Below are 57,478 nucleotides of genomic sequence, written 5' to 3' on the forward strand. Positions count from 1 at the left end.
AAGTAACTGCGTGAACTAAGGAACCGCCGTATACCGAACGGTACGTACGGTGGTGTGGGAGGTCGGCTACTCAACTAATGGGTAGCCTCCTACCCGATTAGTACGCCATTAACGGAAAATTTGGTTTAAACCATCTATGCGCAAGGATGAAACTAGAAAATATTGTATAATTTACTCTTAACAAAACAATGGAGGTAGATCTGCATGCGGCAAACCAACAGATCGAATGAGACAATCGATATGAGAAAAGAAACGGGGATAACGATCCATGAAAACAATAAATATGGGGATTCTGGCGCATGTCGATGCCGGAAAAACAACCCTTACGGAGCATATTTTACATGAGGCCAAAGTGATTGACAAACCCGGAAGCGTGGACAAAGGGAACACGTTGACGGATTCCATGGAGCTGGAACGAAGAAGAGGGATTACCATTAAAGCGTCGGCGGTATCCTTTATGCTCAAGGAACTGAAAGTCAATTTGCTGGATACGCCCGGACATGCGGATTTCATCTCCGAAGTCGAGCGGTCGCTCAGCGTGCTGGACGGCGCGGTCCTCGTCATTTCGGCGGTCGAAGGGATTCAGGCGCAGACTAAGGTGCTGATGAACACCCTCATGCAGCTCCGTATTCCGACGATCCTTTTCATCAATAAAATCGACCGAAGCGGAGCCGACTCCGCCAAAGTGATCCAAAGCATAAAAGAGAAGCTTACCGATTGCGCGATTCCGCTGTACAGAGGAACAAACGAAGGTACGGCCGACGCGGCGATTGCGAAAAATGAATGGCACGGCGACTCGGTTTTGCTCGAGGCGTGCATCGAGACGCTTCTCCTGAACGATGAATACATGCTTGAATCCTATACGAACGGTAAGACGTTTACGGAGAAAGAACTGGATGACGCGGTTGGCAACCAAGCCAAGCTCGCGAAAATATACCCGCTTTTCGTCGGCGCAGCGGCAAAAGGGATCGGTGTCAAAGAGCTGATTCACGGCATCGAAACGCTCCTCCCAGCCAACGAAGGGAACGGAGGGCCGGCCGGCGATTGCCCGGCACTTTCGGCGGTCGTTTTCAAAATCGAACGGGAAGCGGCCGGAGAGAAGAGGGCTTATATCCGGCTGTTCTCCGGCGCAATTCGGGCGCGTGAAGAAGTTCGAATCAGCAGACGGAACCGTGCGGGTGAGCTGGAATCAACTGCAGATAAAATCAAAAATCTCAGCATGCTCATGAATGGAACGATCGCCCCGGCTGAACGGATCGAAGCGGGAGACATCGGCGTCGTTCACGGTCTGAAAACGATCAAAATCGGGGATATGATCGGTGAATGGAACGATCGGATGCGGGACGTTCGCCTGAACGAGCCGAATCTGGAGTCCGTGATCAAACCGGATCGAAGCGAAGATGCCCACAAATTGTTTGAGGCGCTAGCCTATATGGCGGAGGAAGATCCGTTCATCCAAGTTTCCAGAGGCGGCCAGAACTTCGGTCAAGAGATCTATATTCGGCTTTACGGCGAAGTTCAGAAGGAAGTGATCCGAACTATTCTTCTAGAGAACTACGGGATCGGAGCCCATTTCTCGGAAACGGAAATCCGCTGTATCGAGAAGCCGGCGGGCAAAGGTGGCGCGCTGTCCGTGATGGGGGAGGCGGGAAATCCGTTTTGTGCAACTATCGGGTTTAGCGTGGAGCCGGCCGGGGAAAACTGCGGCATCGTCTATGAACTGGCCGTCGAGCTCGGCTCACTGCCGCTGCCTTTTCACAAAGCGATCGAGGATACCGTGCATCAAACGTTGAAGCAAGGGCTGTACGGCTGGGAGGTTGCGGATATCAAGGTTACGCTGACCGCCACCGGATATGCCAGCCCTGTCACCGTTGCGGGAGACTTTCGCAAGCTTGTTCCGCTTGTTTTGATGGAGGCCCTGCGCAAGGCCGGTACGGAAGTATACGAACCGATGAACAGCTTCGAGTTCAACGTACCAGTCAGGGCGTTAAGTGCGGCTTTATTTCAACTAGCGAAGAAAAAAGCGGTATTTCGCGAGCCTGTGCTCAAAAAAGAGGAGTACCTTGTCACGGGAACGATCCCTGCCGCCGCAACGGAAGCTTTCAAGTCGGAAGTTCAGTCCTATACAGAAGGCGAGGGGCTTTTTATTGCCAAGCCTTGCGGATATCGAAAAATGGCGGAACCGTTTCCGGTGAGGAAGCGCAGCGATTACAATCCGTTAAACAAGAGCGAATATTTGATGCACGTGATGCAAGCGATTAGAAAGCGCACTTAGAGGGACCGTTCGAACGCAAAAAGATCCTTGCCGCCGGCATCGTGCCGGAGCAAGGATCTTTCTTGAATCTAAAGCCTATTCGGACGTACGTTCGCGTTCATGGGCATAACGGTCGACGGCCAGCCGCATAAGCGCCACTACGGTTTGGCGGTAACGGACGGCGAGCAGCAGCACTTTCCATTGCTGCAAACGCGGCAGCTGCCGGAAACGGGGTTCCGCTTTCAGAAACGCGCGAATGATCGCCCAGCTTGCCGGCGCCGGCCCGGGCACGGAACTCCCGCGCGCAAAAAGGGCAAGCAGCTTAGCCGCCGCCGAAGCGAGCGGATGCCGCCGCTGCGCGAAGCGCCTCTTGACAACGATGCAAGGGGCGTATTTTTTCTTGGTGTGGTTCGTGAGGTAATCGTAACGGTCGCGCCCGGCCAGCAACGAATATGTGCCGTCGCCTCGGTTCGGAAGGACGGCGATGACGTGCATGCAGTCTCCCATCAGCCGGCGCACCTGCTTCATGCGCTCGGTCACGGCGGCGGGGGAACCCGGCTTGATTTGGCTAAGAGGAATGTACTGTACGGTAAACCTCATAAGCATCCTCTCCTTTAGGAGAGTATATGAGCCGTGCCCGTTGTCCGATTCAGGCGCCGGTCATTCATCCACAGTGAGGCTGTCCAGCATGACGCCAAAATCTTCCTCCTGCGCCGGCTTGGAATTTTCGAAAATGGCCCCGCGGCTCACTACGCAATAAGCATTTTTCGTCTCGAACACAAGGGCGGTGTAGGCGTAATCGTCAAGATCGCCCTGCTGCAAATACCGCAGCTCACGGGCGGAGCGGCCTTTGTAGTCCGCCGTGCTCTCGCCGTACACCTTGACGTCGGTTCGTGCCGACAGCTCTTTTTTGACGCTGGCGTAATATTGATCGAGCGTTTCGCCCGCGCCTTTCGGATGGATGCGGACTGTGAAGTACCGGTAATTGAACGACCGGATGGCCAGCTTGGTGCCCGCTTCGGTAAATTCGTCGCTGACGTCTTTCCACAGACCGTAGGCGGTGACCTGCGCCTCGCGGTCGGAGGAAGCGAACGTATGCTTCGCCCGGATGATGACGATTCGGGACGACTGGTCCCACTTTACTTCGCTGCCCGTCGCTTCGGCAATGAACCGGACCGGAACGAGAGTGGAGCCGTTCACGATCGCAGGCGCGACAGGCAGCTCCACTTGTTTGCCGTTCACCTCGGCCATCGGGTTGCCGATTTGCAGACGGATCGTAAGTCCCGGCTTCTCGCCCGCGACCGTTCCCGTCTCGCCGTTCCAGGTCACGGCTAGTCCAAGCCGCTCGAATATGGGGCGGAACTGCACGAGCGTCGTGCCGGAAACGAGCTGCGGCGGCACATCGAAGCCGACATCATTGGCATCGAGAATGACGCGAACCGGCTTTGCTGCCGTTTCGCTATTCGAGTTGAAGCTTTTCACCGTCACGCCGCGCTCCTGCAATCGGCGCAGCACCTGTTCGGCACCGCCATTCAGCGGATTGCCGTCTACGGCCACGTCGATCAGCTTCGGCAGCTTCTCCAATACGGATATGTCGCGAATCTGATTGCCGCTCAAGTATACGTGCTGCAGCGTTGGAATGTCCTGCAAAGCGTCGATGCTCTCGATTCGGTTATTGTCGGCAATGAGCCACTCCAGCGGCATGTGGCGAATAGAATCAAGGCTGGAAATGAGGTTATCGGATGCGAGCAGGCTGGTCACATTGGCTAGCTGAGATAACGGGGACAGATCCTGGATCCGGTTATGGTCGATAACGAGCGTGTGCAAGTTCGTCAAACCGCTGACAGGCTCGAGATCGGAAATCCCGTTGCCGCTGAGCGCGAGCATTGTAAGCTTGTTCAGCTTCGCAATCGGGCGGAGATCGCTAATGCCGAAGCCCGGCAAATAAAGCGCGTTCAGGTTGGCGGCGCATTCCAGCCCGTCCAGGCTGGCGATGTGCTTGGACGCGTCTTTCGGGTATAGCGAGTGAAGCGCCAGCATATCTTCTTCGGTCAATTCGCCGGACATTTTTTTGAGCTCCAGCCGAATAGCGAGCTCCAAATTGGCGTCGGCAATCATTTTGCCGTCCGCTAACGCCGCAGGTGCATTTGGCATAGAAAGTGCGATGATAGAGCCAAGTACGAGAACGGCAAGGAGGCAAGCACGAATCAGGCGCATAAGTCGGTCATCTCCAGTCTAAGGGGTTGGAAATTAGTGGCTGAATTACGTCACTCCTATCTTAGCATAATTTGTCGAAAATGGGCGTGGAATGGAGTGAAATAATGGTTGTAGACATTGGGCCGCAGATGGTATGATGTTTATGTACAAAAACCCAGTTTTTTATACAAAACCAACGTGCGAAGCTGGCAACATTGCGAAAGGAGAAGCGAATGGACAACAAGTATCGGGTGCCTGCCGTCGAGAAGGCGGACGCCGTGCTGCAGGCGATTGCGGATCGGCCGCATCGGCTGCGGCTCATCGACTTGTCCGCCGAGCTGGGCATTCATAAGAGCTCTCTTTTTTCGCTGCTCGCGACGATGGAAGCGCTCCGCTGGGTCATCAAGGACGACGCCGATACGTATGCGCTCGGCTCGGCGATGGCGCGCTTCGGCGGCGCGTACGCGCGCCACAACGACTTGGTCCGCGCCTTTCACCGCGAGGCGCCGGCTGCGGCCGCGGCGATCGGCGAGACGGTGCAGCTGGCGCGGCTGGAAGGCACCGAGGTGCTGTACCTCGCCAAAGAAGAAGTGCCATCGCCGATTCGCCTTGCGTCCGACCCGGGAATGAAGTTTCCGGCGCACGCGACGGCGCTCGGCAAAGCGCTGCTGTCCGGCCGCTCGGAGCGGGAGCTCCATGCTTTATATCCGGAGCCGCAGCTGCAGCCGCTCACGCCGTACGGCATCACAGCCGTCGAAGCGCTGCTGCAGGAGGTGGAACAGGCGCGCCGCGGCGGCTGCGCCTTCGACCTGCAGGAAGCGGTCATCGGCTTTTGCTGCGTGGCGGCTCCGATTCGCGATGCGCGCGGCGACATTGCGGCAGCGGTCAGCGCCTCGATGCCGGTGCACATGTGGGAGTCCAAGCGGGACGCGGCCCGGGAACACATCGTCAGGCTGGCTGCAAGACTGTCCAATTTGTAACGAATAGGAGGAGTATCGATGAGACTGAAAGACAAAATCACGCTGATCACCGGCTCCGGCTCGGGGATCGGCCAAAGCTCGGCGCTGCGTTTCGCCGGGGAGGGCGCGACCGTCATCGTGAACGATCTCGACGCGGCGAAAGGCGCCGAGACGGTAGAAGCGATCCGCGCTGCCGGCGGCAAAGCCGTATTCCTGCAAGCCGACGTCACGAATCCGGACTCGGTGCAGGCGATGGTGCGCGAAGCTTTGGCGCAGTTCGGCCGCATCGACGTGCTGTTCAACAACGCCGGCATCAGCGGCGTCGGCGCGATCCACGAAGTCGAGCCGGACGCGTGGGACAAAGTGATGAGCGTCAACATCCGCGGCGTTTACTTGCCGTGCAAGTACGTGCTGCCGTCGATGATGGAGCGCCGCTCCGGCAGCATCATCAACATGTCGTCGTGCATCGCGGAAATCGGCCTCGCCCGCCGCGCGTCGTATTCCGCGACGAAGGGCGCAGTGCTTGCGTTGACGAAATCGATGCAGGTCGACTACGCCCCGTACAATATTCGCGTGAACGCGCTGCTGCCGGGGACGATTTTGACTCCGTTCGTGGAGCAGTATTTGCGCCAGTCGTACGACAATCCGGAGGAGGCGTACGAGGGGCTCAAGAAGCGGCAGCTGAGCGGCGACCTCGGCCGGCCGGAAGACGTAGCGCAGGCAGCGCTGTTTCTCGCTTCCGACGAATCGAAGTTTATGATGGGCTCGCCGCTGTACATCGACGGCGGCGTCGTTTTCGGCAAAAATGCGTAAGGAGTTAAGGCGGTCGACATACGTCGAGCGCTCAGCACTGCTTAACTCCGCCAGCTGAATTCCAAGGAGGGCAACCGACCGTGAAATTATTGACTTATATCGAGAACGATACATACCGCCTCGGCGTCAAAACCGAACAGGGGGTAGTGGACGCGGAGTCGGCGCTGAACGGCGAAGCGGGACCGCGCACGGTGCACGATGTAATCGAGGGCGGTGCGGCCGTGGTGCGGACGCTGCAGCAGGCTGTAGACCGCGCGCTGGCGTCCGGTGGCGCCGCGCTGAAGGACGACGCGCAGCTGCGGCTCGGCCCTTGCGTTACGCACCCGAACAAAATCATTTGCGTCGGCCTGAACTATCGCAAGCACGCCGAAGAGACGAATGCGCCAATTCCGCAATATCCGATTTTGTTCAACAAGTTCAACAACACGCTGGCCGGGAACGGCGAAGACGTGCCGCTGCCGCGGACGTCGCAGAAGGTCGACTATGAAGCCGAGCTCGTCATCGTCATCGGCAAGACGGCCAAATACGTAGCCAAGGAGCAGGCGTTGGACCACGTGTTCGGCTATTGCTGCGTCAACGATTTGTCCGCCCGGGACTTGCAGCTGCGCACGCAGCAATGGCTGCTCGGCAAGTCGTGCGACAAGTTTTCGCCGCTGGGGCCGTATTTGGTTACCGCCGACGAGGTGGGCGATCCGAACGCGCTGGACATTAAGTGCATCGTGAACGGCGAGGTGCGCCAGCAGTCCAACACGTCGGACATGATTTTCCGCTGCGACGAAATCGTCAGCTACATTTCGCAGCACATGACGCTCGTGCCCGGCGACATTATTTTGACCGGGACGCCGGAAGGCGTCGTGCTCGGCTATCCGCCTGAGAAGCAAGTCTACCTGAAGGACGGCGACGTCGTCACGATCGAGATCGAGAAGCTCGGCAGCCTCACGAACCGGATGGTAAAGGAATAAGCGAAAAGGGACTCGCGCAGAAACTGCGGCGGGTCCCTTTTCGTTTGGCGATACGCTGAACAGGCAAAGCGCGATCATATAGGCGGGGATGGCGAATAAGGCGCGAGCCCGACGCGCCTGAACGTCCCTGGCGTTATGCCGGAAAGCGCCTTAAACACCCGGTGAAAATAGGGCAGGCTTTCAAAGCCGCAGCGGCCTGCAATGGTATCGATGCTCTCGCTTGTGCCGAGCAGAAGCTCTTTGGCGAGCACAATTCGTTTGGCGTTGACGTAGTCGGTTACGTTCATGCCGGTCAACTGCTTGAATACCCGGGAAAAATGCGCCGGCGTGACCGACACTTTTTGCGCGAGAGCGGACAAGCTGACGCCTGGCTCGGCGTGATGGCTATCGATATAATGCAAAATTTCCTTCATCCACTGCGGCCCGATCTGAACATCTGCGGCAGCCGCCGGTTCGGCCGAAAGCACCAGACGATTGAGGCTGAGCATAAGACTTTGCAGCTGCAGCCGAATCGCGTGCCGGTATCCTGCCGCTTTGGATTCAAGCTCCGCGTTTATTTCAGACAGCATGTTTTCGATTTTGCCGCGAAGCGGTTCCGTTAAGTCGACTTTGTAATGCTTCCGCTTGCGCGCCAAATCGAATATGTGCAGGCCCGAATACGAATCTCCGAGCGAGCTCGTCTGCGCGAAGCCGGAGGCGAAAAAAACGGCAGTGGACGTGACCGGATGGTCCGCGTCGGGAGTGGCTCTGTGAATCGTGTTGCCCGGAATCACGAACAAATCGCCGGCTCCCATGTCATAGAACGTGCGATTAATAAAGAACGTCCCTTTGCCGCTGTAAACATACACAAGCTCGCACCGGTCATGAAGATGATCGGGCAATTCCGCTTGCGGGCTTTTCGTATCCCGGTAAACGAAATGAAAAGGAAACACGGTGTCTTCGCTGAAAGATTTGCGAATATGCGTCATTCCGGACGCCTCCAGGGTGAAAGTATCTCCATACAAAAATATCAAAATAGGATATGTTTCCGCAACAATTAGCTATTTTATGTATTAATTGATGCTGATACAATGGCGATAACAGATAACGTTAGGAGGAGAAACGCCATGAAAGGCATCGTTTGCGAACAAGTAGACAAGCTGAAGCTCATCGAACTGCCCGAGCCGCCATACGCCGCGGGAGAAGCGATCGTGCGGATTCGCAGAATCGGCATTTGCGGCACGGATCTGCATGCTTACAAAGGGAATCAGCCCTTCTTCACGTACCCGCGCGTGCTGGGCCACGAGCTGGCGGGAACCGTCGAGCGAATCGGCCCAAATGACGCCGGACTGCGCGAGGGCGACCAGGTCAGCATCATCCCTTACATGCATTGCGGCAGCTGCATCGCCTGCCGTAACGGCAAAACGAACTGCTGCACAGGCATGAAAGTGCTTGGCGTACATATCGACGGCGGCATGCGCGAACGAATATCCGTGCCGGTAACGCATTTGATCAAGACAGACGGACTCACATTGGATCAGACAGCGGTGCTCGAGCCGCTGGCGATCGGTGCTCATGCCGTACGCCGCTCCGGCGTCCAAATCGGCGAGACGGCGCTTGTTATCGGAGGCGGGCCGATCGGCCTCGGCGTCATGGCTTTCGCCAAATATGCTTGCGCGCGCGTGATCGCCATGGATATTAACGACGAACGGCTGGCGTTCAGCAAGTCGTGGGCAAACGCAGACTATACGGTAAACGCGCTTCAAAACGCCAAGGAGCAGCTCGCAGCAATTACCGGCGGCGATTTTCCGACGGTTGTATTTGACGCCACGGGAAACGCGAAGTCGATGGAAAATTCGTTCGAACTGACGGCTCACGGCGGCAAATTGGTATATGTCGGTCTGGTGAAAGGGGACATTACGTTCCACGATCCGGAGTTTCACAAGCGTGAGCTTACGCTGATGAGCAGCCGAAACGCCACGAGGGAAGATTTCGATCATGTGATGGAAGCGGTCGGCAACGGCGACATCGATGTGCAGCGGTACATTACGCACCGCTCCTCGTTCGAGGACATGATCGGCAAGTTCGACAGCTGGATGAGGCCGGAATCGAAAGTGATCAAGGCTATCGTCGAGCTGTAAGGTAGAGTGCGAGTCCAATCGTTAAAACAGGCTGCCCGAGAAAGTAGGGCTGCGCTGCGGACCTAAGAATGTGGGTCTCCGGCTTCGCCCACACTCGTGTTCCTAAGAAGAAGGAAATAAAGGTTGGAACACGAGTTCAAAGGCGCACGCTCCGCTCCAAGGCCTACAACATTCCCATCCTCCGCTCCGCCTTTCTCGGGCAGCCTGAAAAAAACCGTCCAGATCCGAAGCGTACCGGATTTGGACGGTTTTTGCGTTTGCAAGAGGGTGCCGCCTACAGCAAGCCGATTAACGATGCGGGTGCAGCTTTTACTCGGCTCCGTGCAAAATATTGTTGTAAAATTGTTTGGCTCTCGTGAAGAAAAGATCGAGGGCGTCTTTCACTTTATTCTCGTCGCCTTCTTGAAGAGCTTGCAACATAATCGAGCGGGTCTCCACGCTATTTTGCACCGCGCCGGGTACCTGCAGCAGCTTGATATTCGATTCGCGCCGCAAATAGACGATCGTTTGCATCAGCTTCGCATAAATCCCGTTTCCGCAATTATCGCCGGCGTACAGATCGAATTGATCCAGCAGCTGCATAAACGTCTCCGGGGTGAAATCCGGGTCGCTCGCAGATACGGTTAACGAGTCCAGCATTTGCTTTAAATGTTCGATTTGCTCCGCATTGATATGCTTCGCAGCGGATAAATAGATGGCCGACTCGATAAGCCGCCGGGCTTCGTAAATCTCGTCGAGATTGTGAAGCTCGTTGTGAAACAAATAGGTGATCGTTTCCGCTGGCAGCGGCTGTTCTCTCTTGGTTACATACGTGCCGTCGCCGGCTTTTATCGTCACTAGTCCGACGAGCGCAAGCGCTCTTAACGCTTCGCGGATGCGGCCCCGGGTCACTCCGAACTGCTCGGCGAGCGACCGCTCGTTCGGCAGCTTTTGCCCGGATGGCAGTTCGCCGGACATGATCAGCTCGGCAATTCGCTCCATGATTTGTTCGGTGACGGTAACTTTTTTGATCGTTTCGAATTTCATCCGGTACAACCCCCTAATAAAACCAATATACCTATTGTCACATGCGAAATGCAATGATATGATGAAACAAAATTGGTACTACCACAGTACCAATTTAATGACAACAATACAAGCATGCCGATTGAGGAAGGGGAATCGTATGGGTATCACTTTGAAAGGGGTTACATGGAATCATAGCCGTGGCTACGTTTCGGTCGTCGCCACAGCTCAGCGTTTCGGCGAAACGCATCCGGGCGTTGAAATCATATGGGAAAAGCGTTCGCTGCAGCAATTTGCGGACGCCCATATCGAGCAGTTGGCCGACAAGTACGATCTGCTCGTCATCGATCATCCTTGGGCCGGATTCGCCGCCGATAAAAACGTTCTGGTCCCTTTGGAACGGCACCTGTCCGCCGAATACTTGCAGGATCAGGCCGACAATTCCGTAGGATTGTCGCACCCCAGCTATAGGTTTGGCGGCTTCCAAAGCGCTCTGGCGATCGATGCGGCGACTCCGGTCGCGTCTTACAGGGAAGATTTGCTTGAGCGGCATGGCCATCGGCTGCCGGATACGTGGGAGGATCTCATCAGCTTGGCCGATGCCGGCAAAGTGATCTTTCCTGGCATTCCGATCGATTCCTTGATGAATTTCTATATGCTGTGCAGCACGCAGGGGGAAGATCCGTTTCTGAATGAGGACACCGTAATCAGCCGGGAGATGGGCCTGAAAGCGCTGGAACAGCTGCGGGAGCTGGCTTCCAAGTGCACGCGGGAAATATTCGATTGGAATCCGATTCAAGTTTACGAAGCGATGAGTTCCCGCGACGACTTTGCGTATTGCCCTTTTGCTTACGGTTACTCGAATTATTCCCGCAGCGGATACGCGCGCAAGCTGATTCGTTTTACAGACATGGTATCGCTGGGGACGCACGGCCGGCTGAAGTCGACGCTTGGCGGAACGGGGCTTGCCATTTCGGCCAAATGCCATCATCTGGACATCGCTCTCGAGTACGCCGCATTTACGGCGAGTCCGGGATGCCAGCGTTCGATCTATGTGGAGAACGGCGGACAACCCGGACATCGCGCCGCCTGGCTGGACGAGGAAGTGAATCGCCGCACGAACGGTTATTTCCGCGCTACGCTGCCGGCTTTGGACCGCGCGTATTTGCGTCCGCGCTACAGCGGGTACCTTCATTTTCAGGACAATGCCGGCGATTACGTGCGAGACTACATGATGAATGGCGGAGACGGAACGGCAGTGCTTGAACGGATGGACCGGCTGTACCGCGAATCGAGATCGGGTGATCGCCGATGAAGCCGCTTGAAGGGCTATTGGTGCTCGACATCAGCCAATTTTTATCAGGACCTTCCGCAGCGCTTAGACTGGCCGATCTCGGAGCGCGCGTCATCAAAATTGAGCGGCCGAACGGCGGCGACCTTTGCCGGCAGCTCATCCTGAACCATCAAGTCGTTGATGGCGACAGCCTGCTGTTTCATACGATCAACCGCAACAAAGAGAGCTACGGCGCCGATCTGAAGCAAACCGCCGATCTGCAAAAAGTGAAGAAGTTGATGGCAAAAGCGACGTGCTGATCGAAAACTTCAGGCCGGGCACCATGAACAAGCTCGGTCTCGGCTATGAAGAAGCGCGAAAAATAAACCCGAAGCTCGTGTACGGCAGCATTACAGGCTACGGCACCAGCGGACCGTGGAAAGATAAGCCCGGCCAAGATTTGCTCGTACAGTCGCTTTCGGGTCTTCCCTGGCTGAACGGGAATGCGGATCAGCCCCCGGTGCCTTTTGCGCTCGCTGTGGCCGATATGCTGACGGGCGCCCATTTGACGCAAGGGATACTCGCCTGCCTCATCCGGAGAGGCCGAACCGGGGAAGGCGGCCTTGTGGAAGTCAGCTTGTTGGAATCGGTTCTGGACTTCCAGTTCGAGGTGCTGACGACTTATCTCAATGACGGGGGGCAAGCGCCGAGCCGCAGCGCATTCAACAATGCGCACGCTTACTTGGGGGCTCCTTACGGCATATATGAAACGGCAGACGGATACCTGGCCCTCGCCATGGGTTCGGTTGTGCGCCTCGGCGAGCTGCTGGAATGTGCGGAGCTCGCCGCTTATGCCGACCCGAAAACATGGTTTGAAAAACGGGATGAAATCAAACAAATACTGATCCGGCATTTGAAGCGGCAACCTACCGAGCATTGGCTCGCTCGTTTGGAGCCGGCGGATTATTGGTGCGCGAGCGTCCTCGATTGGCCGTCTCTGCTGAAGCATGAAGGGTTTCAAGCGCTCGAAATGCTCCAAGATGTTACCCGGCCCGAAGCTCCTGCGGTACGGACAACGCGCTGCCCGATTCGGGTAGACGGAGAGCGGCTCACTTCCCTGACGGGGGCTCCCAGAGTAGGCGAGCATAATGCGGCCATTGAAAGGGAGTTCGGGCTATGACCGCGCTGAACAAACCGCTGGAAGGATTGACGGTGCTCGATTTCAGCCAATTTTTATCGGGGCCTTCGGCTGCGCTCAGGCTCGCCGATTTGGGCGCGCGCGTGATCAAAATCGAGCGGCCCGGCAGCGGCGACATATGCCGCACGCTGTACATTTCGAATCTGGAGCTTGACGGAGACAGTACGCTGTTTCACTCCATCAACCGCAACAAACAAAGCTATGCGGCGGATCTGAAAAATACGGATGATATGCGCAAGGTGACCGAATTGATCCGCAAAGCCGACGTCCTGATTCAAAACTTCAGACCCGGCGTGGCGAAACGGATCGGCATCGATTATGAAGCCGTGCGCGGCATGAATCCGTCCATTGTGTACGGGGAGATTACCGGCTACGGGAGCGAGGGGCCGTGGCGGGATAAGCCCGGGCAAGACTTGTTGGTCCAAGCGAGGTCCGGACTTGCTTGGCTAAACGGAGACGACGGTCAGCCGCCGCTGCCTTTCGGGCTATCGATCTCGGATATGCTCGCGGGTGCCCATTTGGTGCAAGGTATACTGGCGGCCTTGGTGCGAAGGGGCGTTACCGGTCGCGGAGCTTTGGTAGAAGTAAGCTTGCTGGAAGCGATTATGGATTTGCAATTCGAAGTGCTGACCACCTACTTGAACGACGGCGGAATGCCGCCGAAAAGGTCAGCCTATAACAATGCCAACGCCTATTTGGGTGCTCCGTACGGAATTTATGAAACGCGCGACGGCTACCTCGCCCTCGCTATGGGCTCCATAACGAAATTGAGCGGGCTGTTAGGCTGCGAAGCGCTGGCGGTTTACCAAGACCCGGCGGAATGGTTTGACAAAAGGGATGAGATCAAGCGGGTGCTGGCGGATCATTTGCGAACGGGAACGACCGCAGAGTGGCTTTCCAAGCTGGAGCCGGCCGATTATTGGTGCGCGGAAGTGCTTACTTGGGACCGCCTGATGAAGCATGACGGCTTTACCGTGTTGAATATGGTGCAGGAAGTCGTTCGGGGGAGCGGATCGGCGATGAAGACGACCCGGTGCCCGATTCGGATCGACGGCCGGTTGTTCACGTCTCCCGTCGGCTCTCCAGCTGTCGGGGAACATACGGATGTCATAAACGAGGTGATGTTGGGTGAGTGAAATCGTCAATTTGCGTGCCGAGCACGGCAAGCTGCCGCAGTTCAATACGGAAACGTGGATGTACGAGGAATTCGAAGTCGGGCAAAAAATGCGGTCCATCCGCAGAACGATTTCCGAAGGCGAATCGATGCAGTTCAATGCGCTGGTCATGGATTTGCATCCTTATGTGGCGGATGACATGTTTGCCCGCGAGGAAGGGTTGTTCGGACGCCGTTTGGTAGCCGGAGCGATGGTGTTCAGCCTCGGTCTCGGACTCATGGCCCACAACAATATCAACACGTTCAGCTACGGCTACGACAAGCTGCGCTTTATCAAGCCTGTCTTTATCGGCGATACGATCTATACGGTGCGCACGCATCTCGAAAAAAGGCCGAAGTATAAAGACATGGGCCTTGTCAGGGTCAGCTATGAAGTGTTCAAAAACGAAGGCGAGCTTGTGCTGTATTGCGAGCATTTGCAAACCGTAAAGTACAGGCATCCGGAGCAGTGGCAGGACCAGGTCGAAAAAAAGTGAGAGGAGAGAACTCATCATTGTTCAAGTCGGTTTACTATGAGGAGTACGAGGTGGGGGCAACCCGCGAGACGCTTGGCAGAACGATCACCGAAACCGATATTATGCTGCATGCCGGGCAGACGGGCGATTTTTATCCGCACCACGTCGATGCGGAATGGTGCAAGACGCAGCCTTTCCGGCAGCGGATCGCGCACGGGACGTTGATTTTCAGCATCGGCGTGGGGATGACCGCAGGCGAAATTAACCCGGAAGCGATGTCTTACGGTTACGACCGGCTTCGCTTCATCAGACCTGTCTTTATCGGCGATACGATCAAAGCGAAAGTGACGATAACGGACAAGAAGCCGCATCCGAAAAAGCCCACCCACGGCATCGTCACTGAGCTTGTCGAAATCACGAATCAGCGCTGTGAAACCGTGCTCGCTTGCGAGCACCTGCTGCTGGTCGCAAAATCCAATACGGAGGATCGATAACCATGAAAATTACGAATGTTGAAAGCTTTGTCTTGCATGTACCCATTAACCCGCCGATTACGGATGCCATTAACGTCGCTTCCCATTGGGGGCTGGCCGGGGTGCGCATTTTTACGGATGAAGGTTTCGTCGGATACGGCTATACCGGCACTACAGCGAATGGCGACGAGATGATTACGGACACGATCGACCGCTATTACGCGCCTGAACTGATCGGCAAGGACCCGTTCATGGTAAAGGAAATATGGGACCAACTGCGATTCGGCAAAATGCACTGGATCGGGCGCGCCGGAGTGACCCACATGGCCCTTGCCGCTGTCGACATTGCGTTGTGGGACATTATGGCCAAAGCGTCGCAAAAGCCGCTGTGGCAATATTTGGGCGGCCATAAATCGAAGCGGATCAAGGCGTACAACACGAACGGCGGCTGGCTCAACTGGACCAAGGAGCGGCTGCTCAAGGACGTTACCGACATTGTGCAGCAAGGGTTCACGGGGGTCAAAATCAAGGTCGGAAAGCCCGACCCGCGCGAAGATTACGACCGGGTCAAGGCCGTAAGAAAAGCGATTGGCGACGAAGTCATCTTCATGATCGACGTCAATCAGCAGTGGAACATCAATACGGCAATGACCTGGGGCAAAAAGCTGGAGGAGTTCGACTTGTACTGGCTGGAAGAGCCTCTGAACCCCGACGACATTATGGGGCATAAAAAGCTGGCCGACGAGCTTAATGTTCCGATTGCGCTTGGCGAGCACGTCTATTCGAAATATGCGTTCCGCGATTATATTCATCAGGGGGCGGTCGAATATTGCCAGGTAGACGTCACAAGGGTCGCCGGCGTAACCGAATGGCTCCAGGTGGCGGGCCTGGCCGCAGCCTATGACGTTCCGATCTGTCCGCACGTCGGCGACATGGGCCAAATTCATCAGCATTTGGTCGCCACTACGTCAAACGCGATCATGCTCGAATATATTCCGTGGATACGCGACATTTTTATCGAGCCTGCTACCGTTATAGACGGTTTCTACATCCTGCCGCAAATGCCGGGAGCTTCGACCGAAATTATACCGTCCTGTTTCGACAAGTATCGCGTCCGCTAAAACTTAAATTGTATACATAACTCTTAAATAATTGCTATAGGAACGAGCCGCCGAGCCATATACAATGAAAACGTGCACAATCTCACATTGAAAGGGGTACTGAGGTTGAAACATATGAAAAAATGGGCCTTTGCCGGATTGTCGCTAACTATCCTCGCCACCGCAGCAGCTTGCGGCAAGACCGAGGACAAGCCAGCCCCGGCAGCGGCGGCAGCAAAGCCTTTTGAAGGAAAGAAAATTACCGTATTTGCCCTCAACCATCAATGGGCGGAATCGATTAAAGCGGCGCTGCCCGAATTCGAGAAGTCTACAGGCATGAAAGTGGATCTGCAGACGTTCGCCGAGGATCAGCTCGGAGGCAAGCTGGCCGTGCAGCTCACATCCAAATCGAACTCGCCCGACTTGTTCATGTATCGCCCTTATATGGACAAAATTTTGTACGACAAGAACGGTTGGACGCAGCCTCTCGACGAGTATGTCAAGAAAAACCCGAACTATGCGTTCGACGATTTTTCCAAGGCGACGATCGAGGCGAGCACGAACAACGGAAAGCTGCTGTCGATTCCGCTGTTCACCGACCAGTTTGTTCTCTACTACCGCAAAGACATCCTGCAAAAAAATAACGTACCCGTACCGAAAACGCTCGCCGAATTGGATGCGGCGGCGAAGAAGCTTCACGATCCCGGCAAGGACTTGTACGGCTTCGTCGGTCGCGGACAGCGGAACGCGCTTGTAACAGCTGTAGCCTCGTTCGTATTCTCGGAGGGCGGGGACTTTAACAACGGCGACAAGGCAACGGTCAACACGCCGGAAGCGATCCGGGGCTTCCAAATCTACGCCAATCTGCTGAAAAATTACGGCCCGCAAGGGACGCTCAACATGAGCTGGCCGCAAGCAGCCGGGTTGTTTGCACAAGGCAAAGCCGTGTTCTATGCCGAAACGGCGTCGGTTTACAAAAATACGACCGATCCGGAGAAGTCGCTTGTGAAAGACAACGTAGGCTTTGCCACGTTCCCGGCCGGATCTGCCGGCGCCAAGCCATACAGCATCGCGTCGTGGTCGATGGCGATGAATCCGAATTCGGCCAACAAGGATGCCGCCTGGGCGTTCACGGAATGGGCAACGAGCAAAGAAAACGTGCTGAAAATTCAAAGAAGCGGCGTTCCCGGCGCGAGAAACTCGGTGTGGGCTTCCAAAGAGGGCGTGGAAACGTTCCCGCCGGATTTGGCCGCAGCGATTCAGGAAACGATGAAGATCGGCGTCGGCCACAACGTTCCGCAGCTCATCAGCGTGGGCGAGGCGCGCGACGCCGTCGGCAGCATTGCAGTGAAGGCCATGCTGGGCGAAGATATTAAGGCGGCCGCCGAGCAGGCCAACAAGGAGCTTCAGGCGATCATTGATAAAGACAAATCGAAATAAAGCCATTCAGAAGGAAACGGCCTGCTCCGTCTGCAGGACGGGCACGTTTCCCGACGAGATATAAAAAAAGTACGGGGCAGGTCGAAGTATCGTCTTCGCACTGCCCTTTTTTTCGCACAACATACGCACATCCAGAGACAGAAGTTCCGCATGAAGGAGTCGATTTTGTGATAATGAACTGGTTGGATCGCCGCCTCAAATGGGTGTTCACGTTGCCGGCCGTGCTTTTCATCGCGCTCATGATCGCCTTTCCGATCGTCTACACGGGGCGCATCAGCTTGTACGAATGGAGCATGTCCGCCATTTCCCCGCCCAAATGGGTCGGGCTTGACAATTATGTATCTCTGCTGAAGGATCGTGCCTTCTGGACGTCGCTTAAAATCACGATTTATCATTCCTTTTTCAGCATCGTGCTCGAGACGGTGCTCGGCGTGGCGATTGCGCTTCTGTTTTCGCGGAATTTTGCCGGAAAAAAGCTCGCCAAAGCGGTCATGATGATTCCTATGGTGGCTACCCCCGTGGCGATCGGACTGGTGTGGCTGCTTATCTACGAGCCATCCATCGGATTAGCCAACAAGGTGATGAAGAGTTTTGGGCTTCCTACCCAAGAGTGGCTCGGCTCCGTAACGCAAGTCATCCCTTCGCTCATCGTAGTGGACGTATGGCAGTGGACGCCCATGATCGCGCTTATCGTCATTGCCGGCCTAGCTACGCTTCCGGCAGATCCTTACGAGTCCGCCGCAGTCGACGGCGCAACCGGGCTGCAAAAGCTGGTGCATATTACGCTGCCGCTCCTGATGCCTACGATTATTACGGCGGTCACGCTGCGCATCATCGACTTGATGAAAACGTTCGATACGATTTACGCCACTACGCAAGGCGGCCCGAACTTCGCTTCGCAAACGCTGAATGTCAAAATATACGATACGGCATTCGTGAATTTTAAATTAGGTTCCGCATCCGCGCTTCTTATCATCTTCTTTGCGATTATTATGGCGTGCATTGTGCTGCTGACAGCTATTCGAAGAAGGTTAGGTGGACACCTGTGAGAACATCCGTCATGTCAAGAAGCGTTTACACCGTAATCAACATCGCGATCCTGCTGTTTATTTTGATTCCGTTCCTCTGGATGCTGTCCGCTTCGTTCAAAACGCAAATTCAAATTCTTTCGCCCGACCACATGTTTTCGTTTACGCCGACCTTTAAAAACTATTTGAGCGTGTTCAAAGAATACGACTACATGCAATATATTTCAAACAGCTTCATCATTGCTGCGGTATCCACGATCGGGGCGCTTGCATTAGGCTTGCCGGCGGCTTATGCCATTGCCAGGCACCGGATGCCGTACTTCTCCCTGGCCATCTTGACGGCAAAAATCATTCCGGGCATAACGTATTTGGTACCCTGGTATATTTTGTACAATAAAGTGGGTCTGATCGATACGTTCGCCGGCTTGATTTTGAGCCATATGGTGATCGGCCTGCCGCTCGTCATGTGGGTGATGATCCCGTTTTTCGAAGCTTTCCCGGCGGAAGTGGAAGAATCGTCCTGGATTGACGGCTGCTCGAAGGTACGGACGTTTTTTCAGATGGTGCTGCCGGTTTCCGTCCCCGGAATCGTGACCGCTGCTTTGCTGTCTTTCATTTTTTCCTGGAACAACTTTATGTTTTCTTTGATATTGTCGGGCGAAAATACGAAGCCGCTGCCGATAGCCGTATTCAACTTCATGTCCAATACGTCCATCAACTGGGGAGCGTTAATGGCAGCTGCGTGCATCATTACACTTCCCGTCATTGTGATCGCGCTGTTTGCGCAAAAATATGTCGTCAGCGGACTATCGGCAGGCGCAGTCAAAGGATAAGCGGCGTTTATGCGGAAAGAGCCGTGAAAACATCCCGTCGCCTGAATATTTCAAGTATAATGTGAAATACGACAGCTTGAGAAGGAGCGATGGGATGCTTCGCCGGGGGACCACATTCAGAAAAATCGTTCTACTGATCTTGTTTTTGCTCTTGCCGCTTGTCGTGATCTACAGCTATACGAACCAGGTGTCCGTCAATGTCGTCGAGCAGGAGCTGCAGGAGAAAAATTTGAAACGGCTGCTTTTTTTGACGTCTCAAATCGATAACATTGTGGATCAGCTGTCGACCATGTCCATTATCGTAAGCAAGGACCCCAGCATCAACGAGCTTGGAGATCCTCATAGCGCAGCCGATCCGTTCAATCAGCTCAAAGTGCAGGAGGCAGTCGTTCAAAAGCTGGTGCTGTTAAGCGCCTCGAGCAGCTGGAACAACCGTCTGACCATTTTCATGCCGAAAATCAAGCAGGCGATCTCGAGCGATTATTACGGCATCTACGACGACAATTACTTGCTCAGGCACAATACGTCGCAATGGGAATATATTCCTCAGAAGAAGGGGGACTCTTATTTTGCCAAAAAGGTATGGAAGCCGCTGCTGGTGAACGCCAACCTTCTGGAGGCCGAAGCCGTTGTCGAGGTCCGGTTCTCGGACAGCAACCTGATTCGGATGCTAAACGATTACAAGCACGGCGGCAACGCTTCCCCGTTTTTGTATAAACGCGGTCTCGAGCCGATTCAGGACAACGCGGAAAGCTCCGGCGTTACCGGTGAAATCGTGGCGCTGCTGGACCGGGAAACGCTGGACGATACGGGGCATCGCATCGTTCAGATCGGGCATGAAACGTATATGGTGAACTACGCGCTGTCCAAAAGCCTGGACTGGTACGTCATCGACTATTTGCCTCTGAAGCAGGTCATGGCTCCGATCAACCAAAGCCGGAATTTGTTTTATGTGTCGATCGTTCTCATGCTGTCCATCAGTCTTGCGGCGGCGGTCGCCTTATACAGGCAAGTGCAAATTCCGATTCAGCAGCTGCTGCGGGGCGTGCAAAAAATTCAAACCGGGAAGTATTCGCATCGGCTCGATTATAAGCCGAACAACGAATTCGAGTTTCTGTTTACGAAGTTTAACGAGATGGCGGAGGAAATTCAGCATTTGCTGGAGCGGGTTTATATGGAAAACGACAGGTTTCGCGAAGCCAAATTAAAGCATCTCCAATCGCAAATCAATCCGCATTTTTTGTCCAATTGCTTGTTTTTCATAAAAAATATGATCGCCATCGACGACAAACAGGCCGCCACCAAAATGATCTTAAGCTTGGCGGAGTATTTCCGCTACATTACTAAGCTGGAGCATACGTTAACGAGCTTGCAAGAGGAAATCCATCTTGTCGAAAACTACTTGCTGATCCAAAATTTGCGCATCGAGCGGTTTGAATACGGAATCGACATTCCGGAGCAAATGATGAAGCTGGAAGTCCCAAGATTGATGATACAGCCGATAGTGGAGAATACGATCGTTCACGGCATCGAAAAAAGCGAACGATATGGAATTATACAGATCAAAGGGGAGCAGCTGGCCCAAGGTTACCAAATCGTAATCGACGACAACGGCGTGGGCCTGTCCGACGCACAGATCACGGCGCTGCAGCATAAGGTGTCGAGGCCTCTCGACCAGGAAGAAGGCTGCGGCCTGTGGAACGTGCATCAGCGGCTGTCGTACCAATTCGCTCAAAATTCCGGCTTGAGTTTGCCCATTCGCCTCTCGGCGGACTCCGAGTGAAAATTTATTGGGAAACGCAAACGCCGGACAAACGACGGGATAAAGGAGATTGAAACGATGCTGCAGCTGCTGCTTGTCGATGATGAAATGAGCGTAGTCGATACGCTTGCCGCCACCATACCGTGGAACGAAATGGGCATCGATACGATACACCGGGCTTATTCCGCTACGGAAGCGATGAATATTTTGAACATGTGGTCGATCGATATCGTCATTACCGATGTTCGGATGCCGGGAATGGACGGACTGGAACTGTCGCGCAGCATTTATTTGCACTGGAAGCATACGAAGTGCTTGCTGCTGACGGCTCACGCCGATTTTGAATATGCGCAGACGGCGATCAAACATAATATTTGCGATTATTTGCTGAAGCCGATTAGCGACGAGGAGCTCATCCAAAGGGTTTCCGCCGTAGCGGACACGATTCGCGCGGAGAGGGAAAACCATCATACATACCAGCGCGCGCTGAGCGCAATGCGGGATCATATGCCGAGACTGCGGAGCGAGCTGCTGCACGATTTGCTGCAAGGCAAACGGCTGTCGGAGGAAAAGCTGGCCGAGAAGCTGAGGCTGCTCGAAGTGCCGGTCGCACCCGGCAGTACTGTGGTCATGATGCTGATCCGGTATATCGATCAAGTTTCGGATTACGACCCGTTCGACATGTCTTTGATGGAATTCGCAATCGGCAATTTGGCGGTCGAGACGTTCGAGGAATATTTTCATGTGTGGACTTGCAAAGACGTGCATGAATACTTGGTTGCCGTCTTGATCCCGAAGCAAGCGGAGCCGGGGGACGAGCCGTCTACGGCAAGCATTCAATTTCACCTGAACCGGCTTTCCAATCAGCTCCAATTGAACATACCGGCATTTTTTGAAAATCAACATATTCGCTGCTGCTCGGCCATTGGGGCGTCTTTCCGCACGATGTCACGAAGCTGTACAACAATTTGCTGCTGCTTTTCAGCAAAAGGTTCGGCAACGAAAAAGATCTCCCCGTTTATATTGCGGACCGGGACGAATTCATCGACATCAGCACGTTGACCCGGCTGTACGAGCCCCCGCTGCTCGTCCATTTATTCGAGGCGGGGCACTGGGATGCCGCCCGGGAAAAGCTGGAAGCCATTTTGAACGAGCTGGAGCAGCACTGGGCGGAATCCGCCGAGCACATTACGGAAGCATTTTTTACGATATTTGCGGCATTTTCCTATACGGCTCATAAGAAGGGTCAAAAATTGTCGGAAATGATCGATTCCGATTATACGCGCGGCAAAGAGCTGCAGCCGAGCAAGACGGTCAAGCATTTAAGCGACTGGGTATGGAGCGTTTTCGGGAAAATCCGGCACACGAACTTGATGGAGACGAGCAGTGCCCGAATGTTTACGGTGAAAGAGGTGCAGAAGTACATCATATCGCATTTGTCGAGCGAACTTTCGTTGCAATCCGTTTCCGACCATTTGCAAATGCACCCGGCGTACGTGTCGCGCCTGTACAAACTCGAAACCGGGGAAAATATAAGCAACTACATCACCAATTTAAAAATGCAAAAATCGCAGCAGCTGCTCAAATCGAGCACGAAAAAAATATACGAAATCGCCATAGAAGTCGGCTATCAAAACCCGCATTATTTCATCAAGCTGTTCAAAAAGTATTTCGGCATGACGCCGCAGGAATATCGAAATTCGAATGCATGATAACAACAGGATTGCCGGCCGGCGCGGATTGATGCCGCCGCTCTCCATCCGCGCCTTAGCTCTGTTCATCGCCGCTTTCGCGCTGCGCCGCTTCGCTGTCTTCACGCTCTGCCGCTTCGGCTTGCGCAGCTCTTTTTCGGTACGCGGCCGGGGCGTCGCCGAACCGGCGCTTGAACGACTTGGCGAAATGGTGAATGTCGGCGAAGCCGCAATACGCCGCGACCTCGGCGAGCGGCAAAGCGCCGGCGCGCAGCAGCTCTTCGGCGTGCTTCAGCCTAAGCTCGAGCAAATATTGATGGGGCGAGGCGCCAAACCGTTCGCGGAACACGACGTTGAAGCGAGACGGCGACAAGTTGGCGCGTCGCGCCATCTCGGCGACGCTGATCGGTTCGGAGAGGCGAAACGACACGTACGACGTCACCCAGTTGAGCGTATGCGGCGGGGCGGAGCGGTCTTTGACCTGCGGTGCGTACGCCGCAAGCAGCGCAATGAAGAGCTCCAGCGCGAGGCTTTGCGCCCTCAGCTGCTGCAGCGGCTCGTCCTGCGTTTGCCAGCATTGCACCAGGCCGAGCAGCTTGTCGCGGAACGCCGTCGGCTCGCCGGGCTTGAACTTGACAGGCACTTCGATGCCCTGCAAATCGTTCAGTCGCGGCTGCAACAAATGGGAGTAAGCGCTCAGGTCGGTTTGGCCGGCCTTCGTCGGGAAGCTGTCCGCCCGCAGCGGATTGTAAAAAAAGTCCAGGTGCGCGAATGGCGTAATAGTGGGTGTCACGCCTTCCAGCGCATGCAAGGTGTTCGGCTGCAGCAGGCAAAAGTCGCCGTCCCGCAGTTCGTACAAAGTGCCGTCGGCCGTCACGCGCAGCAGCCCCTCCTGAACGTAAATGAGCAAATAATCGAGCAACCGCCGTTCTCCCATGCTCCAAGGCTTGCGTACGGCATAATCGCTTTCCCGGATATAGGGCACTATCGGCTGAAGCGCCGTCAGCTCCGTCAACGTAAGCGGCATAGCAGCTAAAAACCTCCTCGGCACCGGTTTCCGCTTCCATCATAACAACCTTTAGAACGGAAGAAAAGTCGGTTTTGACAAAAACGTCAGCGCTTTCCCACAAAGAAAATGGGCGATCGATCGGGTATACTGAGTGCAAAAACACAAAGGAGACCAACCGATTATGGCCATCGACAATAAGCTTGCCGGGCTGCCGCCGCTGGACGATAGCTACGAGCTGACGAACGAGCAGACGGAAGCGTACCGGCGCGACGGACACATATTGCTGCGAGGCGTCGTGAACGGCGCCGAACTGGAGGCATACCGGCCCGTCATCCGCGATCTCGTCATGGAGCTCAATTACCAGACGAAGCCGATGCACGAACGGGATACGTACGGCAAAGCTTTTATCCAGATTATCAATTTGTGGCGCAAAAGCGAAGCAGCCAAACGGTTCGTGCTGGCGCGGCGCTTCGGCAAAATCGCCGCCGAGCTTATGGGCGTGGACGCCGTCCGCGTCTATCATGACCAGGCTTTGTTCAAGGAGCCGGGCGGGGGCCATACCCCGTGGCATCAAGATCAAATTTATTGGCCGCTCGACACCGACAAGACGATAACGATGTGGATGCCGCTCGTTCCGATTCCGGAGGAGGTCGGCTCGATGACGTTCGCTTCCGAGTCGCAACGCAAAGGACTTATCGACCGGGTGGAAATTTCCGACGAATCGCACCGGACGCTGCAGCAGTACATCGACGGCAAAGGCTTCCGCAAAGTGAATTACGGCGCGATGGCGGCCGGCGACGCGACGTTCCATTCCGGCTGGACGCTGCACGCGGCGCAGGGCAACCCGACGGACGCGATGCGGGAAGTGATGACGATCATATACTACGCCGACGGTTTAACGGTGGCCGAGCCGGACAGCAAGGCGCGCCAGAACGATATGCGCGCTTTCTTCCCGGGCCTCAAGCCGGGCGACCTCGCCGCCACGGAGCTGAACCCGGTCGTGTACCGCAAATGAAAAACCTGTACGGATCCAAAACGAAGCGGCTCCCGAACATGGAAGCCGCTTCGTTTTGCGCCTATTTGCGTTCTCCAGCCTCATGAGGAATAATAAGGAGTGGCATTCCGTCTTATCCATTATGTGCTGTTAAAGGAGCTAAGGAAGATGACTTTACCCGTCAACTTCGACGATACGTTCGAACAAAACTTGGATAAATATGCGGAGCTCGTCGTTAAGGTCGGCACCAACTTGCAGCCCGGCCAAGTGCTGCTGATCGAGTCGCCGCTCGAGAACGCCCCGTTTACGCGCCGCATCGTCCGCAAGGCGTACGAGGCGGGGGCCAAATACGTGCAGGTGATGTGGGACGACGAAGCCGTCACCCGCATTCGCTACGAATCGGCGCCGGACGAGTCGTTCTCGTACTATCCCGCCTGGCAGGCGCGCACGATGGAAATGCTCGCGGAGAGCGGGGGAGCGCTCTTGCACATCAAAGTGCCGGATCCGGAGCTGTACCGCGGCATCGAGTCGCGGAAAGTATCGTCGGCGACGAAGGCGATGCTGACCGCGCGGCAAACGTATTCGTCCTACGTCCGCACGAACAAGTTCAGCTGGTGCCTGATCAAAGCGCCGACCGCAGCCTGGGCGGCGAAGGTAATGCCTGAACTGCCCGCGGCGGACCGCATTGCGGCGATGTGGGACGCGATTTTCCGCATGAACCGCATATACGAGGACGATCCGGTCGCCGCCTGGCAAACACATATCGACCGGCTGACGCGGCTGCAAAATATACTCAATGAGAAGCGCTACAAGAGGCTGCACTACAAGCGCCCGGCACCGATTTGCGCGTCGAGCTGGCAGAAGGCCACATTTGGCTCGGCGGCGGCGATTACAACCAGTCCGGCGTTTATTTCGTGCCGAACATGCCGACGGAGGAAGTGTTCACGATGCCGCACCGGCTCGGCGTGAACGGCACGGTAACGAGCACGCTGCCGCTTAACCTGAACGGCCGCATCGTCGACAAGTTTACGCTCACGTTCCGGGACGGCGAAGTCGTCGGCCATACGGCCGAAGTCGGGCTGCAGTACTTGACAGAGCTGCTGGACATCGACGCGGGGATGCGACGCCTCGGCGAGATCGCGCTCGTGCCGCACGATTCGCCGATCTCGAATCTCGGCCGCATTTTTTACAACACCGGCATCGACGAAAATGCTTCGTGCCACTTCGCGCTCGGCAGCGCCTACCCGGTCAACCTCGAGGGCGGCGCCGCCATGTCCAAAGATCAGCTGCTGGCGCGCGGCGGTAACGTCAGCCTGAACCATGTCGATTTCATTATCGGTTCCGCCCGGCTCGACATCGACGGGGAGCTTGCGGACGGTACGACGGAGCCGATTTTCCGGCAAGGCAATTGGGCGATCGAGATTACGGCGTAAGCTTGTCCGGGCAAGGGAGACATAACCTATGAACGAAACGGATATGAACGAAACGTTGCGGCTGCTGCTCGCTCACCGTTCGATCCGCCGCTTCCGGCCCGATCCGGTGCCGGCGGAGACGGTGGAACGCATCATCGGTGCGGCGCAGGCGGCCTCGACCTCGTCGAACATCCAGGCATACAGCGTCGTCGGGGTAACGGACGCCGGGGCGAAGCGCCGGCTCGCCGAGCTGACCGGAGGGCAGCGCCACGTCGAGCAGTGCCCGCTCTTTCTCGTTTGGTGTGCGGATTTGCACCGGCTGCAGCTCGCCGGGCGCATCGCGAATCCGGCGTTTGCGCTCGAGCCGAACGTAGAGACGTTTCTGCTTGCCACCGTCGACGCCGCGCTCGCCGCGCAGAACGCCGCCGTTGCCGCGGAGTCGCTCGGCTACGGCATCGTCTATATCGGCGGCATACGCAACCGCCCCGCCGAAGTAACGGAGCTGCTCGGCTTGCCGCAGCTCGTCTACCCGGTGTTCGGCATGTGCGTCGGCGTGCCCGACCAGCAGCCGGATCCACGGCCGCGGTTGCCGCAAAGCGCCGTATACCATAGCGGCCGCTACAGCGATGACGATGCGCTGGAAGCGGCCGTGCGGGAATACGACGAGACGATGAGAAGCTACTATGCGCGGCGCGCCGGCGGCGGTCGAGACACCGTCTGGTCGAAAGAGATGGCCAACCGGCTTAGCGGCGCCAATCTTCGCCGGCATTTGCACGACTACTTGCTGGCGCAAGGCTTCGAGTTCCGCTGAAAGGCGATTACTCCAGGTACATCATTTTGCGGGTCATGCCGCCGTCGACCGTAATGTTCGCGCCGGTGACGAAGCTGTTGTCCGGATCGGTCAAGTAAAAGCATGCCTTGACGATGTCCTGCGGCATGCCGACGCGCCCGGCCGGATGCTGGGCATGATCGGCCTCGCGCAGCGCATCGTAATCGCCCGTCTCGATCCAGCCTGGGGAGATACAGTTGACGCGAATGCGGTCCGGGCCGAGCGAGACGGCGAGCGCGTGGGTGAGCGCGACGATGCCTCCCTTGGAGGCGGCGTACGCTTCCGAATTCGGCTCGGACATGAAGGCGCGGGTCGAGGCGATGTTGACGATCGAGCCGCCGCGGCCGCTTTGCCTCATGCGCGCCGCCGCCTCGCGGGCGCAAAGGAACGTGCCGCGCAAGTTCGTGTTTAGCACGTCGTCCCATTCCTCGAGCGTCAGCTCATAGGGGGATTTCCAGCGCCCGATGCCGGCATTGTTGATCACGATGTCGACGGCTCCGTAAACGTTCGCGGCGCGTTCGACGAGCCCGGCTATATCGCCCGGACGGCGCATGTCGGCCGCCACGAATTGGGCCGTTCCGCCTTCGGCGCGCATCGCCGCGGCGGCGGCTTCGCCGTGCTTCGCATCGATGTCGCCGAGCGTAACGCGCGCTCCGGCGCGGCAGTAAGCGGCGGCTAGCTGGCGCCCGATGCCGCGCTTGCGCCGGAAATAATAACGGATAAACTGTCAAATGGCACGGAATCGTCTCCTTTATCGTGCAGATTTACTACTAACATAGCGAACTTCGGATCCATTTTCCAGTGAACGGTCATACCATTGCCCTATTTGATATAGTAAAATGATACATAAAGCTTGCGGTGTGCGGAGGACCTCGGTCATGGAAATAGATAGACATGCGCTTATCGCTAAATTTTTTGCCGTGCTGCGCAATTTGAATCACTCGAAGGACGACATTTTGGAAGTGCGCAAGTTTTTCGAGCTGCTGTCCGAGGTGCGCACGTACGTTCCGCCGACTGTCGAATTTATGACCGTGCTGAAAACGTACCGGCCGAAGCTGTTCCAGGAATTCAAAACGTCGCTGATCCCGAATTCGCGGATGCAGATGCTGGCGACGATCAATTTTCATATCGGCCAGGCGCTGATCAATTTGGGCATCACCGACCAGGCCCAATTGCAGCAAGCGATCAAAGGGCGCTAATACGCCGTTGCTTTCCTACATCTTCATCCGTTATGCTACAATCGTTAGCAGCTTGCATCATTTGCAACTATCGCCAAGGGGGAGTTATGAATGGAGAGAGAGCTGGCACTCGAAGTCGTGCGCGTGACGGAGCTGGCGGCGCTAGCGTCGGCACGCTGGATGGGAAGGGGCCTCAAGCATGAAGCGGACGGAGCGGCGACAGCGGCGATGCGGGCGATGTTCGATTCGGTATCGGTCAAAGGCACCGTCGTGATCGGCGAAGGCGAAATGGATGAAGCGCCGATGCTGTATATCGGGGAGAAGGTCGGCAATCAGGAAGGCCCGGAGGTCGACATCGCCGTAGACCCGTTGGAAGGCACCGAGCTGGTGGCCAAAGGGCTGAACAACGCGATGGCTGTCGTGGCGATAGCGCCGAAAGGGCATTTGCTGCATGCGCCGGACATGTACATGGAAAAGCTGGCCTGCGGCCCGCTGCTGAAAGGGCGGCTGCGCCTCGCCGACCCGCTGGACGTTACGCTGATGAAGACGGCGCAAATTTTAAACAAGCCGATTTCCGATTTGACGGTAACGATTTTGGAGCGGGAGCGCCATAAAAAGCACATCGAGACGCTGCGCTCCGTCGGCTGCCGCATCAAGCTGTTGAGCGACGGCGATGTGGCGGGGGCGATCGCGCCTGCGTTCGCCCAGACCGGCGTCGACTTGTATATCGGCTCCGGCGGTGCGCCGGAAGGCGTGCTGGCCGCCGCAGCGCTGTCGTGCCTTGACGGCGAGCTGCAGGGCCGCCTCATGCCGATGACGGCGGAAGAAGAGGAGCGGTGCCGGGCGATGGGGCTGGAAGATCCGACGAAAGTGCTGACGATGGATCAGATGGTCGGCGACGGCGACGTCATTTTCGCGGCGACCGGCATTACCCCAGGCGATTTCCTTGACGGCGTATTGATGCTGCCGGGGCAGCGCGCCGAGACGCACTCGCTCGTCATGCGCGCCAAGACGCGCACGATTCGCCACATCAAGACGAGCCATTACTTGCCGAACAAGCCGCTGTCCGGCCTCGGCTGACATAGGCGGCTCTACGGGACAGCATCCCGTTTACGAGCCGCGCTCGAACAGCTTGCGGTATTGCGTTGGGGTCATCCCTTCGTATTCCAGAAATCTTTTATTGAAATAGCTCACGCTCGGATAGCCGGCGTCGCGGGCAATCGCCCCGACGGCGGCTTCTTTGTGCTCGAGCAGGCGCTGCTTCGCCGTCTGCAGCCGGCATCTCGTCATGAACTCGAGCGGCGTCATGTTCGCCGCCCTGCGGAACAGCTTGCAAAAGTAGTACGTGCTGACGCCGGCGGCTTCGGCCCACTCCTCCAGCAAAAACGGCTCGCACGCCTTGCTCTGCATGACCGGGAGCAGCCGGACGATGCGCTCGTAGGCGTCGGCTCCGGCCGGGGAGTTTGGCGTGAGCGGCTCGGCCTGGGCCATGAATTCGGCGACGACGGCGTAGGTGAGCGTCGACAGCCGCGTCGGCCGCAGCATTTTGTACCGTTCCGATTCGTCCAGGAGCAGCTCGTGCGCTTCTTCCCAGTCGGCGAGCTGGCGCAGCGTCCATACGAGCGAGCGGTGCATGCGCCGCTCCAGCAAATGCGCCATTAGCGGCTCGCGGCCGTAAAAATGAACCCACAGCACGTCCCACGGCTCGTCCTCGCCGGAATAGTAGCGCTGTGCGCTCATCGGAAAATACAGAAACGCGTCTCCGCGCCGCAGCTCGTACCGCTTTCCTTCCGCCTCCACATAGCCGTGGCCGGCGGCGACGACGTGAATGCTGAAGTTGTTTAGCGACCCCGCTTCGCGCGTAACGCTGTGACCGGGCCAATCGGCGTACCGCCCGACCGACCACGGAAAGCAAAAATACGGCTGATCGACAATCGTCGGAAAATGGACCTGCCGATGCATCATGAACCCTCCATGACAATATTGTTGTAATGCAATGCAATAAATTTTTATATTCAAGGGACATAGGAAGGAATATAATCACAATATCATATTATTTTGAGGAGGAACAGAAGTTATGGACATGAGCCGAAAGCTGCGTTGGGGCATACTCGGCTGCGCCGGCATTGCCAAGCGCGCCTTCATTCCGGGTGTTGCCGATTCGCAGTCGGGCACGCTGGCCGCTATCGCCAGCCGCGATCTGGATAAAGCGAAGGAGACGGCCGCCGAGTTCGGCATCGCCCGCGCGTATGGAAGCTACGAAGAGCTGCTGGCGGATCCTGAAATTGACGCCGTTTACATACCGCTGCCGAACCATTTGCACAAGGAATGGACGATTCGCGCGGCGCAGGCGGGGAAGCATGTGCTGTGCGAGAAGCCGGCGGCGCTGAACGCGCACGAGGCGGCGGAAATGGCGGAGGCGTGCCGCGCGGCGGGGGTTCATTTTGCCGAGGCGTTCATGTACAGGCACCATCCCCGCTACCGGATGATCAAGGAAGTGATCGACTCCGGGGAAATCGGGGCGCTGCGCGGCGTCCACGGCGCGTTCACGTTCAACGGCGCGGCCAACAAGCAAAACGTTCGCTATCGCCAGGATTGGGGCGGTGGCTCGCTGTACGACGTAGGCTGTTATCCGATCAGTGCGGCGCGGCTGCTCATCGGCGCGGAGCCGATTGCGGCGACGGTGCACGCCTATTTCTCGCCGGAGCACGATAACGTCGATATGATGGCTTCGGGTCTTCTCGAATTTCCGGGATCGATCGCCCTCACGTTCGACTGCGGCATGTGGGCGGCGTTCCGCAACACGCTCGAAGTGCTCGGAACGGACGGCTTTATCGAAGTGCCGTCGGCTTACATTTACCCGAAAGAGCCGGGCGGCGCCAACTTCTTCGTGACGACGAAGGCAGGGCGGCGCGAAGTTGAAGTGTCGACCGTCAATCAATATGCGCTGCAGGCCGACGATTTTGCGCGCGCCGCGCTTGCGGGCGCTGCGCCCGTCGCATCGCCGGCTGATGCGATAGCGGGCATGAGAGCGCTTGATGCGTGTCTCGAATCGGCGCGCACGCGCCGCCGGATTATTTTGTAAGGGAGGCTGCGAAGATGCAGTTCATCGACATTGCGGGAGCGGGCAAACCGGTATCCCGTCTGATCAAAGGGTCGGATTATTTCCGTCACGACAATTACGAAACGGTAGCGCGCAATCTGGACGCCTATCTCGCAATCGGCGGCAATACGGTCGATACGGCGCACATTTATAGCGGCGGCCAGAGCGAGGAAGTGCTCGGCAAATATTTGAGCGAGACCGGCAACCGCGACAAGATCGTCATTTTGACGAAAGGCGCGCACCATGACCGAAACGGACCGCGCGTAGACAAGGCTTCGATCGACAGCGATTTGCGGACGAGCCTGGAGCGGCTGCAGACCGGCTTCATCGAGCTGTACGCCTTGCACCGCGACAATCCGGACGTGCCGGTCGGCCCAATCATCGATGCGCTGAACGAGCACATCGAGGCTGGCCGCATCGGAGCGATCGGCGCGTCCAACTGGACGTGGCAGCGGCTGGAGGAGGCGAACGAATACGCGGCCAAGCACGGCTTGGTCGGCTTCTCCTTCAGCAGCCCGAACCTCAGCCTGGCCAAAGCGAACGAGCCGTTCTGGGCGGGCTGCGTCTCGGCCGACGCGGAAACGTGCCGCTGGCACGAGCGCACCGGGATGCCGCTGCTTTCCTGGTCGTCGCAGGCGCGCGGCTTTTTCACCGGGCGGTTTACGCCGGACGTGCGCGACAACGCCGATCTGGTGCGGGTGTTTTACAGCGACGACAACTGGGAGCGGTACCGCCGGGCGGAACGGCTCGCGGCCGAGAAGGGCGTGACGACGATTCAGATTGCGCTCGCCTACGTGCTCAATCAGCCGTTCCCGGCGGCGGCGCTCATCGGCGCGCAAAACCCGGAGGAGCTTCGTTCTTGCGAGGAAGGCGAGCAGATCAAGCTGAGCCGCGCCGAGCTCGATTGGCTCGATTTGACCGCCGCCGAGCGTTAAGAACATCACCAATGCTCAATAGGAAACGAACCGGCGCCCGCCGTTTGCGGGGACCGGTTCGTTTTTTTGCTGTGGATAGACCATAATGATAGGGGCTGCAACATTTATTCGGCGCGAACCGTTAATAAAATAGCTCCGGAGCAAAATGGAAAAAGCAGGTGAGATGATGAAACGAAGATGGACCATGCTTGCCGTCTTGTCGCTATGCATGCTTTTGTTTTTCGGCACAAGCGCATTCGCCTTCGACGATTTGAGCGGCATTCCCGGCAGCAGCAAGATCGAAAGCTTGAAGAACGATCGCATCGTAAGCGGGGACAGCGAGAAAGAGTTTAAGCCGCACCGGAAAACGACGTACGCCGAAGGCATCCAGCTGATCGTGAAAGGCCTCGATTTGAATATCGACAACATCAAGTTTATCAAGAAGCCCGAGGCCAGCGATTATTTCACGAAGGTGCCCGATGATGCCTGGTACGCGCAAGCATTTATTATCGCCCAGCATAACGGCATGGATTTGCCGCGGAATATCGATCCGAAAAGCGCAATGAGCCGCCAAGATTTCGCCATGTATTTGGCGCGGGCGATTACGTACAAGTGGACGTTTATGCAAACGATGCAGTTTATCGTCTTCGCCGATTCGGACGAAGTGTCCAAGGAGGCGTCGAGCGCCGTGCAAATGCTGCTTAAGGCGCACATTGCCGAGCTGGACAAAGAGAACCGGTTCCGTCCGGCGGACCGAATTACCCGCGCGGAAGCGGCTGTGATGATCTACAATGCGCGCTTGTTCGTCAAAGACAAGGAATTGCGCGACCATTCGGGCGATCCGAGCCAGCCGCCGGTGCAGAACGAGAAAGTCGATGTGCAAATCAAAGCGGTCAATTCGAGCGTGAACGAAGTGACGCTCGTTTGGGGCGAGAAGCCGAACCCCGGCTACCGCATCACGATCGACCGCATTCAATTTACGGACGACCGCAAGGCGATCGTTTACTATCAGCTGCACTATCCGCAGCCGGGCGACTCGTACGCGCAAGTCGTTACCGATGCGAAGGCGGTTACGTATGTGGATGCCGGGTACCAAGTATCGGCACAGCGGATGGAGTAAGCTCGGCACGGTAATAAAGAGGACGAAAAAAGCAGCGCCAGCTCGTTCCCGCAAGGGAGTAGCCGGCGCTGCTTTTTTGACCGTTAAAGAATGTTTAAGTTCTGTGAAACGATAAAGCGAACAGAAGAACATTCTTTACGGCATGAAAAGCTTCCTCGCTTACGAAGCGAGTTTTGCTACGCAAAACTTGTAGGTCGCTCATCATCGAAAAGGCTTCGAAAGCAGCTTTTCTTATCGTTGGCCGCTGTCAGGCGTTCGCTTCTTGCATTTCCTTCAGCTGGTACAGCGCTTGTACGAGCGAGTCGGCGGGATCGCGGTTCATCAAGTACAGCGTCAGCAAATAGTGCAGCGGAATCGCGCACGTATTGTTGCCATCGGAGATGCTCGGAAACCCGGCTTCCAGCACCGGTCCGTGTTCCGGATGGAGCTCGAGATCGACGTACACCGGCTCCGGCTCGAACTCTTCGCGCACCGTCTGCGCGCAGTGCGGCACGATGTGCTTGTCGAACAGTTCTTTCGCATCGTCCTCGGATTGCGGCGGATTCGGCAGCGGCTTGCTTTCCGGACTGCGGATGAGGTCGACGTAAAACGACGTCAGCCACAGCACCGCGTTCGGATTCGTCTGAAACTGGCGCACCAGCTCCGATAAGAAAAAGCCGCACGCATACGAATTGCCTTCCTTCTGCAGCACGAACGCCATCATCGGGCCGTGCAGCTGGTGCTGGCCGACTTGGCCATCGACTTCGTAATCCGGGAACTGCTCTTTCAGAACGTTCTGGATCAGCTGATACCAATTGAAAATAATTTCCGATGCGTCGGGTGCTCTGGAAGCCGGCTCACCCTCTAGCTCGTGATCTTGCTTCGCTTCCGGCTGCCCGCCGGCTTCATCGTGGGCCATTGTGCGCTCCTCCTTACTTGCTTTCATCATACCACGAACAACGGGCAAAAGAAAAAAACATTCGCTGGCAGCGCTCCGCAATGCGATGTCATCTGATATAATAGGGAGGCTGTCTCCAGCAAAATTCACCGCAAGAAGGACCTGACGATGAACTACTTCTCTCATATTCTCATTAACAACGTCATTCCGCTTTCCATCATGATCGCCCTTGGAGCGCTGCTGTACCGCTTGTTCAAGCTGGACATCAGGACGCTGTCGAAGCTGAACTTTTACTTATTTTCTCCGGCCGTCATGCTTAAAATGTTGTACGAATCGACGATCTCGTTCGCCATTCTCGGTCAAGTGCTGCTTTTCTTCGCCGTTTACTTCACGTCGCTGTTCGTTATGACCGAGGGGGTCATCCGCGTTCGCGGCTTGAAGAACGGCATGCGCACGGCGATGCGCAACAGCATCATTTTTTATAATAGCGCAAACTATGCGATCCCGCTCAACCAGCTCGTATTCGTCGGCGACGCCTTTACGCTGTCGGTGCAAATCGTCATTATGATGATGCAGAGCCTCATTCCGAACACATACGGCATTTACAGCGTCAACAGCGAGCAGAAAGACCGCCGGCTCGTATGGCGCACGATTTTGACGATGCCGGTCATCTATGTGATACCGGTCGCATTTTTGCTGCGCGGCTTCCATGTGCCGATCCCGGCCGCGATTTATACGCCAATCGGCTATATCGCGAACGCATTTAGCGCTACCGCGCTGCTGACGCTCGGCGTACAGATCGGCAGCATGAAGTGGAAGCTGCGCTTCTCGGACGTGCTCTTGTCCAATACGATGCGGCTGCTCGTAGGACCGCTGCTCGGCTTCGGCATCGTGCTTGCTTTCGGCTTCCACGGGCCGCTGGCGCAAGCGCTAGTGCTTTCTTGCGCGGTGCCGACGTCGCTCAGCTCCGTACTGCTCGCCGTAGAGTTCGACAACGAGCCCGAATTCGCTTCCCAGGCCGTGTTTTCGTCGACGATTTTCAGCATTGTGACGGTTACGTTCGTCATCTATGGGATGAGGCTGTTCGTGCATTAACCGGAATGCGGTTAGTCCGCGACACCGAGTCCGGCGAGCGTTTTCAGCACCATGCCGTAGTACGCCCGGTCGTGCGGAACGAAGTGCCGGGCGTTTACGCTGCGGGTATCGTCGGCGAGCGTGCCGTCCGGCCGCAAGGCGACGCCGGAAACCGAAATGTCCTCGCCGTCCAGCATGCGCTCTACGTCCGCCAGCTTTACCCGGTACAAGCCCGCCACTTCCTCCGGCTGAAGCCGGTAGGCGGCAAGGGGCAAAGAACGTTCCAACACAAACACATGGCAAAACTCGCGGTCGATCCAGCCGTTCGCGAGCTCTTGCACTGCCTCGTAAACGCCGCACGGCGTCAGCTCCGCAAAGGCGGCTTCGATGCCGAGCTCTTCGGCAAGCTCGCGGACGCCGTCCGCCGCAGTTTCCCCGGCAAGCAGGTGGCCGGCGCACGAAATGTCGAGCAGACCGGGGAACGTGTCTTTGCCGGCATGCCGCAGCTGGAACAGCAAGCAAGTCCCGCCGCCATCGTCCTTGCCGTAAATCCAGCATTGGAACGTGCGGTGCCACAATCCCCGTTCGTGCGCCTCTTGCCGCGATGCCGTGCCGATGCGGCGGCCTTCGCGATCCCATATGTCAAACATTTCCGCTTGACTCATCCGTCTTTTCGACCCTCTCTCTATTTGCCTTTGCTGACCCAGAACGTGACGCTGTCGCCCCGTACGGCGGCGGCGCCGCTTTGCGGATCTTGCTTGAATACCGTTCCTTGCGCGGCATCGTTACTTTCCAAGTAAAACGTGTAGTGAAGGCCGGCGGCAAGCGCTGCCTTCTCGGCATCGGCGCGCGACAATCCGACGAGCTTAGGAATCGTCGTTGGACCGGAAGCGGCGGCACTGCTTCCGGCTTCCTTATCGGCTGCAACCGGACCCGCCGCCGGTTGCGACGGCGCGGACTTGGCGGGGGCGCTTGTCGTCCCCGCATCGGCGGCAGGCTGTTGCTGCTTCGGACGCGTTTCGGTAACGGCGCTATCGTGCCCGCCGAGCCGGAAAATGAACGTCAGCACGCCGATAAATACGACGACGAACAAACACGCCGCGCCGGATACGATAGCCAGCCTGCGCCAAACGCGGCTGCGGCCGGCAGGGGCTGTCTCTTCGTCGTCCGCAGCGTCCACATCTGCCTCTTGGGACGGCTGTTCGTAAGCGGCGCGGCTCGCGGGAGCGGCAGTGCCGGGAACAGCAGAGGCGCTGTATGCGGCGCGGCTCTCGGAAGCCGCAGAGGCAGTGCCGAGAGCAGCAGAGGAAGGGCGGGAAGCGGCGGAGGCGCTGTATGCGGCGGGGGCGCCGGAGGCAGCGTAAGCGGCGGCGGGCCGGGATGGCCGGCTGCCGGCGCCGGCCGCTGCCGAGGACGAAGAAGCCGCCATGCACAGCCGCAGCTCGGCGAGAAACGCCGTAAGCGCCAGCTTTTCCCGAAATGTACGGACGACCAGCGACACGATCGCCTCCAGCGTTGCGGCAGGAAGCTCACGCAGAGCGAGGCGAATGCGCTGCTCGGCCATGTCGGGCGATTCCGGCAACGTTTCTTCCTTCATGCTGAGTTGAACGAGCAAGTTGCACAGCCCGACAGCGCCTTTGGCATAATCGGGCGCGGCTTCCCAATACCGGATCGGCAACAATCTCCCGCCGTGTCCGAGCCACAAGTTGTCGGCGAGCACGGAATAGCCGTACACGCCCTCTTCGGCCGCCTCCTGCATCGCCAGTCCGAGCTGGTACAAGCTGGCCAGCATGCCGTCCGCCGTCATCCGGTGTTTCCGCAGCTGCTGCGCGAGCGGCGGCCCTTCGGACCATTTGAACACCGCATAAGGCTTGCCGAGACTCATCCCGACATCGAGCAGATGCATGAAGTCGTTGTGGGTGAAACTGGCCGCCTGCAGCATGGCGTTTGCCGTTTCCGGATCGGCAAGCTTGCTTTCCGGCACGTACACGAGAACGCGCCGCTGCAGCGACAAGTCCTCGGCTTCAAACAGCTGCCCGCCGGGCATCGCCTGCACGGAAGCGCGGACCGCATAGCGGCCGCCGAAGCATTGTTCCATAATCCAGTACCCCTTTCTGTATCCAACAACGAAAGTGCTATGCCTACATTATTCGCAAACGGATCGCCGTTTGTGCCGCCTGCGGCAACAAGCCCATCGTACACAGTCCGCTGGCGCAAGCTCATTCTTTAGACGCCGGCATGATGCCGGGTGTTGCAGCAACCCGGGAATTTGCGGGAGCGTCTGTATGGCACGATACTAGTTTAGCGCATGCTGGAAAGAAAGACGAGAAGCGTACCGAGGAGGAAACGAGCAAACGATGACCTTTCAGCCGAAAATATGGCAGGAAGACCCGCCACCGGCTGGTCTGGAAGCGTGCATGAAGTGCGAGCTGGCGAAGCAGCGGACGAGAGTCGTGTGGGGGGAAGGCAATCCTCATGCGTCGATCTTAGTCGTTCTCGACAACCCCGGCGCGCGCGAGGACGCTGCAGGCGAGCCGTTCGTCTGCGGCACGCGGGCGACGCTTCAGGAGGCAGCGGCCGAAGCCGGGCTCGGCGAAGCGGAGCTGTACGTCACGTACGTGCTGAAATGCCGGCCGCGCCGGGCATACGACAAAGAAGAGGCGCGCAGCGCTTGCTTTGCGCATTTCCAGCTGCAGCTGCTGCGGCAAAGGCCGCGGCTCGTGCTCGCTCTCGGCAACGTTGCGGCGCAAACGCTTTTCGCCGACCCGGAGGCGGAGGTGAAACGGCTTCGCGGCTCGTGGCACGAAGTCTTGGGGCTCGCCGCCGCCGTATCGTACCATCCGCTTGCCGTGCGGCGCCGACCGACGCTATGGGGAGTGTTTCGGCGCGATTGGCAGATGGTGGCGGAGAAATGGGCGGAGCTTGGCAGCATGTTGTAACGATATGCACAAAAAAGCGCACAGCGCAGCGGATAACACCGGCAACGAAAAAGGAAGCCGCTCCTCGGTCGGAGGCGCGGCTTCCTTTTGCAAAAAAGACCTTTATTTCAATGCGGTATAGGCGTTTGCTTCGCCGCTGCCGAACAGTGCGTCTTGCCCGGGTTTGCCGTAATCGAGCGACGTTTGGCGGATGCGGGCGGCCACCTGCGATGGGTTGAAGTCGGGATGCGCCGCCTTGACAAGAGCTGCGATTCCGGCGACCTTCGGCGAAGCCATCGAGGTGCCGTGCATCAGTGCATAGCCGGTCAAGTTGGAAGTGAAGTACGGCGCCAAATACGTCGGGTACGTGCTGAGCGAGCGGAAGTGGAAGTCGCGCTTGCTCAGATCGCCCGTTGCCGCGTACACCGGCCCGTTGTCGCCGCCAGGCGCCGCCACGTCGATCGCGCTCGCGCCGTAGTTCGAGTAAAAGGCGATTTGATCGGTTGACCATTTGATCGAGGAAGAGACCGTGATGACGCCTGGCGTTTGTCCGGGCACTTCCTTTGACGCACCGCGGAAAGTGAGGCCTAGATCGCCGTACGCGGCGTTCATGTAGTCGGTAATGTCGGTCGGATTGCTCAGGTTGAGCGTCTCGTTGCCGGCGGCTGCGACGACCGTTACGTTATGATCGACCGCATAGCGGACAGCGCGCTTCCACAAGAGCAGATCCGCGACATCGCTGTAGCTGCCCTCTCCTTGGAACGTATAGCGGGAGATGGCGTCGAAGCCGCCGATCGACATGTTGATGACGTCGACTTTATCGTTCGCCGCCTGAACGATCGCTGCCGTAATCCAGGATGTCGGAGCCGACCCGGCTTCGGGGAAAACGCGGTACGAGCGGATGCCGAGATCGGGGCCGACGCCTTTGAGCCGTCCGTTCGCGGCGATAGACCCGGCGACGTGAGTGCCGTGCCCTTCGCGGTCGCGGATGTCGGCCGGATCGCCTTTCTCCGAGTCGTCGACTCCAGCCGGTACGAAGTTCATGCCGCCGAGGAAGTTGCGCTTCAAGTCGGGATGGTTCGAATCGATGCCGGAATCGATGACGCCGACGACCGCCTTATGCTTGACAGTGCCGTCAGGCAGCGTCGTACCGCCGGTTTCCAGCTTGTAGGAGTCACCGTTGTGCGTAAGCCGCTGCATATCCCATTGATATGGCCAGAAGGTGGGGGAGTCCTGCGGGATGTCGGTGACAGGCTGTCCGTCGGCTGCGGCAGGCTCGCTCAAGCCGTCCGTCAGCTTGTGGCTCAGCTCAAGATTGGCGGCCTGAATGCCTTTGACGGATTTCAGGTTAGTGAGGAAACCCGGGTCGGCGGAACGAACCTCCAATCCGCCTAGCTCTGGCATCGCGCGCACGACTTGACCGCCCGCTTTGGCGATCGTGTCCCCATAATTCGCAGGCAAGCTGCCGGTAAAGGCGATCAGGTACGATCTGGCGGCAGTGTCCGCAGCGGCGTTTTGCTGCTGGGCCGGCTTGGAATAGCCAGTGGCACCGAACAGGACGGCGGAGAGGGCGACCGAACAGGCGAGTGTGACGGTGAGCTTCGATTTCATGATTTTCCTCCTTTAGGGTCGTATCGGGCAGGAAGCCCGCTGTTGCGTTAACTGTATTCTATTAACCGACGGTTGATTCCTTTGACGAAAAAAGCGTCCTTCTGTCGAATCGACTAGGACGCTTTTCTCATTTTTCATGTAGGTCTATCGTCTTGCCGCTTGGCGATACGCCTCGACATAAGCTTGCGCTTTGGCGGTGACCAGTGAATAGTCGCGTTTCTGCACCGCTTCCTTCGTCAAATCCGAACCGATGCCGACGGCGAATGCGCCGGCCTCGATCCATTCCTTCAGATTGGAGAGCGATACTCCGCCGGTCGGCATCAGGTTCGCCTGCGGCAGCGGCCCTTTAATCGTCGGGATAATCGACGGCGAGTACAGGTTGCCCGGGAACAGCTTGACGACATCGACTCCAAGCTCCAGAGCCGATGCGATGTCCTGGATCGTCATGCAGCCGGGCAGCACCGGCACGCGGTAGCGGTTGCACAGTACGATCGTTTCGCGACTCATGCTGGGCGAAACGACGAATTCGGCGCCGGCGAGCATCGTGGCGCGGGCCGTTTCCGGATCGAGCACGGTGCCGGAGCCGATGATGGCGTAATCGTCCGCTTCCGGACGGTCGCTTTGGTACTTTTTGGCCAGGGCGGTAATGGCCTCGAGCGCGAACGGCACGGTCATCGTCACTTCGATAACGCGGATGCCGCCTGCGATGGCGTGTACCGCCATCTGAACGACGTCTTCGGGGGAATCGCCGCGAAGCACGGCGACGACGCCGGCTTCGTGCATTTGCTGAATAAGGCGAAGTTTTTTCATATGTGGTCTGACCTCCAATGTCGGTTACCGTTCAATATGGCGGGCGCCGCTCAGCAGCCGTTCGGCTTCGGCCCATGTAGGCACAGCCTCCCAATCGCCAGGCGCCTGTACGACCAGCGAGCCTACGAGCCAGGCAAGCTGTACGGCGGCTTCGAGCCCGTACCCTTTGGCAAGGCCGGCGAGAAAGCCGGCGCAGAAGCCGTCTCCGGCGCCGACCGTATCGACGACGCGCTCGGCTTTGGCAAACGGCACTTTGACGATGCCGTCGCCGGTTACGATCCAATTTTCCGCGCCGGCGCTTTTTACGATCGAAACCCCGGGCAGCTGCCGAAGACGCTGTAAAATAGCCGCTTCGTCATCCGTGCCGTACAGCAGCTGCAGCTCGTCATAGCCCGGCAGGAAGTAGTCGGCCTGCTCCGCCAGCTTCAGCAGCACCGGGCGCGCTGCTTCGATCGTCCACAGCTTCAGCCGCAAGTTCGGGTCGAAGCTTACTTTGACGCCCTGGCGTTTTGCCGCCGCCACGGCTGCGAAAGCCGCATCGAGGCACGAAGCGCTGAGCGCCGGAGTGATTCCGGTCAGATGGAGAATGGACGCCTCGCCGATATACGCCTCGTCGATATCGGCGGGAGCGAGCTTGCTTGCCGCAGAGCCGGCGCGATAGTAGTACACCGACAGCTTGCCGCGCACCGCTTCGCGCAGCATGAGCCCGGTCGGAGCCGAGCTCGTGCGCAGCACGCGCGACACGTCGACGCCTTCGCCGCGCATTCCTTTGACGATGCCCGCGCCGAGCGGATCGTCGCCGACTTTGGAAAACCAGCCGACGCGGCAGCCGAGCCGCGCCAGGCCGATCGCCACGTTGCTCTCGGCGCCGCCGAACGACTGCTCGAGCTTGCCGCCGGTGCCGAGGCCGCGGCTGCCTTCCGGATACATGAGACTCATCGTTTCGCCGAATGTGATGACGTCGTATTGTGCCATAGTTATCGCGCCATCCATCCGCCGTCCACGCAGAGCACGTGGCCGTTCAAGTAATCGGAGGCGCTCGAGGCGAGGAACACCGCCGGGCCTTTCAAATCTTGCGGCGATCCCCAGCGCCCCGCCGGAATGCGCTCCAGAATCGAGTTGTAGCGCTTCTCGTCGGCGACGATCGGGGCCGTATTGTTCGTCTCGATGTAGCCGGGAGCGATGGCGTTAACCTGTACGCCTTTGCCGGCCCATTCGTTGGCGAGCGCCTTCGTGACGCCGGCGACGCCGTGCTTGCTGGCCGTGTAGCCGGGAACGTTGATGCCGCCCTGGAACGAAAGCATGGAGGCGATGTTGATGATTTTGCCGCTGCCGCGTTCGATCATATGCCGGCCGACAAGCTGCGACAGGAAAAACAGGCTGTTCAAATTGAGAGCGATAACGGCGTGCCAATCGGCGCGGGCATGTTCCGCGGCAGGGGTGCGGCGGATCATGCCGGCGTTGTTGACAAGAATGTCGATGGCGCCGTACATGCCAAGCGCTTCCTCCACGACGGCTTCCAGCCTGCTTTCGTCGCTCAGATCGGCTTTGATCTGTTTGGCGTTGCCGCCGGCCGCCGCAATGGCGGCGACGGTCGCGTCGCAACCCGACGAGGCGACGCCGATCACGTTCGCTCCGGCTTCGGCGAAGCCGATCGCGATCGCTTGGCCGATGCCGCCGGACGCGCCGGTGACGAGCGCCGTTTTGCCGGTTAAATCGAATAATGTCATGGCTTATGGACCTCCTACAGTAATGTCAATCGTCGATAATCGCAACGCCGGCCGCGACGTACTGCGCCTTCGTTTCGGCGGACAAGCCGCGGTCTGTAACAATCCCTTTCAGTTCGGAAAGCGGGGCGAACGTAAATAGCGCCGTACGTTCGAATTTGCGGTGATCCGCGACCGCATACGTTTCCCGGGCGGAACGAAGCAGAGCTTGCTTGAATTCAATAAATTCCCCGGTATAGATCGACAATCCGTCCTGCAAATGAACGCCGGTTGCGGACAGGAACGCTTTGCGGACGTTCAGCGTCCGCACGTAAGCCGCCGCCTCCGGTCCGGTCAGCATGTTGCGGACTCTGTATCCGCCGGGAACGACAAGACGAATCTGGTCTTTGCGCGTCAGCTCGCTGATGATGTACAGATCGTTCGTAATCACGGTCAGCGGACGGTTGTCGATTTGGCGCGCGATCTCCAGCGTCGTGCTGCCGCCGTCCAGGGCGATGATGTCGTTCGGTTCGATGAGCCGCTGCACGCGCCCTGCGATTTCGGCTTTCTCCGCCTGGTAGCGCTCGTCCGCCACGTTCGACTTGAGAATGCCGAGCTGATCGCTCTTTGCCAGCACCGCGCCGCCGTGGACGCGGACGAGGAGACCGCGCTCTTCGAGCTTGGCGAGATCTTCGCGGATCGTTTTGCCCGTCACTTCCAGCATCTCGCTCAGCTCCGCCACCGACACTTCTTTCCGTTCCAGCAGCGCTTCCATGATGATTTCGTATCGTCGTAAAGGATTCAACGGCTTCGCATCCGTTCTGTATCGGAATAAAGGCTTATTTCAAGTCTTTCATGGCGACGGCGTCCATATCTTCGAAAATCTGATTTTCGCCCGCCATGCCCCAAATAAACGTGTAGTTGCTTGTGCCGACGCCGCTGTGAATCGACCAGCTCGGCGAAATGATCGCCTGCTCGCCCCGCACGACGAGGTGGCGCGTTTCGGCCGGTTCGCCCATCATATGGAACACGACGCCGTCCTCCGGCATATCGAAGTACAAATAAATTTCCGAGCGGCGGTTGTGCGTATGGCAAGGCATCGTATTCCACATGTTGCCGGGCTTCAGCAGCGTCATTCCCATCACGAGCTGGCAGCTTTGCACGCCGCCCGTATGGATGTAGCGGTAAATCGTGCGCTCGTTCGAGTTCGTAATGGAACCGAGATGGTTCGGCGACGCCTCGCTGATCGCCACTTTTACGGTCGGGTACGTTTTGTGCGCAGGGCACGAGTTGAAGTAAAACTTCGCCGGATTCGCGGCGTCGTCGCTGGCAAACGTGACGTCCCGCGCGCCGAGGCCGATGTACAGGCAATCTTTCGACTCCATCGGGTAAACCGTTCCGTCGACGGTAATCGCGCCGCGCCCGCCGATGTTGATGATGCCGATTTCACGGCGTTCGAGGAACGTGTCCGCACCTAGCTCCTTTTTGTCGCCCTCGAGCTTGAGCGTCCGGCCTACAGGAACGACGCCGCCGACGATGAAGCGGTCCACATGGGTATAAACCATGTTCAGCTCGTTCGCAGCGAACAGCGATTCCAGCAAAAACTCCTGGCGCAAGCGCGCGGTGTCGAACCCTTTTACCTCGTTCGGATGGTTGGCGTAACGGATTTCCATCATGTTTTCGCTCCTTTTAGGTTCATTTGAGTGTATATAAAGTTCATCTATGTTCACTTTACTCCGAAATAGGCGAGATGGCAATGGGGCGACGGCAAAAAAAGGCGCCGCACTTGGCGACGCAAGATTCGCAGCATTACATTTCAGATACTTACTAACCAATTCACACAACCAACTCACAAACGAAGCACGAAAATGCCGGTACGAAACTATTACTTGGGGTACGACCCTGTCGGGCAGCAAAACACTGGCCTCTACTCTTTCGATAGGCAGAACGATGGAATGAAACGGCACGAATGAGGACCCTGTGAGGCATGGAAGGGGAAGCCGCGAAGGTCATTGTGGAGCTCCAATGGTGCTACCATATTTTAACAAAATTCTTGTTTAAGTGCGCGCTTATGCTCTAGAATTTTCGTAATGACGAATCTAGCCCCGCGTCCTATGCTGAAGAATTACATATAAGTTGCTCCGATGCAAGATCCTTGCTAACATGAGATAGAAGGATATTTTTTTTGCATCCCTTCTAAATCGATTTATGTGCAATCTGTCAGTGTATGCGGAGGAATGAAAACGTGAGCTCGAACAAGGTTACGATGGCTGATGTTGCGGAGAAAGCCGGCGTATCGAAAAGCACCGTTTCGCAATATCTGAACAAACGTTACGAATATATGGGGGCGGAAACGAAAAAGAAGATCGAACAAGCCATCGCAGAGCTGGACTATCAGCCCAATGTGGTGGCGCGCAGCTTAAAGCAGAAGCGTACTTCTACGATCGGCATTATCGTAGCGAATATAATGCACAGCTTCTCGACCGAAATATGCAGGGCGATCGAGGATTATTTTCAGGAGCACGGGATCAATGTCATTTTATGCAATACGGACGAGGATGCGGAGAAAGAGAAGCGGTATATCGAGATGCTGCAGGCGAAGCAGGTGGACGGGATCATCTTGTTTCCAACCGGCAAAAATAACGCGATATACAAAAAGCTGAGGAAGCAGCACACCCCGATTCTGTTTATAGACCGCAAAGTTGAAGGGATCAAGTCGGATACGATCGTGGCGAACAATGAGGCGGCGGTATTTGAGGCGATTGAGCATTTGGCGAAGCAGGGGCATGCCAAGATCGCGATCGTTACGGCGCCGCTGCTGATCAGCTCGCGTATCGAACGAATGGAAGGCTACCGAAAGGCCATGAAAAAGCTGGGACTCGAGCCGAAACCGGAATTTATGATTCATTGCGAGATCAGTCAAATCCGCGGCAGGCTACAGAGCCTGTTCGCGGAGGCGGACAAGCCTACGGCGATCATCGCCGGCAACGACTTGGTCATGCTGGAGATTCTTGCTTACGTTAAGGAAAATCGGATCCAAATACCCAACGAGCTGGCGCTGGTCGTATTCGATAATATCCGTTTCGCGGATTTGCTGACGCCTACGCTGACGACAATCAGCCAGCCTTCCGCAAAGATGGGAAGAACCGCCGGCGAGCTGCTTCATGAGCGGATTCAAGCGGGCGGGCAGGCGGAGCCGGCGCCGCGCGAGCTCGTTTTTGACTGCAAATTGATCGTACGCGAATCCTCAAGTGCGAGCACTCGTCCGATAAATTAATCAGGCGGGTGCTTGAATTTTTGCAGGAGGTGCATTATAATTCATTCATAAATCGGTTTAGTAAATCGGTTTATGAATGAGAAGAGGTGAGCAGCTTAGATGAACATTGTGATTCCCACCTCGGTTTTTAACCGACAGCGGGCAGTCGACCAAGCCGGGCACGCGGCGGCGATTGCAGCTAGTGGAGGTCAAGGCATTGAAATTCGGCGAGAGCTGTTTCCGTCCGGCGAGGAGCTTCCTCTGGAAGCATGCAGGTCTGCGTTGGAGCCGTATCTGCTTTATTGCGTGTACTCGGCGCCGATCGACCTTTGGCAGTTAAATGGCGAGCTGAATGTAAGCGGTTTGGACATGGTACTTCGGGAAGCGCGCACGATCGGAGCGGATATGGTCAAGATGCCGCTAGGACATTTCAATGCCTCTTGCTCGGATGTAAGCGTATTATCGCGGCTTCTTGAGTCCTATCGGCAAGATGGCGGGAAAGCAGCGGCGTTCACCGTGGAGAACGATCAAACGCCGTACGGTGGCCAATTGCAGCCGATGAGCGATTTTTTTAAAGCGGTTTCAGAGGGCGTCATTCCCGTACGAATGACCTTCGATATCGGGAATTGGGCATATTGCGGCGAGAACGCTTTTGCAGCGGCGGAGATGCTTGGCGAGCATGTGATCTACGTCCACTGCAAGCATGTCGAACGGCAAGGCGCCGAATTGAAAACGCTGCCACTTCCCCTGGAGCCTGAAGCGAATTGGAGGAAATTGCTCAAGCTGCTGCCTTCGGATGCGATGCGAGCGATCGAGTTCCTTTTACCGGAGGATAGCATGCTGCCTGAATTTATCGCGAAGTTGAGAGAGGAGGCATGATGAACGGAGTGGAGACGATGAACAAGCTGGACACAGTAACATTCGGTGAGGCGATGGCGATGTTCGTCGCCGACGAGCTCGGGGAATTGCAGCATGTAAGCCGGTTTACCCGCCGGCTGGCGGGAGCGGAGACGAATGTGGCGATCGGGATGGCACGGCTGGGGCTGCGAAGCGGCTTTGTCAGCCGGGTAGGCAATGATGCATTCGGTCAATATATTAAGAACAAGCTCTTATCCGAGAAAGTGAACATGGATTGTATCCGGACGGATGAGGTGAATCCGACGGGCTTTCAATTGAAATCCCGAATCGATGACGGCGATCCGGAGGTGCAGTATTTCCGCAAGCGGTCGGCGGCAAGCCATATGGGACCGGGAAATTTGAACCGCGATTATTTTCTCTCTTCCCGCCATTTGCACATGACCGGAATTCCGCTGGCGATATCGCCGAGCACCCGCGAGTTTGCGTTGGAAGCGCTTAGATTAATGAAGCAAGCCGGGCGGACAATCTCCTTCGATCCGAACTTGCGCCCATCGTTATGGTCATCGCGGGAGGAAATGATAGCGGTTACGAACGCCGTTGCATGCGAAGCGGATTGGGTGATGCCGGGTATCGAAGAAGCGGAGCTGCTTATTGGCACCCGCGATGTGAATGCGATTTCGGATTATTATTTGCAGCGAGGAGCCAAACTGGTTGTGATCAAGCTCGGACCCGAAGGGGCTTATTATCGCAGTCAATCGGAAGTAGGTATCGCTGCTGGCTTCAAGGTTGCCAAGGTTGTCGATACGGTCGGGGCCGGGGACGGTTTTGCCGTAGGGCTGATCAGCGGGCTACTGCTCGGCAAGCCGATTGTAGAGTCGGTTATACGCGGCAATGCGATCGGGGCCATGGCCGTACAGACGTACGGAGATCATGAAGGATATCCGGAGGAAGCCGCGCTGGCGTCTTTCCTGGAACATAACAAACAAGGAGTGATCTGTTCATGAGCAACACTCAGTTATCCGCCGCTCGTTGGTTTCGATTGATTCCTATCGCATTCATTACGTACAGCCTCGCCTATTTGGACCGTGCCAACTATGGCTTCGGCGCGGCGGCCGGCATGGCCAAAGACCTGCACATTACCTCGGCGATTTCTTCGCTGCTGGGCGCGCTGTTTTTCTTGGGCTACTTCTTTTTCCAGGTGCCGGGAGCTTATTACGCAGAAAATAAAAGCGCGAAGAAGCTTATTTTCGGCTCCCTCATTTTGTGGGGATTGCTGGCGTCGGCGATTGGTTTCGTCACCAACGTGTATGCGCTGATTGCGGTCCGGTTCCTGCTCGGTGTTGTGGAAAGCGCTGTCATGCCGGCGATGCTCGTCTTTTTAAGCCACTGGTTTACGAAGAAGGAACGTTCCCGGGCCAATACGTTTCTCATTCTCGGCAATCCGGTAACGGTGCTTTGGATGTCGGTGCTTTCCGGTTACCTGGTCGCCACCATCGGCTGGAGATGGATGTTTATCGTCGAAGGGGTGCCTGCCGTCATCTGGGCATTTTTCTGGTGGAAGCTGGTAGACGACAAGCCGAATGAAGCGAAATGGCTCACGGATGCCGAGAAGAAAGCTGTAGCGGAGGAGCTGCGTCTCGAGCAATCCGACCTGAAAGCAGTTAGGAACTATCGCGAAGCGTTCCGCTCTCCGCTTGTCATTAAGCTCGGCTTCCAATATTTCTTCTGGAGCATCGGCGTATACGGTTTCGTCCTTTGGCTGCCTTCTATTATTAAAGCATCGCCTAAAATGAACATGGTCACAACCGGCTGGCTATCTTCCATTCCTTATTTGCTGGCAGTCGGTTTGATGCTGCTGGTATCTTATTTTTCTGATAAAACGCTGAACCGTAAAAGCTTCGTATGGCCGTTTCTGCTCATCGGTGCAGTCGCTTTCTACGCTTCTTACGCAATCGGCACCGATCATTTCTGGATTTCCTTCATCCTGCTTGTGATTGCCGGCGGCGCCATGTATGCGCCATACGGTCCTTTCTTCGCCATCATTCCCGAGGTGCTGCCGCGCAACGTAGCGGGAGGGGCGATGGCACTGATCAACAGCATGGGCGCACTGGGATCGTTCGCCGGTTCTTATATTGTAGGCTATTTGAACGGAGCGACGGGCGGGTTCGGAGCTCCTATATCTTCATGGCGGGGGCGCTGCTGTTGTCGGCCATTTTGACGCTGATGGTAGCCAAACCTAAGGACACGGCAGTGCGTTCGGCGGTCGAGGCGAATCCCCGATGAACGTTCAGCTCGCTTTGGATCGCATGACGATCCCCGAAGCCATTGAGATGGCACGGACGGTGCAGGACCATGTGGATTGGATCGAGGTAGGCACGTCCCTTATCAAGGAATTCGGCATGGACAGCGTGAAGGCGATCAAGAAGGCGTTTCCGGACAAAGTCGTTGTAGCCGACATGAAAACTTTTGATAACGCCAAATACGAGTTCGAGCTGTGCTATCAAGCTGGTGCGGATGTCGCTACAGTGATGGGTGCCGCACCTTTGGTGACGGTTGAGACTTGCATGGATACCGCGGCCAAGTACGGAAAAACGGTTATGATCGATCTTCTCCATACATCCGCGGATCAGCAAGCTTATTTATTCCGCTACGAGACTGCGATTTCGTGCATGCACGTCAGCAAGGACGAGCAGGAGCAAAAGGGACATGCGCTTCACAGTACTTTTCATGCAGGAGAATTAACGGCATTACCAGACGGACTTAAGCTGGCTGTAGCCGGAGGCATTACGCTGCAATCGCTGCCGAACCTCTTAGAGATGAGACCGTTCGTCGTCATTGTCGGGTCGGCGATTACGAAGGCTGCGAATCCACGGCAGGCCGCGTTCGACATCAAACAAGTATTGGAACAGCATAAGGAGATTCGGATCAATGGATAACATTCAGGCGATTATGGCGGAGATAGGAACGGTACTCAATAAGGTACGCAAAAAAGACATCGCGGAGACGGCCGAAAGCTTGGCTAAGGGAAAACGGATCTTCGTAGTAGGAGAAGGCAGATCGGGCTTGATGGCCAAATCGTTCGCGATGCGCATGATGCATCTCGGAGCGACGGCTTACGCTGTCGGCGAGACGATTACACCTTCCATGTCGGCTGGAGATTTGCTCGTCGCCGTGTCCGGCTCGGGAACGACCAAGAACGTCGTCTGGATTGCGGAGAAAGCTCGAGAGCTGGGCTGCACGGTAATCGGAATGACGACCGACGAACAATCTCTTTTGGGGCGCTGCGCATCGAAGACTGTGCTCATTCCGGCTGCTACGAAGTACAGGCGCGAAGGCGAAGCTGCGAGCATTCAGCCGCTGGGATCGTTGTTCGACCAGTGTATCCACATCGTTCTGGATGCGATATGTTTGGAATATGCCGATATCCGGGAAGTGGACAACAGCAAGGCGTTTCGGCAGCACAGCAATGTGGAATAGCACCCTAGGCGGAACATTACAAAGAGACTTTCTGAAAAAATGACACATGTAAACTTACCATCTTAAGAACGGCCGTATCCACAGCCGTTCTTTTTGTTTTCTTTACGCTAACTGGCAGAATCAAAGAATGATTTTTCGATTTTGTATAAAAATCCCATATACCACAAAAAATATAATCAACATCTTATAAGGGGCATACTAATGGGAAATTTCGTGCAGGAAATAACATCCATGTTCGAAGATCATGATGATTTTTTCATTAAAGAAATGATTGTGGATAACACGGCAATTTTTCTAATGGGATTTCATACGCTCATTGATTTAACCAAGTCAAATTTATATGTTCGACAAATGGCGGAATCATCAACTTCAGTAAATGATCTTTTCATAAATATTAGCAATCAGCTGGACGTTGATGCAAAACAAATAATAAAAGCTGTTTTGGAAGGCAAATTAGTTATCTTATCAGGGAATAGCAATCGTAACGCCGTAGTGGAACCTGTCTCCCGAAACTTAAGCCGAAGTATTGAAGAGCCTAAAAATGAAAATCCCATTCTAGCTTCCATGAACGCTTTTGGAGAGGATCTTACTACTAATGTGGGGATCATCCGAAAAAGGCTGAACACTGAACTTCTGTGCCATTGTTCTTATCAAGTTGGAGAGCTAAATAAGCGAAAGCTATCGATGCTTTATATTAGAGGAAGAGCTCCAAGTTCACTGATTGAAAAAGTTCACTTACAGTTGCAACAAATCAAATCAGATATTGAAACGATTGATGACCTCAACAAGCATTTGGGTCAACGAAAATCGAATCTTGTCAGTCATCTGTTTCCAACTGAAATTCCGATTCAAGCTGTTCATTCGTTAAAAAAGAACAGAGTCGTGCTTTTTTTAGACAATTATCCTTTCGCGCTTGTATTCCCACATCTGCTTTGGGATATGTTCAGTAGTGCAAACGATCGCAATTTCCCATTTGTGCTGGCTCTTATGCTTCGAATCCTAAGGGTAATAGGAGCTCTGGTCACAATTATTCTTCCAGCATTATATGTTGCCACAGTGTCGGTTAACCCTGAAGTATTAAAGCTCGATTTTGCCTTGTTTGTCGCTGAAAGCAGAGAAGGAATTCCACTAACAGCTCTACTTGCAACCATTACTATGGTCGTAATCATTGATTTAATTCTGGAGGCGATTGTGAGACTCCCTAAAAGTGTAGGCCCCACCGTTACAATGGTTGGGGGAGTCATACTAGGTCAGGCGATGGTGGAAGCGAAGCTGGTCTCTAATTTATTGGTTATTGTGATCACCGCTATTGTGATTGCAAGTTCAACACTGATAGGTGTGCAAAATTCCTTGTACGTTCGTTTGCTAAAATATCCGGTTTTATTTTTGTCATCTGTTTACGGTATCCTCGGTTTATTTACCGGTTTAACTTTTATCGGCATCTATTTGTCGAGTTTGACATCAAACGGTATACCGTATACGACGTTTCGGATTGAAGAAAAAGGTGGCACAAAGTGATCCAAAGGATACAGATTGGATTGGTTTTTATTATCACGTATCTCAGCATCGGCTATCTACACTATCCCTATCTAATCTATTTGTTAACAAATACCGGCCATTGGGAAGCGGTTCTTTTTCAAGGGTTATTGCAGCTAATATTAATTTGGATCTACATGAAGGGGTTAAGTTATTTTCCAAAAGGGGATATTATAGACATTTATTTAAAAATGGGAAGATGGGCTGCTTACCTACTGCTTTTTCCATTTGTCGTAAATCTGACTGCGCTGGTTGCTTTTAATCTTCGAGTCCATGCCGAAACCTTAACTGCGATTTTTTTGACTCGGACACCTTATTGGTCAGTTTTGGTGCTGCTTATTTTAGTTACGGCTTACACGGCAATAAAAGGTTTGGGTACGATTTTACGTTCTTCGGTTTTTATTTTCTTGTTCGTTATTCCCTTAGTGGTGTTTGACACTACTTCCGCTATAATTAATTTTGATTTTCATAACGCTTCCCCGCTTTGGCCGGTATCTTTCCATTTCTTATCGGATATCCGTTTTTTATATCTTTTGGGATTTTCGCCGTTTTTGTTTTTGGGATTCGTGCCTTCCGAAACCAATATGACGTTCGGCCAACTTGTTGTGGCTTGGGCTTGTGTAATGCTCTTTTTTCTAACTACTGTGTACATACCGCTTTCCATATTTGGACAAGAAACGGTCTCTACATTTCATCTGCCATTCATCAATGCAATGGATTCAGTTGACATTAGATGGTTTGTGTTCAACCGGCAGACGATGTTTTTCGGTATATCATTGGTCGGCTTTATGATCATGTTTAACGCTCTTATGATTTGGATGATTGGTCGCCAGCATCAAGTTCGTTTCGAAGGAAGAGGGACTGAAGTATTTGCGCGAACGGCTCGGCGAAAGCGGCAAGGATCTGCTGCAAGGGTTCGACGGCGACAACAATCCGTTGAACGACTCTTTTACCGTCGAGGTGAAGGAGCCGCGCGACGTCGCCGATGCGGCGGCGGCCATCGAAGCGCTGAACAACGGGCAATTTCCGAAGCCGATCTACAAAGTGAGCTACGGCAAAGGTACGGTCGAGACGATGTTCAAGGTGACGGAAATCATCCGCAACGTTGGCCTCGTGCTCGTGCTGCTGCTGGCCATTACCGCGATATTCCTCATCGCCAATACGATCAAGCTGACGATCATTAACCGGCGGCGCGAAATTTCCATCATGAAGCTGGTCGGAGCGACCAACTCGTTCATCCGCTGGCCGTTCTTCATCGAAGGCGCGCTGCTCGGGCTGCTCGGCTCGATCATCCCGGCCGGGGCGCTGCTGTACGGCTACTGGGCGCTTCTGCACACGAGCCAGCTCGATCTTAGCCTGATGCTTATCAAGCTGCTGCCGTTTAGCAGCGTGAGCTACACTTTGGCAGGCCTTTTGCTCGGTCTCGGCATCGTGATCGGCGTCTGGGGAAGCTTGCTTTCGGTGCGCAAATATTTGCGCGTGTAACTATAACCTATTGCGGAGCGGAGGATGGCATATGGGGGCGGAGAGTGGAACGGGCGCCTTTGAAATCGGGTTCCCTCCTCCCAAGGCTTAATAGTTCAGGGAACCCGATTTCAACGAAGCCGGAGCCCATATGCCAATCCGCAGCGCAGCCCAAAGGTTATGAAGCGTTCGCATAGATTCGTGGGAGAGGAGCATGTCTCTTGGTGAAGAAAATAGCCGTTCCGCTCGCGGTCAGCGCCGTGCTCGCTTCGGCGCTGGCGTTCCCGGCGGCGGGCCTGGCCGGACAGACGGCGGATTCGATCAATCAGCAATTGAACGATCTCAAGAAAGCGAAATCCGCCGCGCAGAAAAAGGCGACCGACACCCAGAATCAACTTGCACAAGTGCAGAAAGACAAGGCGCAGTCCAGCAAAGATCTGAACAGTATCTACAGCCAGATCGACGAGATCGGCAAAAAGCTGACCGATCTGAACAATCAAATCGATAAAACTACGGGCGACCTGGAAACGAACGCCAAGCAGCTGGACGACGCGCAAAACCGCGTCGCCGCCCGCGATCAAATGCTGAAATCGCGGCTGCGGCTCATGTATATGAACGGGTTCGTCTCCTATGCCGAAGTGCTGATGTCGGCGACGAACTTCGGCGATTTCCTCGACCGGTTCGACGCGCTCAAATCGATTCTCAACCAGGATAAGGAAATTTTGGAGTCGAACAAGCGCGACCGCGACGTCATCGCCGACAAGAAAACGAAAGTCGAGCAGCAGCTCGCCCAGGTGAAACAGCTGTACGATCAGACGAACGACGTGAAGGAATCGCTTCAGGCGAAGGAGCGGGAGAAGGAAGTCGTCGTCGCCAGCCTCTCCAAGAAGGAGAAGGAGCTCGAGGATATTAGCCAGGACCAGCAGGACGAGCTGGTCAAATTCGCCGCGCAGGAATCGGCGCTGCTGAAGCAGAAAGCCGCTGCCGAGGCCGCTGCCGCCGCTGCTGCGAAAAAGAAAGGCCAGTCCGGCGGCAAGTCGACGATCGCCGACGCTTTCACCTACAGCGGCGGCAAATTCGGCTATCCGCTTGCCAAGCAGGCTCCGATGACGTCCGATTTCGGGGTGCGCGTGGATCCGATCAACGGCAAGGAAGGGGCTTTCCATACGGGGATCGACCTTGGCGCGCCGCAAGGGACGGACATTTTGGCTGCGGAGAACGGAGTCGTCATCGTCGCTTCCTGGTGGAGCGGGTACGGCAACTGCGTCATTATCGATCACGGCGGCGGCGTCTGGACGCTCTACGGCCACATCCGCGACGGCGGCATTGTCGTCGAGAAGGGCGACAAAGTGAAGCGCGGCCAGAAGATCGCCGAGGTCGGCCATACGGGCCGGGCGACCGGCAACCACCTGCACTTTGAGGTCAGGATCAACGAGAAGCCTGTCGATCCGAAACCGTATTTACGCTAGCCGATAATAATCCGACCCTGGTCTAACATATACTACAAGGACGAGTTACCATTTTTGGGGTAGGATAGGGGGTGTCAACCCGGTGCTTTTCAAAGGAAGAACGGTTATCGCGTTCATCATGCTGGCCATGTTCGCCAGCAGCCTGCTGACGCTTACGATCGTCAGCCCGTCGCTAATTACGAGCGCCAAGGGGGGCGCGGTTGAAACTTCGGCGGCGGGCATCAAGCAGGCTGCGTCGGGTTTGACCGAGAAAGATCTGCAAAAAATCGCGACGACGTACGGGCTGGTCGAAAACAAATATTTGAGCAAAGTCGATCACGACAAGCTCATCGACGGTGCGATCAACGGGATGCTGAGCGCGCTGGGCGATCCGTTCACCGTCTATATGGACCAGAAGGAAGCGGCGCAGTTCGACGAGAGCATCACGTCGTCGTTCCAGGGCATCGGCGCCGAAGTATCGGTCGAGAACGGCAAAGTTGTCGTCGTTTCGCCGATCAAGGGCTCCCCTGCGGAGAAAGCCGGCCTTCACGCCCATGACGTCATCGTATCTGTGAACGGAGAAAAATTGGACGGGCTGACGGTCAACCAGGCAGTCTCCAAAATACGCGGACCGAAGGGAACGCAGGCGAAGCTGACCATATTGCGCGACGGCGTCGGCGATCCGATCGAGGTTATCGTCGTCCGCGCCGACATCGACGTGGAAACCGTGTATGCCGAAATGCTGGCGGACGGCATCGGCAAAATCGAAATTCGCCAATTCAGTGCGAACACGGCGAAGCGCTTCGCCGAAGAGTTGAAAGGCTTGGAAGCGAAAGGCATGAAAGGGCTCATAATCGACGTGCGCAACGATCCCGGCGGCCTCTTGAACGTCGTGGTCGACATTGTCGAGCCGTTCGTGCCGAAGGGCAAGCCGATCGTTCAGGTTGAAGACAGGAACGGCCGGCGCGAGCCGACCGAGTCCAGCGGAGGAACGAAGCATTATCCGGTCGTCGTGCTGGTGAACAAGGGCAGCGCCAGCGCCTCGGAAATTTTGGCGGGAGCGTTTAAGGAAGCCGTCGGCTCCAAGCTTGTCGGCGAGACGACTTACGGCAAAGGCACGGTCCAGGTCACGTTCGAGAAAGAGATGGGCGACGGCAGCAACATCAAGATGACCGTCTACAAATGGCTCACCCCGAACGGCAACTGGATTCACAAGAAAGGGATCGAGCCGGATATCGCCGTCGAGCAGCCGGAATATTTCAAGGTGGCGCCGCTCGGCAAGAAATCGACCCTGAAGCCGGATACGACCAGTGACGATGTCAAGAATTTGCAAATTATGCTGAAGGGCCTCGGACTTCCGGTAGACCGCACCGACGGCTACTACAGCGCGAAAACGGCGGACGCGGTGCGTACGTTCCAGAGCACAAACGGGCTGCCGGTCAGCGGCGAGGTAGACGCCGACACTGCGGCCAAGCTGGAGCAGGCGATCGTGGCCCGGATCAAAGATCCGGCGAGCGATTTGCAGCTGAAAGCCGCCGTGCAGGAGCTGCAGCGCGAGCTGGGCGTCCGCTAATCGGTAACCGGGGGCAAAGCATCACTCGGGAAATATTGGCCGCCGCGCAGGGCAGGAAAATGTAGCTGCGCGTCGAACAAGTATAGGGAAGGCCGAGCGTATCGGCCTCCCTATTTTTGTTGCCGCGGAGGGCCATGCGATGGTTGTGGCTATGGAATTGCTGCAGCGGCTAGCACTTGCGATCCTGCAGCTGGCTTGGAATCCGTTCTATTACGCGGGGATTGCCCTCGTCGTTCTGCAATACCGAAGACAAATCAAGCTGGAGCGCAAGCTGTTCTCCACGCGCCTGCACTCTCTTATCGGAGAAACGTGGCGAGCCGTCCTATGGGGTGCGCTGGGCGGCATCGGCGTGTCGGCGGTGATGGCGCTGCTCGGTACGGCGATAGGGCCCGAGACGATGTGGCTATTGTGGGGGGCCGCGCTTGTTCTGATGCTGTTCCGAATCCGGTTTCTATGCCTTGCGTACAGCGTTGGTGCCGTGGGAATGATTGCCGCGGCCCTAGCGCTCGTTCCGGAATCGATGCAGCCCGACGCGCTCGTTCCTCTGCTTCGGGCGCTGCCGCGGGTCGATGTCCCGACGCTGCTGGCGCTAGTGGGCGTTTTGCATGTGTTGGAGGGCTTGCTCATTCGGACGCAAGGGATGCGGATGGCGTCGCCGATGTTTTTTGAGGGCAAGCGCGGCAAAATTATCGGGGGCTTTCAGCAGCAAGGCTTCTGGCCGATCCCCCTGCTGCTCATCGTGCCTTGGGGCGGAGCCGGCGGGATGGCGCTGCCGTGGCCGACCGTTTTCGGGGCCCCGGGCTTGGATACCGGTTGGACTTTCATCTCTTTGCCGTTCCTGATCGCTTCGCCGAAGTGGCGCTGAGCAGTTCGCCGCGGGACAAGGCAAGGCGCAGCTCGGTCTGGCTCGCCTGTTACGGCTTGACGATACTGCTGCTGGCGCTTGCGGTCCGTTTCTGGAGCCCGCTCGCCTTTATCGCGTCGCTGCTTTGTATTGTCCTGCATGAGACGATCATGTGGTATAGCCGCCATGTCGAGATGAAACGGATGCCGCTCTACGTCCATGACGAGCGGGGGCTGAAGGTGCTCGCGGTATTGCCGCGCAGCGCGGCCGCCGAGCTCGGCATCGTGCCGGGAGAAATAATTCACAAGGTGAACGGAATGCCGGTGCGGCAGCGCGCCGACCTGCATCAAGCGCTGCGCCTCAATTCGGCGTTCAGCAAGCTGGAAGTGATCAATTTGCAGGGCGAGATCAAGTTCCTGAGCCGTCCGCTGTTTGCGGGCGAGCATCATCAGCTCGGCCTCGTTCTTGCTCCGGACGAGCAGGCGCTCTACTACGTAGAAGCCCGCGAGCCAAGCTTATTCGGCTACTTGAGCAGACGGCTCGTCGGACTGGCGCGCAACCCGTCGCTTCCGGGAGCCGCAGGAGCCGTGCCGGCCGAGCAAAGCAAAGACCTTTCCTGATGCGATGATATCGCCCGGGAAAGGTCTTTGCTTCAATCTATACGGGATCTCCGGTATGCCTTCGCTTCGCTAGCGTCAGGATTCGCTGCGGAGGACGACGATTTCGACGCG

General features: G+C 56.3%; 53 protein-coding genes and 4 pseudogenes (1 of these 57 cut by a window edge). 40 read left to right on the forward strand and 17 right to left on the reverse strand.

Annotated features, from left to right (window positions below):
- The first annotated feature begins 268 nt into the window (after positions 1-268).
- Positions 269-2,275, forward strand: a complete 2,007-nt coding sequence (locus SD70_RS06160; protein WP_041046650.1) for an elongation factor G — start codon at positions 269-271, stop codon at positions 2,273-2,275.
- 75 nt (positions 2,276-2,350) lie between these two features.
- Here SD70_RS06160 and SD70_RS06165 read toward each other — a convergent pair whose 3' ends face one another.
- Positions 2,351-2,854 (reverse strand): hypothetical protein, encoded by a 504-nt coding sequence (locus SD70_RS06165; protein WP_041046652.1) that lies wholly within the window; start codon positions 2,852-2,854, stop codon positions 2,351-2,353.
- A gap of 60 nt (positions 2,855-2,914) precedes the next feature.
- Positions 2,915-4,471, reverse strand: a complete 1,557-nt coding sequence (locus SD70_RS06170; protein WP_082053171.1) for a stalk domain-containing protein — start codon at positions 4,469-4,471, stop codon at positions 2,915-2,917.
- 212 nt (positions 4,472-4,683) lie between these two features.
- On the opposite strand from SD70_RS06170, the gene SD70_RS06175 reads away from it, so the two are divergent.
- From SD70_RS06175 to SD70_RS06185, 3 genes are all read left to right on the forward strand, one after another.
- Positions 4,684-5,430, forward strand: coding sequence for an IclR family transcriptional regulator (locus SD70_RS06175; RefSeq protein WP_041046654.1), 747 nt, complete (start codon positions 4,684-4,686; stop codon positions 5,428-5,430).
- An 18-nt stretch (positions 5,431-5,448) separates the two neighbouring features.
- Complete coding sequence (locus SD70_RS06180; protein ID WP_041046656.1) at positions 5,449-6,222, forward strand: SDR family NAD(P)-dependent oxidoreductase; 774 nt, start codon at positions 5,449-5,451, stop codon at positions 6,220-6,222.
- Between the two features lie 80 nt (positions 6,223-6,302).
- The gene (locus SD70_RS06185; RefSeq protein WP_041046659.1) at positions 6,303-7,184 is read left to right on the forward strand and encodes a fumarylacetoacetate hydrolase family protein; all 882 of its coding nucleotides are present in this window, start codon (positions 6,303-6,305) and stop codon (positions 7,182-7,184) included.
- Positions 7,185-7,258: 74 nt separating this feature from the next.
- Here SD70_RS06185 and SD70_RS06190 read toward each other — a convergent pair whose 3' ends face one another.
- The gene (locus SD70_RS06190; RefSeq protein ID WP_041046661.1) at positions 7,259-8,152 is read right to left on the reverse strand and encodes an AraC family transcriptional regulator; all 894 of its coding nucleotides are present in this window, start codon (positions 8,150-8,152) and stop codon (positions 7,259-7,261) included.
- Between the two features lie 138 nt (positions 8,153-8,290).
- Here SD70_RS06190 and SD70_RS06195 point away from each other — a divergent pair, with 138 nt between their 5' ends.
- A complete protein-coding gene (locus SD70_RS06195; RefSeq protein ID WP_041046663.1) occupies positions 8,291-9,304 on the forward strand; it encodes a zinc-binding alcohol dehydrogenase family protein in 1,014 nt (337 codons plus the stop codon).
- A 309-nt stretch (positions 9,305-9,613) separates the two neighbouring features.
- Here SD70_RS06195 and SD70_RS06200 read toward each other — a convergent pair whose 3' ends face one another.
- Positions 9,614-10,330, reverse strand: a complete 717-nt coding sequence (locus SD70_RS06200; RefSeq protein ID WP_041046665.1) for a FadR/GntR family transcriptional regulator — start codon at positions 10,328-10,330, stop codon at positions 9,614-9,616.
- Positions 10,331-10,469: 139 nt separating this feature from the next.
- Between SD70_RS06200 and SD70_RS06205 the strand changes: the two genes are divergently transcribed.
- The 12 genes and pseudogenes from SD70_RS06205 to SD70_RS32905 all read left to right on the forward strand — a co-directional run bounded on the left by SD70_RS06205 (position 10,470) and on the right by SD70_RS32905 (position 22,757).
- Positions 10,470-11,624: an ABC transporter substrate-binding protein gene (locus SD70_RS06205; protein ID WP_041046768.1), complete on the forward strand. Its 1,155-nt coding sequence runs from the start codon at positions 10,470-10,472 to the stop codon at positions 11,622-11,624.
- A pseudogene (locus SD70_RS06210) lies at positions 11,621-12,762 on the forward strand (CaiB/BaiF CoA transferase family protein). Before SD70_RS06205 ends, SD70_RS06210 begins: the two are co-directional and overlap by 4 nt.
- Positions 12,759-13,916 carry a CaiB/BaiF CoA transferase family protein gene (locus SD70_RS06215; RefSeq protein ID WP_041046769.1) on the forward strand — a complete coding sequence of 386 codons (1,158 nt, stop codon included), beginning with the start codon at positions 12,759-12,761 and terminating at the stop codon, positions 13,914-13,916. Before SD70_RS06210 ends, SD70_RS06215 begins: the two are co-directional and overlap by 4 nt.
- Complete coding sequence (locus SD70_RS06220; protein ID WP_041046770.1) at positions 13,909-14,430, forward strand: MaoC family dehydratase; 522 nt, start codon at positions 13,909-13,911, stop codon at positions 14,428-14,430. Before SD70_RS06215 ends, SD70_RS06220 begins: the two co-directional genes overlap by 8 nt.
- 17 nt (positions 14,431-14,447) lie before the next feature.
- The gene (locus tag SD70_RS06225; RefSeq protein ID WP_041046771.1) at positions 14,448-14,903 is read left to right on the forward strand and encodes a MaoC family dehydratase; all 456 of its coding nucleotides are present in this window, start codon (positions 14,448-14,450) and stop codon (positions 14,901-14,903) included.
- A gap of 2 nt (positions 14,904-14,905) precedes the next feature.
- Positions 14,906-16,003, forward strand: a complete 1,098-nt coding sequence (locus tag SD70_RS06230; protein WP_041046772.1) for a mandelate racemase/muconate lactonizing enzyme family protein — start codon at positions 14,906-14,908, stop codon at positions 16,001-16,003.
- A 114-nt stretch (positions 16,004-16,117) separates the two neighbouring features.
- Positions 16,118-17,422, forward strand: a complete 1,305-nt coding sequence (locus SD70_RS06235; protein WP_052487125.1) for an ABC transporter substrate-binding protein — start codon at positions 16,118-16,120, stop codon at positions 17,420-17,422.
- 173 nt (positions 17,423-17,595) lie between these two features.
- Positions 17,596-18,471 (forward strand): carbohydrate ABC transporter permease, encoded by an 876-nt coding sequence (locus SD70_RS06240; protein ID WP_041046773.1) that lies wholly within the window; start codon positions 17,596-17,598, stop codon positions 18,469-18,471.
- Positions 18,468-19,283 (forward strand): carbohydrate ABC transporter permease, encoded by an 816-nt coding sequence (locus SD70_RS06245; RefSeq protein WP_331436733.1) that lies wholly within the window; start codon positions 18,468-18,470, stop codon positions 19,281-19,283. The genes SD70_RS06240 and SD70_RS06245 overlap by 4 nt, the downstream gene beginning before the upstream one ends.
- A 94-nt stretch (positions 19,284-19,377) precedes the next feature.
- A complete protein-coding gene (locus SD70_RS06250; protein WP_052487108.1) occupies positions 19,378-21,066 on the forward strand; it encodes a sensor histidine kinase in 1,689 nt (562 codons plus the stop codon).
- A gap of 57 nt (positions 21,067-21,123) precedes the next feature.
- Positions 21,124-22,107, forward strand: coding sequence for a response regulator (locus SD70_RS32900; RefSeq protein WP_052487109.1), 984 nt, complete (start codon positions 21,124-21,126; stop codon positions 22,105-22,107).
- Positions 22,014-22,757: a helix-turn-helix transcriptional regulator gene (locus SD70_RS32905; RefSeq protein WP_052487110.1), complete on the forward strand. Its 744-nt coding sequence runs from the start codon at positions 22,014-22,016 to the stop codon at positions 22,755-22,757. The genes SD70_RS32900 and SD70_RS32905 overlap by 94 nt, the downstream gene beginning before the upstream one ends.
- 55 nt (positions 22,758-22,812) lie before the next feature.
- Here SD70_RS32905 and SD70_RS06260 read toward each other — a convergent pair whose 3' ends face one another.
- Positions 22,813-23,763, reverse strand: coding sequence for an AraC family transcriptional regulator (locus SD70_RS06260; RefSeq protein WP_082053173.1), 951 nt, complete (start codon positions 23,761-23,763; stop codon positions 22,813-22,815).
- A gap of 163 nt (positions 23,764-23,926) precedes the next feature.
- On the opposite strand from SD70_RS06260, the gene SD70_RS06265 reads away from it, so the two are divergent.
- From SD70_RS06265 to nfsA, 3 genes and pseudogenes are all read left to right on the forward strand, one after another.
- Positions 23,927-24,760: a phytanoyl-CoA dioxygenase family protein gene (locus SD70_RS06265; protein WP_052487111.1), complete on the forward strand. Its 834-nt coding sequence runs from the start codon at positions 23,927-23,929 to the stop codon at positions 24,758-24,760.
- A gap of 147 nt (positions 24,761-24,907) precedes the next feature.
- A pseudogene (locus SD70_RS06270) lies at positions 24,908-26,172 on the forward strand (aminopeptidase).
- Between the two features lie 43 nt (positions 26,173-26,215).
- Complete coding sequence (gene nfsA, locus SD70_RS06275) at positions 26,216-26,962, forward strand: oxygen-insensitive NADPH nitroreductase (RefSeq protein WP_041046868.1); 747 nt, start codon at positions 26,216-26,218, stop codon at positions 26,960-26,962.
- 7 nt (positions 26,963-26,969) lie between these two features.
- Here nfsA and SD70_RS06280 read toward each other — a convergent pair whose 3' ends face one another.
- Positions 26,970-27,701, reverse strand: coding sequence for an SDR family NAD(P)-dependent oxidoreductase (locus SD70_RS06280; protein ID WP_041046774.1), 732 nt, complete (start codon positions 27,699-27,701; stop codon positions 26,970-26,972).
- A 157-nt stretch (positions 27,702-27,858) separates the two neighbouring features.
- Between SD70_RS06280 and SD70_RS06285 the strand changes: the two genes are divergently transcribed.
- Both SD70_RS06285 and glpX read left to right on the forward strand, forming a co-directional pair.
- Entirely contained in the window at positions 27,859-28,179 is a 321-nt protein-coding gene (locus SD70_RS06285; RefSeq protein WP_041046775.1) for a hypothetical protein, read from the forward strand.
- Between the two features lie 90 nt (positions 28,180-28,269).
- On the forward strand, positions 28,270-29,238 hold the full coding sequence (gene glpX / locus SD70_RS06290; protein WP_041046776.1) for a class II fructose-bisphosphatase: 969 nt from the start codon (positions 28,270-28,272) through the stop codon (positions 29,236-29,238).
- Between the two features lie 30 nt (positions 29,239-29,268).
- Here glpX and SD70_RS06295 read toward each other — a convergent pair whose 3' ends face one another.
- Positions 29,269-30,120 carry an AraC family transcriptional regulator gene (locus SD70_RS06295; RefSeq protein ID WP_041046777.1) on the reverse strand — a complete coding sequence of 284 codons (852 nt, stop codon included), beginning with the start codon at positions 30,118-30,120 and terminating at the stop codon, positions 29,269-29,271.
- A gap of 121 nt (positions 30,121-30,241) precedes the next feature.
- Between SD70_RS06295 and SD70_RS06300 the strand changes: the two genes are divergently transcribed.
- The 3 genes from SD70_RS06300 (at position 30,242) to SD70_RS06310 (ending at position 33,295) form a co-directional block, all read left to right on the forward strand.
- Positions 30,242-31,243, forward strand: a complete 1,002-nt coding sequence (locus SD70_RS06300; protein ID WP_041046869.1) for a Gfo/Idh/MocA family protein — start codon at positions 30,242-30,244, stop codon at positions 31,241-31,243.
- 14 nt (positions 31,244-31,257) lie between these two features.
- On the forward strand, positions 31,258-32,196 hold the full coding sequence (locus tag SD70_RS06305) for an aldo/keto reductase (protein ID WP_041046778.1): 939 nt from the start codon (positions 31,258-31,260) through the stop codon (positions 32,194-32,196).
- Positions 32,197-32,362: 166 nt separating this feature from the next.
- Complete coding sequence (locus tag SD70_RS06310) at positions 32,363-33,295, forward strand: S-layer homology domain-containing protein (RefSeq protein ID WP_052487112.1); 933 nt, start codon at positions 32,363-32,365, stop codon at positions 33,293-33,295.
- Between the two features lie 247 nt (positions 33,296-33,542).
- On the opposite strand, the gene SD70_RS06315 is transcribed toward SD70_RS06310, so the two are convergent.
- Entirely contained in the window at positions 33,543-34,193 is a 651-nt protein-coding gene (locus SD70_RS06315) for a hypothetical protein (RefSeq protein ID WP_041046780.1), read from the reverse strand.
- Positions 34,194-34,340: 147 nt separating this feature from the next.
- Between SD70_RS06315 and SD70_RS06320 the strand changes: the two genes are divergently transcribed.
- Complete coding sequence (locus tag SD70_RS06320; protein ID WP_041046781.1) at positions 34,341-35,267, forward strand: AEC family transporter; 927 nt, start codon at positions 34,341-34,343, stop codon at positions 35,265-35,267.
- An 11-nt stretch (positions 35,268-35,278) separates the two neighbouring features.
- Here the strand turns inward: SD70_RS06320 and SD70_RS06325 are convergent, their stop codons facing one another.
- Together SD70_RS06325 and SD70_RS06330 are read right to left on the reverse strand one after the other, a co-directional pair.
- On the reverse strand, positions 35,279-35,896 hold the full coding sequence (locus SD70_RS06325) for an NUDIX hydrolase (RefSeq protein ID WP_231571068.1): 618 nt from the start codon (positions 35,894-35,896) through the stop codon (positions 35,279-35,281).
- A gap of 35 nt (positions 35,897-35,931) precedes the next feature.
- On the reverse strand, positions 35,932-37,344 hold the full coding sequence (locus SD70_RS06330; RefSeq protein WP_041046783.1) for a PASTA domain-containing protein: 1,413 nt from the start codon (positions 37,342-37,344) through the stop codon (positions 35,932-35,934).
- A 259-nt stretch (positions 37,345-37,603) separates the two neighbouring features.
- Here SD70_RS06330 and SD70_RS06335 point away from each other — a divergent pair, with 259 nt between their 5' ends.
- A complete protein-coding gene (locus SD70_RS06335) occupies positions 37,604-38,185 on the forward strand; it encodes a uracil-DNA glycosylase (RefSeq protein WP_052487113.1) in 582 nt (193 codons plus the stop codon).
- Positions 38,186-38,287: 102 nt separating this feature from the next.
- On the opposite strand, the gene SD70_RS06340 is transcribed toward SD70_RS06335, so the two are convergent.
- The 6 genes from SD70_RS06340 to kduI all read right to left on the reverse strand — a co-directional run bounded on the left by SD70_RS06340 (position 38,288) and on the right by kduI (position 43,964).
- On the reverse strand, positions 38,288-39,775 hold the full coding sequence (locus SD70_RS06340) for a S8 family peptidase (protein WP_041046784.1): 1,488 nt from the start codon (positions 39,773-39,775) through the stop codon (positions 38,288-38,290).
- Between the two features lie 144 nt (positions 39,776-39,919).
- Positions 39,920-40,585: a bifunctional 2-keto-4-hydroxyglutarate aldolase/2-keto-3-deoxy-6-phosphogluconate aldolase gene (locus SD70_RS06345; RefSeq protein WP_041046785.1), complete on the reverse strand. Its 666-nt coding sequence runs from the start codon at positions 40,583-40,585 to the stop codon at positions 39,920-39,922.
- Between the two features lie 24 nt (positions 40,586-40,609).
- A complete protein-coding gene (locus SD70_RS06350; RefSeq protein ID WP_156157909.1) occupies positions 40,610-41,560 on the reverse strand; it encodes a sugar kinase in 951 nt (316 codons plus the stop codon).
- Positions 41,561-41,562: 2 nt separating this feature from the next.
- Positions 41,563-42,315 carry a 2-dehydro-3-deoxy-D-gluconate 5-dehydrogenase KduD gene (gene kduD / locus SD70_RS06355; RefSeq protein ID WP_041046787.1) on the reverse strand — a complete coding sequence of 251 codons (753 nt, stop codon included), beginning with the start codon at positions 42,313-42,315 and terminating at the stop codon, positions 41,563-41,565.
- 25 nt (positions 42,316-42,340) lie between these two features.
- The gene (locus SD70_RS06360; RefSeq protein ID WP_041046788.1) at positions 42,341-43,096 is read right to left on the reverse strand and encodes a DeoR/GlpR family DNA-binding transcription regulator; all 756 of its coding nucleotides are present in this window, start codon (positions 43,094-43,096) and stop codon (positions 42,341-42,343) included.
- Between the two features lie 34 nt (positions 43,097-43,130).
- The gene (gene kduI / locus SD70_RS06365; RefSeq protein ID WP_041046789.1) at positions 43,131-43,964 is read right to left on the reverse strand and encodes a 5-dehydro-4-deoxy-D-glucuronate isomerase; all 834 of its coding nucleotides are present in this window, start codon (positions 43,962-43,964) and stop codon (positions 43,131-43,133) included.
- 572 nt (positions 43,965-44,536) lie between these two features.
- Here kduI and SD70_RS06370 point away from each other — a divergent pair.
- The 13 genes and pseudogenes from SD70_RS06370 to SD70_RS37690 all read left to right on the forward strand — a co-directional run bounded on the left by SD70_RS06370 (position 44,537) and on the right by SD70_RS37690 (position 57,367).
- Positions 44,537-45,568, forward strand: coding sequence for a LacI family DNA-binding transcriptional regulator (locus tag SD70_RS06370; RefSeq protein WP_231571069.1), 1,032 nt, complete (start codon positions 44,537-44,539; stop codon positions 45,566-45,568).
- Between the two features lie 99 nt (positions 45,569-45,667).
- A complete protein-coding gene (locus SD70_RS06375; protein WP_052487114.1) occupies positions 45,668-46,426 on the forward strand; it encodes a TIM barrel protein in 759 nt (252 codons plus the stop codon).
- 17 nt (positions 46,427-46,443) lie between these two features.
- On the forward strand, positions 46,444-47,409 hold the full coding sequence (locus SD70_RS06380) for a sugar kinase (protein WP_041046872.1): 966 nt from the start codon (positions 46,444-46,446) through the stop codon (positions 47,407-47,409).
- Positions 47,406-48,688, forward strand: a pseudogene (locus tag SD70_RS06385) (MFS transporter). The gene SD70_RS06380 and the pseudogene SD70_RS06385 overlap by 4 nt, the downstream one beginning before the upstream one ends.
- A complete protein-coding gene (gene hxlA, locus SD70_RS06390) occupies positions 48,685-49,341 on the forward strand; it encodes a 3-hexulose-6-phosphate synthase (protein WP_041046791.1) in 657 nt (218 codons plus the stop codon). Before SD70_RS06385 ends, hxlA begins: the two are co-directional and overlap by 4 nt.
- A complete protein-coding gene (gene hxlB, locus SD70_RS06395) occupies positions 49,334-49,882 on the forward strand; it encodes a 6-phospho-3-hexuloisomerase (RefSeq protein ID WP_041046792.1) in 549 nt (182 codons plus the stop codon). The genes hxlA and hxlB overlap by 8 nt, the downstream gene beginning before the upstream one ends.
- Positions 49,883-50,113: 231 nt before the next feature.
- Positions 50,114-51,400, forward strand: a complete 1,287-nt coding sequence (locus SD70_RS06400; RefSeq protein WP_197080954.1) for a spore germination protein — start codon at positions 50,114-50,116, stop codon at positions 51,398-51,400.
- Positions 51,397-52,218, forward strand: a pseudogene (locus SD70_RS40230) (GerAB/ArcD/ProY family transporter); the annotation flags it as partial. The gene SD70_RS06400 and the pseudogene SD70_RS40230, both read left to right, overlap by 4 nt.
- Positions 52,219-52,240: 22 nt before the next feature.
- Positions 52,241-52,903 (forward strand): permease-like cell division protein FtsX, encoded by a 663-nt coding sequence (gene ftsX / locus SD70_RS06410; RefSeq protein ID WP_082053175.1) that lies wholly within the window; start codon positions 52,241-52,243, stop codon positions 52,901-52,903.
- A 200-nt stretch (positions 52,904-53,103) separates the two neighbouring features.
- The gene (locus tag SD70_RS06415) at positions 53,104-54,351 is read left to right on the forward strand and encodes a murein hydrolase activator EnvC family protein (protein ID WP_449267211.1); all 1,248 of its coding nucleotides are present in this window, start codon (positions 53,104-53,106) and stop codon (positions 54,349-54,351) included.
- A gap of 82 nt (positions 54,352-54,433) precedes the next feature.
- Entirely contained in the window at positions 54,434-55,903 is a 1,470-nt protein-coding gene (locus tag SD70_RS06420) for a S41 family peptidase (protein ID WP_041046795.1), read from the forward strand.
- 139 nt (positions 55,904-56,042) lie between these two features.
- Entirely contained in the window at positions 56,043-56,768 is a 726-nt protein-coding gene (locus SD70_RS37685; protein WP_231571070.1) for a hypothetical protein, read from the forward strand.
- A complete protein-coding gene (locus SD70_RS37690) occupies positions 56,717-57,367 on the forward strand; it encodes a PDZ domain-containing protein (protein WP_231571071.1) in 651 nt (216 codons plus the stop codon). The genes SD70_RS37685 and SD70_RS37690 overlap by 52 nt, the downstream gene beginning before the upstream one ends.
- A gap of 37 nt (positions 57,368-57,404) precedes the next feature.
- Here the strand turns inward: SD70_RS37690 and SD70_RS06430 are convergent, their stop codons facing one another.
- Positions 57,405-57,478, reverse strand: the end of a protein-coding gene (locus SD70_RS06430; RefSeq protein WP_231571072.1) for a flagellar motor protein MotB. Its footprint extends 778 nt past the window's final position; 74 of the gene's 852 nt are visible here — the last part of the coding sequence; the start codon falls outside the window, past its right edge; the stop codon is at positions 57,405-57,407.

The sequence above is a fragment of the Gordoniibacillus kamchatkensis genome, assembly GCF_000829455.1.
Taxonomy (GTDB): domain Bacteria; phylum Bacillota; class Bacilli; order Paenibacillales; family NBRC-103111; genus Gordoniibacillus; species Gordoniibacillus kamchatkensis.

Bases quoted from the DNA above. Each gene is read 5' to 3' on its own strand.
- SD70_RS06265 (WP_052487111.1), top strand. From the start codon at position 23,927: ATGGCCATCGACAATAAGCTTGCCGGGCTGCCGCCGCTGGACGATAGC.
- SD70_RS06205 (WP_041046768.1), top strand. From the start codon at position 10,470: ATGGGTATCACTTTGAAAGGGGTTACATGGAATCATAGCCGTGGCTAC.
- SD70_RS06240 (WP_041046773.1), top strand. From the start codon at position 17,596: ATGAACTGGTTGGATCGCCGCCTCAAATGGGTGTTCACGTTGCCGGCC.
- SD70_RS06250 (WP_052487108.1), top strand. From the start codon at position 19,378: ATGCTTCGCCGGGGGACCACATTCAGAAAAATCGTTCTACTGATCTTG.
- SD70_RS06320 (WP_041046781.1), top strand. From the start codon at position 34,341: ATGAACTACTTCTCTCATATTCTCATTAACAACGTCATTCCGCTTTCC.
- SD70_RS06325 (WP_231571068.1), bottom strand. From the start codon at position 35,896: ATGTTTGACATATGGGATCGCGAAGGCCGCCGCATCGGCACGGCATCG.
- SD70_RS37685 (WP_231571070.1), top strand. From the start codon at position 56,043: ATGGTTGTGGCTATGGAATTGCTGCAGCGGCTAGCACTTGCGATCCTG.
- SD70_RS06215 (WP_041046769.1), top strand. From the start codon at position 12,759: ATGACCGCGCTGAACAAACCGCTGGAAGGATTGACGGTGCTCGATTTC.
- SD70_RS06375 (WP_052487114.1), top strand. From the start codon at position 45,668: ATGAACATTGTGATTCCCACCTCGGTTTTTAACCGACAGCGGGCAGTC.
- hxlA (WP_041046791.1), top strand. From the start codon at position 48,685: ATGAACGTTCAGCTCGCTTTGGATCGCATGACGATCCCCGAAGCCATT.
- SD70_RS06315 (WP_041046780.1), bottom strand. From the start codon at position 34,193: ATGGCCCACGATGAAGCCGGCGGGCAGCCGGAAGCGAAGCAAGATCAC.
- SD70_RS06335 (WP_052487113.1), top strand. From the start codon at position 37,604: ATGACCTTTCAGCCGAAAATATGGCAGGAAGACCCGCCACCGGCTGGT.
- SD70_RS06380 (WP_041046872.1), top strand. From the start codon at position 46,444: ATGAACAAGCTGGACACAGTAACATTCGGTGAGGCGATGGCGATGTTC.
- glpX (WP_041046776.1), top strand. From the start codon at position 28,270: ATGGAGAGAGAGCTGGCACTCGAAGTCGTGCGCGTGACGGAGCTGGCG.
- SD70_RS06195 (WP_041046663.1), top strand. From the start codon at position 8,291: ATGAAAGGCATCGTTTGCGAACAAGTAGACAAGCTGAAGCTCATCGAA.
- SD70_RS06330 (WP_041046783.1), bottom strand. From the start codon at position 37,344: ATGGAACAATGCTTCGGCGGCCGCTATGCGGTCCGCGCTTCCGTGCAG.
- SD70_RS06350 (WP_156157909.1), bottom strand. From the start codon at position 41,560: ATGGCACAATACGACGTCATCACATTCGGCGAAACGATGAGTCTCATG.
- SD70_RS06180 (WP_041046656.1), top strand. From the start codon at position 5,449: ATGAGACTGAAAGACAAAATCACGCTGATCACCGGCTCCGGCTCGGGG.
- SD70_RS06345 (WP_041046785.1), bottom strand. From the start codon at position 40,585: ATGAAAAAACTTCGCCTTATTCAGCAAATGCACGAAGCCGGCGTCGTC.
- SD70_RS32900 (WP_052487109.1), top strand. From the start codon at position 21,124: ATGCTGCAGCTGCTGCTTGTCGATGATGAAATGAGCGTAGTCGATACG.
- kduD (WP_041046787.1), bottom strand. From the start codon at position 42,315: ATGACATTATTCGATTTAACCGGCAAAACGGCGCTCGTCACCGGCGCG.
- SD70_RS06285 (WP_041046775.1), top strand. From the start codon at position 27,859: ATGGAAATAGATAGACATGCGCTTATCGCTAAATTTTTTGCCGTGCTG.
- SD70_RS06170 (WP_082053171.1), bottom strand. From the start codon at position 4,471: ATGCGCCTGATTCGTGCTTGCCTCCTTGCCGTTCTCGTACTTGGCTCT.
- nfsA (WP_041046868.1), top strand. From the start codon at position 26,216: ATGAACGAAACGTTGCGGCTGCTGCTCGCTCACCGTTCGATCCGCCGC.
- SD70_RS06295 (WP_041046777.1), bottom strand. From the start codon at position 30,120: ATGCATCGGCAGGTCCATTTTCCGACGATTGTCGATCAGCCGTATTTT.
- SD70_RS06190 (WP_041046661.1), bottom strand. From the start codon at position 8,152: ATGACGCATATTCGCAAATCTTTCAGCGAAGACACCGTGTTTCCTTTT.
- SD70_RS06165 (WP_041046652.1), bottom strand. From the start codon at position 2,854: ATGAGGTTTACCGTACAGTACATTCCTCTTAGCCAAATCAAGCCGGGT.
- hxlB (WP_041046792.1), top strand. From the start codon at position 49,334: ATGGATAACATTCAGGCGATTATGGCGGAGATAGGAACGGTACTCAAT.
- SD70_RS06340 (WP_041046784.1), bottom strand. From the start codon at position 39,775: ATGAAATCGAAGCTCACCGTCACACTCGCCTGTTCGGTCGCCCTCTCC.
- SD70_RS06235 (WP_052487125.1), top strand. From the start codon at position 16,118: ATGAAAAAATGGGCCTTTGCCGGATTGTCGCTAACTATCCTCGCCACC.
- SD70_RS06160 (WP_041046650.1), top strand. From the start codon at position 269: ATGAAAACAATAAATATGGGGATTCTGGCGCATGTCGATGCCGGAAAA.
- SD70_RS06175 (WP_041046654.1), top strand. From the start codon at position 4,684: ATGGACAACAAGTATCGGGTGCCTGCCGTCGAGAAGGCGGACGCCGTG.
- SD70_RS06230 (WP_041046772.1), top strand. From the start codon at position 14,906: ATGAAAATTACGAATGTTGAAAGCTTTGTCTTGCATGTACCCATTAAC.
- SD70_RS06400 (WP_197080954.1), top strand. From the start codon at position 50,114: ATGTTCGAAGATCATGATGATTTTTTCATTAAAGAAATGATTGTGGAT.
- SD70_RS06300 (WP_041046869.1), top strand. From the start codon at position 30,242: ATGAGCCGAAAGCTGCGTTGGGGCATACTCGGCTGCGCCGGCATTGCC.
- SD70_RS06200 (WP_041046665.1), bottom strand. From the start codon at position 10,330: ATGAAATTCGAAACGATCAAAAAAGTTACCGTCACCGAACAAATCATG.
- SD70_RS06260 (WP_082053173.1), bottom strand. From the start codon at position 23,763: ATGCCGCTTACGTTGACGGAGCTGACGGCGCTTCAGCCGATAGTGCCC.
- kduI (WP_041046789.1), bottom strand. From the start codon at position 43,964: ATGGAAATCCGTTACGCCAACCATCCGAACGAGGTAAAAGGGTTCGAC.
- SD70_RS06305 (WP_041046778.1), top strand. From the start codon at position 31,258: ATGCAGTTCATCGACATTGCGGGAGCGGGCAAACCGGTATCCCGTCTG.
- SD70_RS06310 (WP_052487112.1), top strand. From the start codon at position 32,363: ATGAAACGAAGATGGACCATGCTTGCCGTCTTGTCGCTATGCATGCTT.